Here is a 55472-nt window from a genome sequence, read left to right on the forward strand (position 1 = left end):
CAAATTTTCCCAATTGCCAGGCCAGCGCCGCCGGCGCAGCCTGGGCCGATATGCGTGAGCTCATACTAACGAGACCCGATTGGCCACCCTGCTGGCGACTGCGGTGGCGACAAGAAATTGAAGCACGACACCATTGAGGATCCACCGATGATCAATTGCTTCAGGACACTGCTGGTGCTCGGGATGGCCGCGGCGGCCGGCCTCGCAGCCACGCAGGCGCTGGCGCAGAGCGATGCGCAGCGCAACGCGATCAAGTCGGCATGCCGGTCGGACTACATGTCGAAATGCGCAAGCGTGCCGCCCGGCGGTACGGCGGCGTTCCAATGCCTGCAGAAGAACATCGCGAGCCTGTCCTCAGCTTGCCAGACGGCGGTCAAGGCGCTCGAGCCTGCGGCAGAGGCAAGGCCTCCGGCAGACGCCAAGCCTGTCGTGGAGGCCAAGCCGGCTTCGGCGCCACCGGCCGCGAGCGCACCGGTTGCCGCCGAGGCGAGCAAGCCTTCCGCCGAACCTCCAAAGGCTGCGGCGCAGCCGGCCGCGCCCGTCCAGGCCATGCCTGCCCAGCCCGTCACGGCGGCGGCCAAGCCGGCTGCGTCGGCGCCTGCGGTCAAGCCGAGCGAAGCGCAGGTTGCCGCGATCCGAACTGCCTGCGGCTCCGATTACCGCAAGGTGTGCAGCAGCGTGCCGCCGGGCGGCGCGGCGGCGCTGCAGTGCCTGGAGCAGAACAAGACCGGAGTGTCCGGCGCCTGCGCTCAGGCGATGGCGTCTTCGAGCGGAGGTACCACGCCGAGCGGGGCATCGGCGGCGACCGCGGCTGTTGCCCGGCCCGCGGCGGCAACCACCGCTGCACCGGCGGCGCCGACGCTGGTGTTGCGACCGCTGCGGCCGCTCGAGGAGTTGCGCATCGTGAGGGCCGCCTGCGGCGCGGACGCGCGGGCGTTGTGCAGCGGCATCGAGCCGGGCGGCGGCCGGATCGCGCAGTGCCTCGCGGCCAATGCCGGTGCGCTGACACCTGGCTGCAAGGGCATGCTCGCGCAGTTTGCGGCCAATCGCTGATGCAGGGCGGCTGTCGCCGTTCACGGTTACCACTGCAGCGCATGCGGGGATGCACAGGAGAGCGAATCCACCCAAATTGTCCCAATTGTCGGGTGGAGACGTCCCAGGCAAGGTCGCAACAGGGTGGATATTTGACCAATCAGATCATGATCAGGAGTTTGAAGATGAGCGCCATTCTTTCACGTGCCATTATTTCCACGCTGTGCGGATTGTTCATCCTGGCGGTAATGCCGTTCGTGTCGATGTCGGATGCCAACGCCGTGGTCTGCGCACGCGGCGTCGTGCGGGCCGGCTGCGCCGGTGCGGCGGGCGCCGTGGTGGTTCGCAAGCCGCCGGTGGCGGCTGCGGCGTGCCGCACGGTGATCGTCAATGGCGTCGCGGTTCGGCGCTGCGTTTAAGCGACGCTTAATTGGTTTTCGGTATCGAGTTATTTGAAACCGTAATTGCGACGCGCAAGTTTTGCGCGTCGCATGCTGCTTTGCGCAAGCGAGGTAAGCTGTATTTAACGGTGCTCCCGGCAAGGTGCGGCTCGTATCCAACTTGCAATTCGATGGGAGAGGGCCATGGCGTTTTGGCGCTGGCTGCGTGACGCAGCCCTGGCAGCTGCGGTAGTCACGTTTGCCGGCAACGCCGCCGGCGCAGCCGGCTTGAAGGAAGAAATCGCGCCGACCGGCAAGCTTCGCGTCGCCATCGCCGTCGGCGCCGCCGGCGGGGCGTTCTGGTGCGTCAAGTCGGACAGCGGCTATTCAGGCGTTCCGGTCGAACTGGGCAAGGCCATGGCCGCGCAGGTCGGTGTGCCCGTCGAATTCGTCGAGCATCCGAATTCCAATGCGATCACCGAAGATGCTGCGCGGGGCATCTGGGATGTGGCGTTCATGCCGAAGGACGCGGAGCGCGAAACCAAGGTCTCGTTCGGTCCGGTCTACGATTCGGTCGAGACCACCTTCATCGTCCGCGCCGGTCTCGACGTCGCCAACATCGCGGCGCTGGACCAGGCCGGCACCGAGGTTGCGGCCATCAACGATACGACCGTGATGCGCGGCGCCAAGGCCTTCCTGAAGAAGGCGACCGTCACCGGCTTCAAGTCCTACGAGGAAGTCTATGCGCTGCTCAGCGCGGGCGAGATCGACGCGCTCGCGCTGGCGCGCGATCAACTGAATCTCATCGCCAAGCAGATTCCCGGCACCAAGGTGCTCGCCGAGACCTTCAAGAAGACGGACACGGCGGTCGCGGTGCCGCTGAAGCATCCGCAGTCCTTGGCCTTCGTCACCAAGTTCATGACGGAGTCCAAGGCGAACGGTCTGCTCAAGAAGGCCTACGGCGCCAACAATCTGAGCGAGTCGACTTTGCTCACCCAGTAAGCGCACCGACGCTGCCTGCCGGACTCTCCCGCGCCACGGGGGGGAGCCGTCGTCTCAGCCGGGCTCCTGCGGAGTCAGTTCGGCGCCCGCCTCACGATCGGATCGAGGCCGCTTTCCGCGATCACGTGACGCGCATCCGGTGATTGCAGGAACTTGATGAGCGCCTTGCCGGCCTCCGGCTCCTTGGCGGCCGTGGCGATGCCGGCGGAGAACACGGTGATCTTCTGCAGTCCGGCCGGCAGCGGCCCGACGATGTCGATGCCCTTCACCGGCTTGAGCTCGCTGATCTGCTGAAAGCCGATCTCCGCTTCGCCCTGGGCCACGATCTCGCCGACGGGAGTGGCCGGAATCATCCGCGCCTTGCCTTTCATCTCGTCCTTGATGCCAAGCTTGTCGAACATCTCGGTGGAGACATAGACGCCGCTGGCGCTGTCCGAATAGGCGATGGTCTTGGCGGCGATCAGCATGCGTTTCACGGCTTCCGCGTTCGAAATATCGGGATGCGGCGTCCCCGACTTGACGGCGACGCCGATCGGCGAGTTGGCGAGGTCCGCACGGCTATCCGGCGTCACCTTGCCCTTGGTGGTGAGATCGCTGAGCGCGTAGCCCACCATGATGAGGACATCGGCAGGTTCGCCACGCTCGAGGCGAACCGGAATCGCATTCGTGGTTGTTCCCATCGACGGGCCGTACGCAATCGCGATCTTGTGACCCGAGCGCCGCTCGAACTCCGGCACCAGGGATTTGAACGCAGCGGTCATCCCGCCGGAGATCATGACGTGAACTTCTGCGGCTTGGGCCGCGGTGGTCAGGAGGAACGCGGCCGAAGCGGCGAGACCGATGGTGCGGAGATGGGTCGAGAGGATCATGGCAGGCTCCGAGGCGAACGGCTGGAGGCCGGGGCGCTTTGGATAGCCCGACTGTGCCGGGAAGGCCAGCGCCCACCGGGCGCCGGCCATCCCTCTGCATTGCGTCTCGCTCGCGGCGTCACTGTGTCTGCAGCGCGGCGAGACTGTTCGCCGCCACCTCAGCCGGCCTGGCAGGCCGGCGCGGACGCGAGAAACTCCTTATACGCGTCCGCGTCGGGCGGCGTGAACATCTCGGCCAACGGATTGCGCCGTCGGCGCCGAGCGCCGATGTCGGCTAACAGCTCGTCGAAATGCTTGAAGTGATAGGGCGCGACGCAAAGTCCGCCATACACACCAGCGGCGGGACGTTCGACCCGCTTGAAATGCAGCATCATCTCGATGTTGTCGCGCATCTCGCGCTCGCTCGGTTGATGCGCGAGCTGCTTGTCGGCGTAGCGCACCAGCCAGTTGGCGGCCATGTCCGCGCAGAGCACGGTGCAGAAGCTCGAATTGAAGCCGACGAATCCCATGTCGGGAAGGTCGGGATTGGCGATCAGGCGGTACAGCCGGTACTGCCCGTCCGGATCGACCAGTCTGGCGCGGTCGGCATCCGACAGAAACGGGACCCCGAGCTTGTAGCCGATGGCGAGGATCGCGACGTCGGCCGGAATCCGTTCACCGCCGCTGGTCACGATGGTGTTCGGCTCGTAGTGGTCGAAGGTGCCGTACACGGCCTTGATCCGGCCGTCGGCGACCATCGGGAAGAAGTCAGGCGTGGCGATCGGGACGGAGCAGTTCACGCCGTCCTCGATCCTGCCCTTCGGCACCATGTTGCATTTGGCGAGCTTCAACTGCGTCTTGAGCACGCTCTCCAGGCCACGCCAATTGGCCCAGACGAGCGGCTTCGCCAGCAGATGGGCAGCGCGCGCGAGCGGGCCGATGCCCCAGCTTGCGAACATCTGCTCCTGGGCACGGATATAGAGGATGCGCTTGAAGTTGATCAGGCCGCCGATGAAGTAGGGAATGCGCCACACCGCTTCGCGAAGCACGATCGTGACCGAGCGCGCGCCGGAGCGCACGGCGTTGACCGCGATGTCGGTTGCCGATTTCGAGCCGCCGAGGACCACCACGTCGCGCCCCTTCGTGAGCGCGGCATTGTTGTATTTCGAGGAATGCAGGATCAAGCCGCCGGCGGCCGCGAACTGATCTTCGCCGCCAAGCGACAATGTCTGCGGCTCGTTGAACTGACCGGTGCAGACGGCGACGAAATCGAAATCCTCCCGGCTCGTTCGGTCTCCGGTTTTGAGGTCGAGACTCCATCCAGGCTTGCCGTCACTGCGGCGCTGCATCGCAAGCACGGTCGTGTTCAACCGCATCAGGCGGACGAGGTCGTGGGATTTCGCGTAGTCGGCAAGATACGCATAGACCTGCGGTCCCTTCGGCCATTCGGGGTAGTGATCCGGCATCGCCTTGTCGGTGTAGCGATAGAGCTCCTTGGGGCTCTGCGTCTGCACGTCGGGATAGGACCGCGCGGGCTCCCAGACGCCACCGAGATCGGCGCTCCGCTCGACGATGGTGACGTCGTGCCCGCGGGCGGTGAATGCTTTGGCTGCAGCCAGGCCGGAGACGCCGGCGCCGATCACACAGACATTCTTTCGGCTGATCATGGGACCTCCTTGTTGTCGAGCGCGCAGCCGCGTTCGGGCGGCATTCGCCCGCCGCGCTGCAGAAGCCCGCGAGAGTTCGATGGTGACGAAGGTCGCTCGGCGCGACCGAGACGTGCGATGCCGACGGATGGGTCGGCATCGAAATCAGGGCGAGAAGGATCTCGCCGGTCGCATCTCGTCCGAGCGCAGCGGCTGCTCATGCTGCAGGCGCACGGAGCCGACAGCGATGATCGCGCGCCGTTCGTACCGCAACAATCGGGGGGCGCTCGCTGGGGCCCGCGCTGTCGCCTAGTCGTTGGCCTCCGGCGGCAGGAAGTCGACCTCGTGCTCCGCCGAGATTCGCACCACTTCGGCCGGGTCGGCGAGATTGTGCAGCATGTTGAACAGCGCCTCCAGCTTCTGCATCGGCGAGACCCAGAACAGCGCGCGCGCCGGCTTGTCGGATTTGTTGAAGTAGCCATGCGGAATGCCGCGCGGCATGCGCACGAGGTCGCCGGCATTCGCCTTGACCCAGACGCCGTCGAGCTTGAGGTCGAGTACGCCTTCCTGCACCAGGATGAACTCGTCCTGGGTGGGATGAACGTGAACCGGCACGAACTGCCCGGGCTCGCTGTTGGTCTCGAAGGCGAACGTGGAGTCGGTGACGGCTTTGGGATAATAGAGCTGACCCAGGATATTCCAGGTCTTGCCGGCATAGCCGGTACCTGCGCGCGTGATGCCTTTTTCGAGTGTGATCATGGCGGATCTCCTTGCTGCACGCATGGGAGGATCGAGCCGGGGCCTGCCCAAGTCTATCCGGAAAACGAATCCCTCGACGTCAGTTGCTAATTATTATAGGTTTCAAACGATCTCGACGGGCGATGTAGGCCATGACTGCAGATGCAGCCGCTGATCGTAGTTGGAAGTCACCGGCGGTGCCGCGGCTGACCGCCTATGGTCGTGTTGCAACGCACGATGTCGATGAGGCCGCTGAACAAATAGGCCGCATCTTCTGTCCGCATGGGCTGCAACCGGAGGCGGATACTGCGCGCGATTTCCTCGCTCTGCATAATTGCGCGGCATTCGATGGCTTTTCCATCAACTACGTCGCCTATGGCGGTGCGGTAACCATTGATCCGGGCTGTCTCGACCGCTTCTTCCTGCTGCAGCTCCCGCTGGCGGGGACCGCGCGGGTCTTCGCCGGGACCGGCGAGGTCGCGACGGCGCCGGATCATGCGGCGTCGCTGCTGTCGCCGACATTGCCCACGCGCATGGTCTGGGAGGGGTGCGCTCAGTTGATCCTGTTGCTCGACCGCCGTCTCGTGGAACAGCGCGCAGCAGCGCTGTCCGGGCGCGCGGTGCAACCGATCGAATTCGATCCCGCAATCGCGTTGTCGGGATGTCATGGCTCGCGGCTCCGGGCTCACATGCTCGGGCTCGCCGACCTCGCCGAGCGTCTCGGCGGTGGGCGCGGACTGCCAGCGGTCGCGGCCGCCAATTGGCGCGAGACGCTGCTGGATATTCTGTTCGCGCAGCCGGGAAATGGCCTGGCGGAGGCGATCAGGCTGCATTCCGGCCGGGTCGAGACGCTGCCGCAGGCCGTCCGCCGGGCGCGTGATCTCCTGGCAGCGCACGCAGCCGAACCGCTCGATCTGGCGCAGCTTGCGGCATCGTCAGGCGTGGGGATCCGGGCGCTGCAGGGCGGCTTCCGCCGCCATTTCGGCATGTCGATCTCCGACATGCTGCTCGACATCCGGCTGGCGCGGCTCAATGCGCAATTGATGACGGCTGCGCCGGAGGCGCGGATCATCGACATCGCCTTCGACCTCGGCTTCACCCATCTCGGGCGGATGGCGGGGGCCTATCGCGACAAGTTCGGGGAGGCGCCGTCGGCCACGCTGCAACGCGCACAGCGCGGCCGCTTCACGAATTGACGTGCACGAAATCCCGCAGCAGCGGATAGATCTCGTTGTTCCACTTCTTGCCGCTGAACACGCCGTAATGGCCGACGCCGGCCTGCATGTGATGGACGCGGCGATAGGCGCGCACGTTGGTGCAGATGTCCTGCGCCGAGAGCGTCTGGCCGATCGAGCAGATGTCGTCGCGCTCGCCCTCGACCGTCATCAGGCCGATGCGCCGGACTGCCTTCGGGTCGACGGGACGGCCGCGGTGCATCAGTCTGCCCTGCGGCAGCAGATGGTCCTGGAAGACGTCGCGCACCGTCTCGATGTAGAACTCCGCCGGCAGATCCATCACCGCGAAGTACTCGTCGTAGAAGGTCTTGATCGTCTCGGCCTTCTCGACCTCGCCTTTGGCGAGATGGTTGGCGAGATCCATGTGCTGCTTGACGTGGCGCTCGAGATTCATCGAGACGAATGCCGTGAGCTGCACGAAGCCAGGATAGACCTTGCGGAAGGCGCCCCTGCATTGAAAGGGCACGTAGTGGATCAGGTTGTCCTCGAACCAGTCGATCGGCTTGCTCTTGGCGAACTCGTTGACCTTGGTCGGCTGGATCCGCGTATCGATCGGTCCGGCCATCAAGGTCAAGGTGGCTGGCCGCGACGGATGGTTGTCCTCGCACATCACGGCGGTGGCCGCGAGCGCGGAGACCGACGGCTGGCAGATCGCCACCATGTGAGGGCGCGGCCCGAGCTGGCCGAGGAAGGTGATGAGATGATCGGTGTAATCTTCGAGGCCGAAGCGGCCATGATCGCGCGGGATGTCGCGCGGATTGTGCCAGTCTGTGATATAGACGTCGTGATCCTGCAATAGCGTCTTCACGGTACCGCGCAGCAGGGTGGCGAAATGGCCGGACATCGGCGCGACAAGCAGCACCTTGGGCTGATCCGGTGCGGCATCCTTCTTGAAGTGCAGCAGCGAGCCGAACGGCGTCTTGAACGTGACCTCTTCGGTGACGGCGAGCTCGCGGTTGCCGACCATCACGCTGTCGATGCCATAGGCCGGGCGGGCGTAGGTCAAGGCCGAGCGGGAGATCAGCTCGAGCGCGGCGGACAGACGCCGCATGGCGCGGCTGGATAGCCCTGATGGGATCAGGTTGAGATAGCGCATGGCGGCTGCCGCGCTCTGGCGCCACGGCTCGGTCAGGTCCATGTGGTTCTGATAGGCTTGGTACAGCAGCGCCATCGCGTCCGATCCATTACATGCATTGGTGTATGCAATATCGAAGCCAGAGCGGCCGAGTCTTGCCTGAAAAACTGGCATGTCGCTTGCTCGATGAAATCTCTCACATGTCCGGCTCCGCCCATCGCGCCGCTTGCACGAGCGGCACGATGGGCGGACGACAATCGACAATGCGGCAACAGGGTAGGGCGACATGGCCAAAGCGACGTTGACCATCAGTAGCAAGAATTACTCGTCGTGGTCGCTGCGCGGCTGGCTGCTGGCCAGGTTTGCCGGACTGGATTTTGACGAGGTGATCGTCGGTCCGGACGACGCGTCGGCTCGCGCCGAGATCCTGCTGCTGTCGTCCTCGATCCTGGTGCCGTGCCTGCGCCACGATGGTGCGACGATCTGGGATACGCTGGCGATCGGCGAGTATCTCAACGAGACCTTTCCGGAGGCGGGCCTGCTGCCAGCCGACCGCATCCAGCGCGCGCATTGCCGCTCGATTTCGGGCGAGATCCATTCCGGCTTCACGACTCTGCGGGCGTCGCTGCCGGTCAATCTCAAGGGCCACTTTCCGGGCTTCAAGGTCTGGACGCGGGCGCAGGCCGACATCGATCGCATCTGGGCGATCTGGCGCGACTGCCTGGAGAGATCCGGCGGTCCATTTCTGTTCGGCCAGCGCGGCATGGCGGATGCGATGTATGCGCCGGTGGTGACGCGCTTCGTGACTTATGACGTGAAGCTGGAGCCGCAGCTCAGGGCCTATGCCGACCTGATCATGGCGATGCCGGAGATGCAGCAATGGATCGAGGCCGCCAAGGCCGAGCCCGAGGAGATCGAGGAGCTGGAGGTCGAGTACTAGGTGTCCTGCCGTCAGCGGACCATGCCCGCGGCCCTTTGCAGCCGCCGGCCCCGGCGAGAACGGCTCATGTCGCGGGCAGGTGCTGCTCAATTTGAAGCCGGATTTGCGTCCTCTCGGCGCGTGGCGTGAGCTGTTAGCACGTCACCATTGCCGTGTGGCGTCGGCCGAAACCCGGTTGTTGGCAATCAGTTCGGCGCGCGATGCCGTCACCGCCTGCCGATCTTTGCGTTGCGAACAGGGCGTGGCGTGGTTTTCGCATGGCACAATCCGCTTTCTGACGTGGTGGCCGCTGTGGCCGATCGATGGGCCGCAACGGTCGCCGATGTCGCAATCAACCGGTGGAGGCCGTCATGAACCAGCATGCAGTGGTGACCAAGTTCTCGCACGTGAAGCCCGAGGATACCGACTACAAGGGCGGTGGGTTGCGCGACTTCTTTCTGTATCGCGATCTCGGCATCGCCGACGCCACCGGCGGGCAGGTGATCTGCCACCTCGTCAAGGCCAATCCGGATTGTCCGCCAGTGGATGGCACAGGCTGGCATCGCCACGATTGCGATTTCCAGATCGTCATCATGATGAAGGGCTGGGCCCGCTTCATGTACGAGGACAAGCCGACCCTGGTGAAGGCCGGCGACGTCGTGCACCAGCGGCCCGGCATCGTGCACTACCTCTACGATTATTCCCCTGACATGGAATATATGGAGATCGTCAGCCCGGCCGACTTCAAGACGGTCGAGATGCCGCCGGCGACCGACAACGTCCCGCCGGTCACGCCCTGGACCTGAGCGCCTGAACTCCTTCTCCGTTAGTCTTTGGCATCCGGTTGCGGCAAGCGGCCGGAGGCGTCTCCTCACGATGTGGTGGGTCGTCTCCGATGTGTCCGACATCTAGCGTGAACAGATCGCGCACCAGATGCGGCGTCCGATTCGGACGCGATTCGTTCCGGCAGCGTTCCAAGGATTAAGACTGCAAGGCAGCGCCGTCGCGTTTTGACACACGGCACGCGCGCTGCCTGTCTCGCGCCTTGGTGCTCCACATTGCCCCTTGCGACCGATCTGGTGCCGGTCCATCACCCGCAAGGGGAGCATCGATCATGACCTTGACCACATTGGCTTGGCTCGCGCTCGCGGCCTACGGCGCGCATATTCTCGAGGAATACACGTTCGATTGGCGCAATTGGGCGCGTACGGTGATGAAGCTGCCGGTCGAGTGGAGCGACTTCTACGTGACGAACGCGCTGGTTGTCGTGCTCGGCGCGGTGCAGGCGGAGCTTGCCGAGACATGGCCGCCGGCCGCGCTCACCTACGCGGCGCTGATGATCATCAACGCCATCTTCTTTCACATTCTGCCGTTCCTGCGCAGCGGAGGCAGATTCTCGCCGGGGCTGGCGACGGCGCTGATTCTGTTCTTTCCGATTGCAATTGCAATGTGGCGGCGGGCGTGGGGCGACGGTGTGCTCGACGTTGGAACGGTTGTCCTCGCGGTCGTCGCCGGCGCGCTGCTGATGGCCTATCCGGTCGTGATGCTCAATCTGCGTTCGAAACCATATTTTCGGCAAGACCGGCCCTGAGCAGAACTCAGGGCCCGGCATGATCAATAAGACGAAGCGCGATCGGCAACGAAGCTCGGCTGCGGACGGCGTCCATTGCGCTCGTCAAATCGCGAGCGTGGGAAGCGCCAGCCGATGACGGTGGCTTCGAGCGCGCCGCCGGATTCCTTGTTGTGCCATTTGCCATCAATGTAGAAACAGGGGAACGGTAGTTGGTAGGTGCCGCTGTGATCCTCGCACAGCACCTCGACCGTCTGTCCGGGCGGCGGCTCACCGCTGCCGTCGAATTGCGCCAGCCGTTTTTCGCGCGTAGCCATTCTGTCCATCTCCCTAAAAACGGGTCCCGGCCGGAACTTCAATGCGCGATTGAGGTCTCAGTATGGTATCAATCAGGAAACTCCTTCAGTTCCACGCAAAATCATGTGTTGGGCAAGCCAATGAGAAAATTGTGATGCGAAGAATCGTTGCTGCGGGAATCATTTTTGCCGCGAGTGTGCTCGCGATGTGTGTGAGTTCTGCCGCATATGCGCAGGATATTCCGGGCATCGAGATATGCACTGCAGAAAAGGCGATGGATCGTCGGACATCATGTCTGCAGAGCAACATCGATTTCCTGCAGAAGACGATGACCAAGCAAGCGCTCGATCAGCAGCAGAAGCTCGATGCGGCGAATCGGCAGATCCAGGCGCTGAAGGCTGCGCTGATCTCGCAGCAGGGCCTGATCGACGAACTGAAGGCGTCGCAGGCGAAGCTTGCGGACGAACTGAGGAAGAAGGCCGATGCGCCGGGCGCCAAGGACGCGGCGCCGGCGAAGCCGGCCGGCAAATAGCACGGTCCGCAGCGCAATAACGATCAAGCGCACGAGGACGTCCGCGCGCATGATCGGCCGCTTCGACAAGGAGAGGCGCGTGTCCAACAACCCGGCCGAGAGGGCGCTCTGGTTCATCGAGAGCCATCTGTCGGCGCCGTTGACGTTGGATGATGTCGCTGCCATTGCCGGCGTGTCGCGCTTCCACATCGTGCGCGCGTTCGCGGCGGCGACCGGCGTCTCGGTGATGCGCTATGTCAGGCTGCGCCGTCTCAGCGAGGCGGCACGGGCTCTGGCCTCGGGAGCGCCGGACATTCTCAGTCTCGCGCTCGAGGCCGACTACGGCTCCCACGAAGCGTTCACGCGCGCGTTCCGCGACCAGTTCGGCGTCACGCCGGAATCGGTGCGCGCCAGCTCACGCCTCGATGGCCTGTCGCTTCAGGAGCCGATCATGATGGACCAGACCCCGCTCGCCGATCTCGCCGCACCACGTTTCGTCACGGCCAAGCCGCTGCTCGTGGCCGGTGTGGCCGAGCGCTTCAGCCATGACAACGGGGCCGGCATTCCGGCGCTCTGGCAGCGCTTCCACCTGGTCGAGCAGGATATCCCGGCGCGCGTCGGCGACGTCGCTTACGGCGTCTGCTGCAACGGTGACGACGCCGGAAACTTCGGCTATATCGCAGGCGTCGCGGTAGCCGACTTCTCCAACCTGCCGCGCAGCTTCGCCAAGGTTCGGATTCCCGCGGCCACCTTTGCCGTGTTCGCCCATCCGGGCCACGTCTCGACCATCCGTCGCACCGTCAGCACGATCTGGAATCACTGGCTGCCGCAATCGGGCTGCACGGTCGCCGATGCACCGAATTTCGAACGCTACGATCAGCGCCTCGATTCCAGGACCGGTGATGGCGGCTTCGAGATCTGGGTTCCGGTGATTCGCTGAGGCGGTCCCGAATTGTGTCGAGACGCTGCAGGCCAGCCCTGCGGCGCCGGACCCTGCCGATTGCTTGGCAAGCAGCGGCACGTTTGCGATAACCTCACGCCTAACAACAATGCGCCGCAGCGCGGCGACGAAAGCGGGAGGTCGTCCGATGTCCGACATGCGCGTGCTCGCCACCGATCTGGAATTTCCGGAAGGGCCCGTGGTGATGCCCGACGGCTCGGTGGTGCTGGTCGAGATCCGCGGAAAGCGCCTGACGCGGGTGTTTCCCGACGGCCGCAAGGAGATCGTGGCGCAGATTCCGGGGGGGCCGAATGGCGCGGCGCTGGGGCCCGACGGCAAGATCTACATCTGCAACAACGGCGGTTTCTCGTGGATTCCGACCGGCAAGACGATCATGCCGGGTCCGCAGCCCGAGGACTATCTCGGCGGCTCGATCCAGCGCGTCGATCTGCAGAACGGCAGGATCGAGACCGTCGTCAGCCGCTGCGGCGAGCACGCGCTGCGCGGGCCCAACGATCTGGTCTTCGACCGTCACGGCGGCCTGTGGTTCTCTGACCTCGGCAAGCGCCGCGCCCGCGACATGGACGTCGGCGCGTTCTATTACCTCAAGCCCGGCATGAGCGAGATCGTCGAGGCCGTCCACGGCATTCTGCCGGCCAACGGCATCGGGCTCTCGCCGGATGAAAAGACCGTCTACATCGCGGAGACGCCGACCGCGCGTCTCTGGGCCTACGACGTTCCGGAGCCCGGCACCGTCAAGCCGCGCGAGGTGATCTATCGTGGTGAGCGCGGCCGGCCGATCTGCGGCCTCGGCGGCTACCAGATGTTCGATTCGCTCGCGGTCGAAGCGAACGGCAATGTCTGCGTCGCGACGCTGATCTCCGGCTGCATCAGCGTGATCGCGCCGGACGGCACGCTGGTCGAGCAGGTCCCGACCGGTGACCGCGTTACGACGAACATCGCCTTCGGCGGTCCCGAGCTGAAGACGGCCTACATCACGCTGTCGGGCCGGGGCGAGCTGGTGGCGATGGACTGGCCGCGGCCCGGCCTGCCGCTGAATTTTCTGAACAAGTGAATGCGGCTGGGCATCGTCATCACGGCGCGCCGGTGATAACCAGCTGGCTGGAACGTCGTCGGAATTGCTCCTCATGGTGAGGAGCGCCGCAGGCGCGTCTCGAACCATGAGGCCTCCATCGTGGCCTCATCCTTCGAGACGCAGCGCTTGCGCGCTGCTCCTCGGGATGAGGGGAAGGAGTCTTTGATGCCCTTTCTTGAACCAGTCACCCTTCGCGGCCCGCATGCGAGCCTTCTGCCGCTGTCGGCGGACCATCACGATGCGCTGGTCGAGGCCGTCAGTGACGGCGAATTGTGGAAGCTGTGGTACACCGCAGTTCCGAAACCCGAGACCATGGCCAGGGAGATCGAGCGCCGGCTCGGCCTGCTCGCGGCCGGCAGCATGCTGCCGTTCACGGTGCTCGATGCCGACGGCCGCGTCGCCGGTATGACCACCTACATGAACGTCGATGCCGCCAACCGTCGCGTCGAGATCGGCTCGACCTGGTATGCGAAACGGGTGCAGCGCAGTGCGCTCAACACCCAGTGCAAGCGGCTCTTGCTGGCGCATGCTTTCGAGGCCATGGACTGCATCGCGGTCGAGTTCCGCACCCATTTCTTCAACCACCAGAGCCGCCGCGCCATCGAGCGGCTCGGCGCCAGGCAGGACGGCATTTTGCGCAGCCACCAGATCGCGCCGAACGGCACGCTGCGGGATACCGTCGTCTACAGCATCACCGCAGCCGAATGGCCGGCCGTGAAGGCGCATCTCGACTACCAATTGAATGACAAGCCGCGCTGACCGCGCTATGGCCGCTTGCCGCCTCGCGCGGCTGATGACGATGAGACCGGGACGAACGACCAGATGGATACCTTCGACTATGTGATCGTGGGCGCCGGCTCCGCCGGCTGCGTGCTGGCGAGCCGCCTCAGCGAGGACCCTGAGGTCACGGTGTGCGTGCTGGAGGCGGGGCCGCGCGACTGGCATCCCTACATCCATCTGCCGGCCGGCTTCATCAAGACCTTCTACATGAAGAGCATCAACTGGGGTTATCAGCAGGAGCCGGGGCCCTACACGGCCGGGCGCAGCATCTACGCGCCGCGCGGCAAGACGCTCGGCGGCTCCTCGTCGATCAACGGCCATGTCTACAATCGCGGCCAGCGCCAGGACTTCGACACCTGGGCGCAGATGGGCAATCGCGGCTGGAGCTATTCCGACGTGCTGCCGAATTTCAAGCGCATGGAGAAGCGCATCGGCGCCGGCGAGGACCAGTATCGCGGCCGCGACGGCAACCTCATCGTGACCACCATGGAGTGGAAGGACACGCTGTGCGAGGCCTTCATGGATGGCGCTGTCTCGCTCGGCATCCCGCGCAACCCGGACTACAACGGCGCGATTCAGGAAGGCGTCTCCTACGTCCAGCGCACCATCCAGAACGGCCGCCGCGTGTCGTCGGCGACCGCATTCCTGCGTCCGGCCAGCAAGCGGCCGAACGTCGAGGTTCGCACCCACGCCCATGCCACCGGCGTTGTGCTGGAAGGCAAACGCGCGGTCGGCGTGCGCTATCATCGCGGCGGGCGCGGCGGCGTGCCGGTCGAGGTGCGCGCGCGTAAAGAGGTGATCCTGTCCGGTGGTGCCTATAATTCGCCGCAGCTCTTGCAGCTCTCCGGCATCGGCGCGCCCGAGCTGCTGCAGGAGCACGGCATCGAGGTGCGTCATGCACTCCGAAGCGTCGGCGAGGGCCTGCAGGACCATTACGCGCCCCGCACGGTGGCGCGTGTCAAGAACATCAAGACCGTCAACGAGCTCGCGCGCGGCCTCAATCTGTGGGGCGAGGCGCTGAAATGGGCGGTGACGCGGCGCGGCATCCTGTCGCTGTCGCCGACCATGGTCTACTGCTTCTGGCATTCCGGCGAGACCGCCGAAAGCTCCGACCTGCAGCTCACCTTCACGCCGGCAAGCTACAAGGAGGGCGTGCAGGGCCAGCTCGAGGACGAGCCCGGCATGACGGTGGCGTCCTGGCAGCAGCGCCCGGAGAGCCGCGGCTATGTGCGGCTGCGCTCGGCGGATCCGTTCGCGCCGCCGCTGATCCAGACCAACTATCTCACCGCCGAGCTCGACCGCCGCGTGGTCGTCGCCGGCATGAAGCTGGCGCGTCGCCTGCTGGCCTCGGCCCCGCTCGCGCCGTACTATGCTTACGAGGATTTTCCGGGACCGAAGGTGAACAGCGACGACGAGTTCCTGGCCGCGGCGACGCAGCGCGCCACCACCACCTTCCATCCCGGCTGCTCCTGCCGGATGGGACCGGCGGACTCGACCTGGGCCACGGTCGACGACCGGCTCCGCGTCCACGGTCTCGAGGGCCTGCGCGTCGCCGATGCCTCGATCATGCCGCGCATGATCTCCGCCAACCTCAACGCTGCGACCTTGATGATCGGCGACAAGGCGGCGGATTTGATCTTGGGCAAGGGCGACGCGGGAGAGCGGCTGTCGGCGTAAGCGGCGGGCTCACTCAGCGCGGAAGCAGCTCTATCCGTCGCTCTCTTGTCAGCTGAATTCGAGCGCTCGCGGAATGGTCGGTGCGCTCCCTCTCCCCGTTCTTACGGGGAGAGGGTCGGGGTGAGGGGCAGACGCCATTGGCGCTAACTTACCATTTTGCTGCCGGAAATGGATGATTCCTCGGTCGAGTGACTGACGAATCGCTTTCGAACGCCGAATGGCTGCGCACTATCGCTCGGTTGGGCGGCGCTGACCTGCTTGAGCATGAGGCTCGGGAATTTGGGGCTTTCAAACGAGCCCGCAAGGTCGAATGTGCCGTGGATCAGCTGCGGCTGGTGCTCGCGTATTGTTGGGGGACGCGCGGGCTGCGATTGACCGCCGCATGGGCTGAGGCGATGGGACTTGCCTCATTGTCGAATGTCGCGCTTCTCAAGCGGCTACGCAACTCGGCGGATTGGCTCGAACAACTGGTCAGCCGGCTGCTCGTTGGGAGCGCAGGTGAGACCTGCCTGGCCGCGGCGAAAGGCCGACCGGTCCGTCTTGTGGATGCCACGGCGGTGGCAAAAGCCGGCCGCAATGATCGAGAATCCGGCGGCGTATGGCGGATACATTCAGCCTTCGATCTGGCGAGCGAACGCTTTACCGCCTTCGAACTGACGGATGAGAGCGAGGGCGAGGTCATCGATCGCGCCGGTGTCGTGCCGGGCGAAATTCGCGTCGGCGATCGTGCCTATCTGCAGCCCGATCGGGTCGCCAAGGTGCTTGCTGAAAGCGCTGATATCGTAGTGCGCGCCAAATGGAATGGCGCTCGTTGGCTCGACGCCGACGCGAACCGTCTCGATCTCATTGCTCTGCTAAAAAAGTCGCGTGGCAAGGGACTGGTTGATCGGCCCGTCTGGATCAAGGCTTCGGCGAAAGAGCCTATCGCATTACGTCTGGTGGCGATCCGAAAGCCGAAGCAGGCGCGCGATGCCACGATCGAAAAGATCACGCGCCGGGCACGAGACATGGGCCGCAAGCTGCAGCCCGAGACGTTGGTCGCGGCCGAATGGGTCATCATCATCACCTCGCTCGATCGCGATGAATATCCACTTCCAGCAATCAGCAGCCTCTATCGATTGCGGTGGCGCATCGAGATCGCCTTCAAGCATCTCAAGAGCAGTATCGGCCTCGCGCGACCACCGGGCGAGGATCCCAGGAGTGCGAGAGCGCACATCCTCTGTCATCTTCTGCTGGCGCTGCTGACCGAGCCGCTCATCGCGGAACATCTCGGTGACTCTCCCCGCCGGGAGGCCGCGTGAAGAACGGCGTCTGGCGCCTATTGCGCTTGATCGTCGAGGCCCTCGTCGACGCCGTCATCCCCAAACCCGACGTGCAAACGTTGCGGGCCGCTGCGCGGAACATTCAACGCCATCTCCGAGAGCCGCCAAGAAAACGAGAATACCAAGCGTTAATTTGGTAAGTTAGCGCCAATGGGGGCAGACGCGGGGGCAGACGCACGGGTGGTGCTATTGCTCTGCGACCCGGAGCCGTCGTGCTCGTCCGATGGACCGGTGATCCTGGCCGCTGATGTGCCATGCCCCTCACCCGGATTGCTGCGCAATCCGACCTCTCCCCGCAACGGGCGGGGAGAGGTTGCACCGCCCGTGCTGAAATAGTCGGGCCGACAACGCGACGTTACCTACTTCACCAGCCTGAACCTCCCGCCCTCGACCTTGATCAGGAACGCCGAGCGTTCGTCGTAGCCGTTGTGGTCGGTCGGGCTCATGTTGGAGAGGCCGTTGTTGAGATAGACATCCTTGCCGCGCTCGAGTTCGTCGCGCAGCGCGGCGCGGAATTCCGGCGTGCCGGGCTTGGCGGCCTTCAGCGCGCCGGGAATGGCGCCCTTGAGCAGGGTCGCGGTGTCCCACAGATGCGCGGCAAAAATGTTGGGCTTGTCGCCATTGGCGGCCTGATAGGCGGAGACGAACGCGTCGTTGGCGCGGCGGAACGGATCCTCGGGCGCCAGATCGTCGGCGATCGAGAACGCTTCGCCGGCGAAGATCGCACCCTCGACATTCTCCTTGCCGAGCTTGATGAACTCCTGCGTCGCGACGCCATGGGTCTGGAAGATCTTGCCGGCATAGCCGCGCTCGCGCAGTGCCTGCTGCGGCAGCACGGCCGGCGTGCCGGCCGAGGCGATGAACACCGCGTCCGGATTGGTGGCGATCACCTTGAGCGCCTGGCCGGTGACGCTGGTGTCGCCGCGCGCATAGACCTCGTGGGTGGTCACCGTGAGCCCGAGCTTCGGCGCGAGCCTCGTCACCTCCTGATAGTAGCCCTCGCCATAGCCGTCGGACACGCCGATGAAGCCGAGCGTCTTCACGCCGCTCCTGGCGATGTATTTGAGCATGGCTGCGGCCATGATGTCGTCATTGGGCACCACCTTGAATGCCCATTTGCGCTTGTCGTCCATCGGCTGCACGATCGCGGTCGAGGCCGCCAGCGACAGCAGCGGCGTCCTGCTCTCGAGCGCGACGTCGAGCATCGGCATCGTCACCGGCGTCAGCGACGAGCCAATGATCACGTCGACGCCGTCCTGGATCACCAGCCGCCGCGCGTTCTGCAAGCCCTTGACGCTGTCGGACTCGTCGTCGAGCGCGATGTAGACGATCCTCTCGCCGCCGATCTCCTTCGGCAGCGCGGCCACTGCCTTGAGCTGCGGCTGGCCGAGCGCCGAGCCGGGTCCGGTTGCGGACACCACGATACCGACCTTGATGTCGGCCCGCGCGGGCGCGCCGAACGCCATCGTTGCAGCAATTCCGATCGCCGTGAGCGCGGCTCTCATCGTGTATCCTCCCCGTTGAGCGTGCTCGGCGCGTTGACTGGCCGAGACTTTGGCCGATGAGCGTAGCCGGACCGGCGGCCCCGTGTCTGTCCCCGTGGTTGGTGACGCAGGGCGCGGCGCTTCCAGCCGAGGCGGGTTGCTGCTAGGTTTCGGCGAACAAAAAGATCCGGGAGGAACGCATGGAGGCTCAGGAGCCTGGCATCGAGGCGGCCTGCGCCGTCGGCGCGATGGTGCTCGCGATCGGACAGCCCGCATTTCCGCAGGTCCTGATCGAGACGTTGCGCATTGTTGCGGATGTCGGCCATTGCATGGTGTTCGCCTTCGAGGACCAGCGCTCGGCGCGCTGTCTGCTCAGCACGGGGAACATCGCGATCGGGCCCGACCTCGGCGCGGCGTATTCGGAGCACTTCCACACCGCCGATCCTAACCGGGATACGATCTTTCGCGCGCGCGCGGACACCAGCCACATCCTGCTGCCGAACTTCGCCCGCCGCATGTACCCGAAGGGCTACCGCAAGCTGTTTTTCGAGGACTCCGAGATCGTCGACAAGGCCGCCACCGCGATCTGGGTCGGCGAGCACTGCACCTACGTGAACTTCTATCGCACCGCTGTCCAAGGCGGCTTTGCGCCCCACGAGCGCCAGCGCATCGCCGCGGTCGCCCCGATCGTGGGGGCTATCGTCGCGCGTCATTGCCAGGATCGCGCCGCCGCGATGGATCCGGCCGACAGATTTGCCTCGTTGTTCGCCGCCGGCGGACCGCTGTCGGTGCTGACCGCGCGGGAGAAGGACGTCTGCCGGCGCATCCTCGAGGGCTTCACCTCGGAGGCGATCGCCGGAGATCTCGGCATCGCCCTCAACTCCGTCTTCACCTATCGCAAGCGCGCCTATGAGAAGCTGGGCATCGCCTCGCAGAACGAGCTGTTCGCGATTGCGCTGCGCCTGATGGCGACACCGCGGCCGCTGAACTGAGCAAGGAGGCTCAACTGCTGTCACCCATCACCGGGACAGACGTCGCCCGCGCGCGCGGCTAGCTTGCGCCGTCCGACTGGAGATCGACAGTGAGCACAGCACCGCGCTTCAACATCGATACCGCCACCTTCTGGGCCGATCCCTATCCGGCGCTGGCGCGCATGCGCCAGGAGGCGCCGATCGCCTTCGTGCCGCAGCTCGGCAGCACGCTGTTGTGCCGGCGCGACGACATCTTCGTCTCCGAAAAGCAGATCGACGTCTTCAGCTCGCATCAGCCGCAGGGCCTGATGAACCGGCTGATGGGCCACAACATGATGCGCAAGGATGGCGCGGCGCACATGGCGGAGCGTCAGGCGATCGCGCCGGCGGTGTCGCCGCGCGCCGTGCGCGTGCACTGGCTGGCGCAGTTCCAGGCGCACGCCGACCGGCTGATCGATGCGCTGGATCCGGCCACGGATGTCGATCTCGTCAGCGATTTCGCTCTGCCGTTCTCGGCCGAGTGCCTGAAGCTGATCACCGGCCTCACCAACATGCGCTTCCAGGACATGAATGCGTGGTCGCAGGCGATGATCGACGGCATCGCCAACTACACCGGCGATCCCGCGGTCGAGGCGCGTTGCAACGCCGCGACCGCCGGCATCGATGCCGCGATCGACGACATGCTGCCGGTGCTGGAGAAGACCCCGAACCAGAGCCTGCTTGGCGTGATGCTCGCCGCGCAAATGCCGATGGAGAGCATCCGCGCCAACATCAAGCTCGCCATCTCGGGCGGCCAGAACGAACCGCGCGACGCGATCGCCGGCACGGTGTGGGCGCTGCTGACGCATCCCGAGCAGCTCGCGCTGGCCATCACTGGCGAGGTGCGCTGGCTCCAGGTGTTCGAGGAATATGCCCGCTGGATCTCGCCGATCGGCATGTCGCCGCGGCGGATCGCCAGGCCATGGAGCATCCGCGACGTCGCCTTCGAGCCGGAGGAGCGCGTGTTCCTGATGTTCGGCTCGGCCAACCGCGACGAGGCGCATTTCACCGATCCCGATCGCTTCGACATCCGCCGCGACGTCTCCAAGAGCATCGCCTTCGGCGCAGGTCCGCATTTCTGCGCGGGCGCCTGGGCCTCGCGCGCGATGATCGCCGACGTCGCGCTGCCGACGCTGTTCGCGCGGCTCAAGGACCTGCGCCTGCGTGACACCGAGCCGGTGCGCATCGGCGGCTGGGCGTTTCGCGGTCTGCTCAATCTGCCGGTGACCTGGGACGCGACGCGGGATTGATCCTGGCCGCGGCCCTCGCGGGGAAGCGCCGCGCTCGGGCGGTCTCTACGCCCTGCCTGCTGCGATCGCCTGCGCCTCTGCGGCTGCGCGCTGCATGCTGGACGACATCTCGCCGGTGACCGTGCTCTGCTCCTCGACGGCGGCGGCGGTCGAGGTGACGTATTCGCTGACGTTCTGGATCTCGACCTTGATCGCGTTCAGCGCATTCACGACCTCGCTGGAGATCCCGTTCAGTCCGGAGATCTCCGCGCCGATCTTGTCGGTGGCGGCCTTGGCCTGCGTGGCGAGATTCTTGACCTCCGACGCGACCACGGCAAAGCCGCGGCCGGCATCGCCGGCGCGCGCCGATTCGATCGTGGCATTGAGCGCCAGCAGGTTGATCTGCCCGGTGATGTTGCCGATCAGTTCGACGATGCCGCTCATCGCCTGTGTCGCCTCGCTCAACCGCTTGGCTTGCGAATCGGCTGAGGCGACCCGGTCAGCCGCCCCCATGGCGGTCTCGCGCGACTTGGTCATGGCCTCGGAAATCTCGCGCACCGAGGCGTTCAACTCCTCGGCACCCGCTGCGACGGACTCCATCATGCCGCGAACGCGCTCATTGCCCATCCGCACCAGCACCTGCTTGGTGACGTCGGTGGCGTATTTCACGACCTTGAACGGCTTGCCATTGAGGTCGAGGATTGGATTGTAGGAGGCCTGAATCCAGACCTCGCGGCCGCCCTTGCCGATCCGCTTGTATTCCGAGGCCTGATATTCTCCGCGGTTCAGGGCGGCCCAGAAGTTGCGATAGGCCGGACTGTCGCGCTCCGACGGATCGACGAACATCGAATGGTGCCGGCCCTTGATCTCGGACAGCGTATAGCCGAGCGCCTGCAGGAAATTGTCGTTGGCGTTGATGATGGTGCCGTCCAGTTCGAACTCGATCACGGCCTGCGATTTGCTGATGGCGGCGATCTGTCCGGCGAGATCGGCATTCCGAAGCTTCTGGGCGGTCACGTCGGTGGCGAACTTGACGACCTTGAAGGGCTTTCCGTTCTGATCGAACACCGGATTATAGGACGCCTGAATCCAGACCTCCTTGCCGCCCTTTCCGATCCGCTTGTATTCTGCGGCCTGGTATTCGCCGCGGTTCAGGGCGGCCCAGAACTCGCGATAGCCGGCACTGTCGCGCTCCTGCGGCGAAACGAAGATGCTGTGATGCTTGCCTTGGATCTCCGGCAGACTGTAGCCAAGCGCATGCAGAAAGTTGTCGTTGGCGGTGACGATCGTGCCGTCCAGGTTGAATTCGATCACGGCCTGTGATCGGCCGATGGCCGCGACCTGGGCGCTGTAGTCGAGGTTCTGCAGCCGCACGCTCGCGTCGGACCACTCGACGACCGTTCCGGCGCGGGTTCCATCCGGGTGTTTCAAGGGCTGCGCGACCAGATCGAACGTCCACTTCCCGATCTTGATGGTGGCCCGGTGCTCGGACGTAAGGGCCTGCAGCATGCGGCGCTGGTGCGTCGGGTCCTTGTGGAACACGTCGATGTTGGTGCCGATGAGTCCATCGACGCGGAAGTTCGGCAACTGCGCCTTGAGATCGGCCTCCGCCTCACGCATCAGCGCCCGTACCGCCTCGTTCATGTAGACGATGTTGAGTTTGTCGTCAGCGACCATCACCTTCGCGGTGATCGCGTTTGCGGCCAGGGCGGCCAGGGATGCGGCGTTGTTCTTGCGGCCAAACATGATGGTCTCCTGTGCAAGCGATCACGCCAGCGATGTGCACATGCTCGTGATCACGCGATAGTTGCTGTGATCCGGAGACGGCGCTGACTGCGATCATTCCTGAATTCGATGATCCCCGTAAATTCCCGGGGGCTTTATTCAATCTAACAGCTCGTCAGTAAGATTCGGTTAGGCAGCAATCTGCAGCGATGTTCTGATTGTGCAGGAATGGCCGTGAATCTGCGGGGCGTGTTCAGGTGTCGCAGGGCCGGGATTGCCTTAGATCAAGATCGACATGATCCTCGGCGCTAGGCTCCATCCGGATTGGATGGTATCGGCTTCGACATGCCAGGGAAGGACATTGCCGAAGTCATCGCGGTGCCGAGGGTGTTTCTCGACAGCCTCGGCATCGGCATCTCGATCGTCGACAGTGCAACGGGACATATCCGGTTTGCGAACGCCGAATGCTGCCGGATCGTCGGATACACGCTGGAGCAGCTCAAGACCAGTGGGCTGACCTTTGTGGATCTGACGCATCCAGAGGACCGGGAGCGCAATCGGCTGCAGCACGACAAGCTGCTTGCAGGCGAGATCGCGACCTATCAGCTCGACAAGCGCTATCTCCGGCCGGACGGAAGCATCGTGTGGGGACGCGTGACCGTCAATCCGGTCAGGGACGCCAGGGGTCGCCTGAAGTGGTTCTGCGCCGTAGTCGAGGACATCACGACAACCAGGATCCTGGAAGAACAGCTTGCGGCCGCGGAGAAGCTCGCTGGGCTGTCGACGTTCAACCTGATCGTCGATGCAGACGATTCCAAGGGAGATTTTCCGCCGGCGTCGCCATCGTCGCTGCGCGACATGTTGTGCCACGTGCATCCCGAGGATCGGAACGGGCTCGCGCAGGTCATCCGTCGTGCGATCATGAAGCGAACCGGCTATACGCGCGACTACCGGGTGCTTGGCAAAGCCGGTGCGGTGCGCTGGGTCCGTGGCATGGCGACCTCTGTCTACAGCCCGTCCGACGGGCGAACCCATCTCGTCGGTGCGACGATCGACGTCACCACGGATCATCTCGATCGCGATGGCCAGGTGCCGGAGTCCATTCGCAGGATCCTGGAACACATTGAGACGAACTGGGATCAGAAGATATCGATCCAGCAGCTCGCGGTTCGCTACGGCGTCAGCCCTCGCACGGTCTATCAGTACTTCGCGAAGAGCGGCGTCTCCTTGGCCGAGAAGATCAAGCTGACGCGAATCCAACATGCGCACCGCTTGCTGTACGATGCGAAAGCAGGTGACACGGTGACGTCGATCGCCTTGCGATGTGGCTTCAGCAATCCCGGGCATTTCGCCAGGGAGTATCGAAAGATCTACGGTGAGACGCCGTCGGAAAGTCTGAGGCAGGCGTCATTGCCGCTTGCGGCGCGGGGGGAAGCCGCCGCTGCTCCGTCCGTCCGCTGATTGTCAGCCGATCTTCACGGCTTCACATCCGGATGGAGCGCCGGCCAGATGTGCCCGACGGGCAATCTCCGCATGCTTCGTATGCGCGAAATGCCCGTCGAGTTAGTTTGCCGCAGCCGCGCCGGCTTGCGTCGTCGGGCAAATCAGGACGATGGTCTTGCCCATCCCGCCTCGAGCAGAGGGACGTACGCGTCGTCACGAACGTGGAGGCGGGCTGCGATGGACGTGACGGCTGTGCCAGACGAGTGCAGTCGTGACGGACGGCGAAGTCGTGTGGTCCTGGCCTCTCGACGCTGAGGTCTGCGCAACGCGCCAAAGGCGCGTTGTTGCAAAATGGGGGCAAGAACGCCGATCCCCAGGGAGAGCACGAAGGACACCGTAAAACCATCGCGCGGGGAAGGCCGGGTCTGTCCGGCTGTACCTGTGGTACCTGCCGCCTGCATTCTTTTGAGCAGGCGGGCCACGGGCCTCAGCCGAGGTCCGGCCTTCCTCGCGCCCTCTCGATTTTCAGGAGGGACATGATTGCCGCATCACCTGCGCCTCATGGGCGGCGGGAAGGCGGCGTCGCGTCTTTATGGGTTGTCTCGGGCACAGTGTGATGGAAGGCGCCAACCGCGATCTCAGCCGTCGTCCCGGCCTTGCACAGGGACGCATAACCCCAGGAAGATGTGTGAGGCACGCTGGTGGATCGATCTCGCTTCACCACCATGGCCGGTGGCTATGGGTCCCGGCGCAGGGCCGGGACGACACCGGTTGTGACGCGCGAGCTCTGGCAAGCGAGACATCGACCGACCGGCGCCACCATCGCGGTTCGCCTCACGCTTCCAGCGCCGTCCTGATCATGCGCGCGAGATCGGCGCTCATATACGGCTTCGCCAGCAGCAGCACGTCGGCATCGAGCCGGCCATGATGCACGATCGCGTTCTCCGTGTAGCCCGATGTGTAGAGCACCTTCAGTCCGGGACGGCGCTTCTCGGCCTCGATCGCGAGCTGGCGGCCGTTCATGCCGCCTGGAATGATGACGTCGGTGAACAGCAGGTCGATGCGTTCCGGATTGTCGATCAGCGCCAGGCCCTCGGCGGCGTTGCTGGCGGCGAGCGTGCGATAGCCGAGCCGCCGCACCTGCGCGACCACGTAGTCCCGCACCAGCGCATCATCCTCGACGATCAGAATGGTCTCGCCGCCGCGCGCCACCGCCGGACGTGCCGTGTCGGCGGCGGGCAGCTCCGGCGCGCCCGCGGCCCGCGGCAAATAGAGCTTCACGGTGGTGCCGTGGCCTTCCTCGCTGTAGATCTTGACGTGGCCGTTCGACTGCTTGACGAAGCCATAGACCATGCTGAGCCCGAGGCCCGAGCCCTTGCCGACGTCCTTGGTGGTGAAGAACGGCTCGAACACCTTGTCGAGCAGCGGGCCGGGAATGCCCTGGCCGGTGTCGCTGACCGCGATCATGACGTAGCTGCCGGGCTTGGCGTCGCGGTTCAACTGCGCATAGTGCTCGTCGAGCGTGACGTTCTTGGTCTCCAGGGTCAGCTTGCCGCCGTCCGGCATCGCGTCGCGGGCGTTGAGCGCGAGGTTGAGGATCGCGGTCGAGAGCTGGCTCGGATCGATCAGCGCCGGCGCGCTGTCATGGGCCAGCATCGATTCGATCTCGATCTGCTCGCCGAGGGTCGGCCGCAGCAGGCGGCCGGCCTCGACGATGAGTGCATTGATGTCGGTGGCGCGCGGCTGCAGCGGCTGGCGGCGCGAGAAGGCGAGCAGATGCCGGGTCAGATCGGCGCCGCGCTCGGCGGCGGCGCTGATCATGCCGGCGATGCCGGCGAGCTGGGGCTTGTCCTTGACGGCGTCGGCAAGGATCTCGATCGTCCCGGTGATGACGGTCAGGATGTTGTTGAAGTCGTGCGCGACGCCGCCGGTGAGCTGGCCGATCGCCTCCATCTTCTGCGCCTGACGGACCTGGGCCTCGTTGGCCTCGATTTCCTGGAATCGCCGCACCATCGCTTCCGCGGCGCGGCGCTGCCGGATCTCCTCCTCGAGCTGCGCATAGGCTTTCTGCAAGGTGATGCGCGTCGGCAGGACCAGAAGCTGAGGCAGCATCTTGATCATGATGACGATGATTCCGATCGAGGTGACGCCGAGAAAGACGTTGATGATGTCCGTGATGGTCGAGGTCGGCACCCAGAGATCGACGATCGCGAGCAGGCGGGTGACCCCGACGACGGCCACGAAGGTCGCAAGCGCCCCGACGATGCCGCGGAACATGACGTCGCGCCAGCGCCGCCGCAGGAACGTGCCGACGACGAAGGCGATGGTGAAGAAGGCGCTGGCGATCAGTCCGTTGGACACGACCTGCAGCCATGTCCATGCCACCGCGCCCTCCAGACCCGCCGCTTGCACCGTCAACGTCGGCATATGCAAACCATCCTCAACAACGCAACCCGCCAAATCCGGGCTCGCCCGGTCTGTCGTCGTCGCAACCCGAACGGATCATTCAGCTTTTCGTCTCGGGTGCAAGGGCAATGGCGGCTTCGACGTGCATCGCGGCAGGGCGCCCTCGCCGCGAATGCCGCTCCGCCGCGCGGCGTCAAAAGCCTGCCACACATCCTTTACCGCCCGGTCACGCGGTTGTTAACGCGCCGACCTAAGCCGCTCGACACCGTCATCACCATGGGGAATGAACGAGATGTCGAACACGATCGCGCACAACCGGCGCGAGTTCCTGCGGCTGCTCGGAGCGTCGGCTGCGACCGCCGCCCTCGGCCAGAGCATCGAGCGCGCGCATGCCATTCCGGCGTTCAATCGCCACGGCAGCATCGAGGACGTCAAGCACATCGTGGTGCTGATGCAGGAGAACCGCGCCTTCGACCATTATTTCGGTGCGATGCGCGGCGTGCGCGGCTTCAACGATCCCCGCGCGGTGAAGCTGCCGAACGGCAACCCGGTGTGGCAGCAGCCGAACGGCGCGGGGGCGGTGATGCCGTTCCGCGTCGACAATGCCGGCCAGGTCTATGTCGAGGACGTCGCCCATGGCTGGAACGACGGTCAGAAGGCCTGGAACAACGGCAACTACGACAAGTGGATCGCCAACAAGGGCACCACGACCATGACCTGCATGAACCGGCAGGATCTGCCCTGGCACTATGCGCTGGCCGACGCCTTCACGGTGTGCGATCAGTATTTCTGCTCGGTGATGGGACCGACCGATCCGAATCGCTACTACCTGTGGACCGGCTGGGACGGCAACGATGGCAAGGGTGGCGGACCGGTCATCACCAATGCGGAAGCCGGCTACGACTGGACCACGTTCCCGGAGCGGCTGGAGAAGGCGGGCATCTCCTGGAAGGTCTATCAGGACATCGGCACCGGGCTGAATGCAGCCGGCTCCTGGGGCTGGACCCAGAATCCGTGGATCGGCAATTACGGCGACAACTCGCTGCTGTATTTCCACCAGTACCAGAATTCGCAAGCAGGCAGTCCGCTGTACGAGAAGGCGCTGCGCGGCAGCAACATCGCCAATGGCGGCACGTTCGAGAACCTGTTCGACGGGCTGCGCAACGACGTCCGCAACGGCACGCTGCCGCAGGTCTCGTGGATCGCAGCTCCCGAGGCGTTCAGCGAGCATCCGAACTGGCTGCCGGGGCCGGGCGCCTGGTACATCTCCAAGGTGCTCGACATCCTGACGTCGAATCCGGAGCTGTGGAGCAAGACCGCGCTGATCATCAACTACGACGAAGGCGGCGGCTTCTTCGACCATGTCGTCGGTCCGTATCCGGCGATGTCGCAGGCCTGGGGACAGTCGACCGTCGATGTGAGCACGGACCTCTTCGCCGGCGATGGCAGCCACATGGCCGGTCCCTACGGCCTCGGCGTCCGCGTGCCGATGCTGGTGGTGTCGCCGTGGTCGCGCGGCGGCTTCGTGTGCTCGGAAGTGTTCGACCACACTTCTGTGATCCGCTTCATCGAGCGCCGCTTCCACCACAAGGCGCCCGATCTGTTCGAGAGCAACATCCCGGCATGGCGGCGCGCGGTGTGCGGCGATCTCACCTCGGCGTTCAACTTCACATCGCCCAACGAAGGCATGGCGCCGCTGCCGAGCACGGCCGGCTACAAGCCGCCGGTCGCCGACATCACCTCGGGCGCGCGCTTCGACGACTATCATCCGGTGCCGCCCGCCAAGCAGGTCCTGCCGCAGCAGGAGCCGGGCATCCGTCCGGCGCGCGCGCTGCCCTACGATCTGCGTGTCGACGGCGATGCCGATGCCGCGCACAAGACGTTCGGAATCCGCTTCGTCAATCCGGGGCAGGCCGGCGTCTGCTTCCACGTTCGTTCCGGCAACACCGCGGCCGGCCCGTGGAGCTACACCGTCGAAGCCGGGAAATCGCTGCACGGCGTGTGGGACCTCGCGGCCAGCGCCGGCCAGTACGATCTGTCGGTGTACGGGCCGAACGGCTTCTTCCGCCACTTCAAGGGCGGCGTCGCCACCACCGCGGCGCTCGTCGATGTCGATACCGTCCATCTCTGCGATTGGGACGACGGCGACGATGCCCGCAGCCTTGCGATCGCGCTCACCAACAAGGGCGCGAGCTGCGTGGTGACTCTGGCCGACAACTACACCGGACGCAGCGAGCGGCACCGGCTGCAGCGCGGCCAGCGGCTGGAGACGCGGGTTCGCCTGCAGCAGACCCATGGCTGGTACGACCTGACGGTCACGACGGACGGCGACGCCAACTTCAGCTGGCAGCTTGCAGGCCACGTCGAGAACGGTCGGCCCAGCATCAGCGATCCGGCGATGGGCAGGATCGCCGCGACCTGATCGCGGACGACGGCGGGAGGCGCCCGGAGCAAACCGGGCACCTCTCACGACGACGAAGCGACGAGGCCTTCGTTGGTCGCATCGTCGGCATTGGGATCGCCTGGCGCGGTGGCCCAGGCGAGCTCGACCAGCGTGACGATGCGGCGGCCGGCGCCGTCGAGCTGGCAGACGATGAGGCCCTGGTCTTCGATATAGGTCAGCAGGCGCTGCGCCCGGCGCAGCGAGTGCGAGCCGTAGGCGCGGGCGATCGCGGCATCGCTCGGGCAGGGGCGGCCGTCCTTGGCGGCGCGGGCGATCATCATGAACACGCCCTGCATGTCCTCGGGCAGCAGCGAGGCGCGCAAGGTGACGTCCTGCCAGCCGGCGTCGTCGGCCGCGTCATCGCCGCCGAGGCCGGCACGGGCGCGGGTCAGCATGCGGCGGAACTCGTTGAGGTCGGGCACGGCTGTGCCGAGCCCCTCGATGCGGCAGCGGACGACGAACTCCTGGTAGAGCACGCCGACGGCGCGGAAGCCCGCGTCGGGCTCGGCCAGCACCGCGCGCAAGACGCGCTCGACGCGGGCTTTGCGCTCGGCGAGCTCCTCCTCGCTGACGGCGGGCGCCGGCGGCTCGGGGCGCAGCTCGAGCGCAGCAGACTTCGCCGCCATCAGCTGGTCGAGCAGCTCGGGCTGCGGCTTGCGCTGCGGCCGCGCGTTGGTCTCGGGCGGCGGTGTGGCGAGAATCACCGCGCGGGCGTCTTCGAGCGACGCTTCCGGCAGCGGCATCAGCCGCGGCGTCGCGTTGCGCGGCTTGGTGTCGGTCGGGCCGATGCGCAGGCCCAACGGCCGGCGCGACAGCGCGGGGCCCAGCGCCATGAACTGGCCGCGCTCGAGGTCGCGGAACGCCTCGGCCTGGCGCCGCTCCATGCCGAGCAGGTCGGCAGCGCGGGCCATGTCGATGTCGAGGAAGGTGCGGCCCATGAGGAAGTTCGAGGCCTCGGCCGCGACGTTCTTGGCGAGCTTCGCCAGCCGCTGCGTCGCGATCACGCCCGCCAGCCCGCGCTTGCGGCCGCGGCACATCAGGTTGGTCATCGCGCCCAGCGACGCCTTGCGGGCCTCGTCGGAGACTTCGCCCGCGACGGCCGGTGCGAACAATTGGGCTTCGTCGACCACGACGAGCATCGGGTACCAGTGGTCGCGGGCGATCTCGAACAGGCCGTTGAGAAAGGCGGCCGCGCGCCGCATCTGATTCTCGGCGTCGAGGCCTTCGAGGTTGAGCACCGTCGAGACGCGATGCATCCGGGCCCGTTCGCCGGCGACCTGCAGGGCGCGCTCGGTGTGGTCCTCGGCCTCGATCACGAGATGGCCGAATCGCTCGGCCAAGGTGACGAAGTCACCCTCGGGGTCGATGATCGTCTGCTGCACCCAGGGCGCGCTCTGCTCCAGCAGGCGGCGCAGGAGATGCGACTTGCCGGAGCCGGAATTGCCCTGCACCAGGAGCCGGGTCGCCAGCAGTTCCTCGAGGTCCAGGGCGGCAGGCGATCCCGCCGCCGTCTGCCCCATCTCGATCGCAACCGTCATGTGCCCCGACTCAACCCCGCTTCACGCAGAGGCTGGCGCTTAACAAGCGCAGCCGCGCACGTCGAGCGTTTGCGTTGGACTGTCCCAAGTTGCGAGATCGGCTGTGGATGGACGGATGGATCCCGCCGCGCCGCCGAGTTCCTCGTTGATGCGCTCGTTGCCCGTTCTGGCCAGTGCTTGGCGCCCGCGCGCATTTCACGATATTGTGCGATGAAAAAGGGGCCAGGAGTGAACGAGCATTCGGATGCCGGTCGCGCGACGTTTCAGGCGTTCGCGCGCGGGGCCGACTTCCTGCAGGGAGGCGGGGAGATGGGAGCGCTCATGCGCATCCATGATTGGTCACGGACGCCGTTGGGGCCGCCCGAGAGCTGGCCTCAGTCGTTGCGCACGTCGATCAGCACCTGCCTGGACTGCGCGTTCCCGATCCTGATCTGGTGGGGCCCGGAGCTCGTCATGCTCTACAATGACGAATATCGCCCGATCCTCGGCTCGCAGAAGCATCCGGCCGCGCTCGGAGCGCCGGGGCACGCGGTATGGTCCGAGATCTGGGAGGTCATTGGCCCGATGTTGCGGCACGTCGTTGGACTTGGCGAAGCGACCCGTTCGCGCGACATGCCGCTGTTCATCGACCGCCATGGCTACCTCGAAGAGACCTATTTTTCGTTCTCCTATTCGCCGATTCGCGACGAGACCGGCGGTGTCGGCGGTGTCTTCACCCCCGTCATCGAGACGACGGCCCGGGTCGTGGGCGAACGCCGCATGCGGACCTTGCGCGATCTCGCCGCGCGCGGCCGTGCCGACAGTCTGGCGGATGCTTGTCGCGAAGCCACCGACGTCCTCGCCGAGAATCCGCATGATGTCCCGTTTGCGCTGATCTACCAACTCGGCGAGGACCAGCGATCGGCACGGTTGCTGAGCGCCGCGGGGGTACACCCGGACAGTGCAATCGCGCCGGCGCAGATTGCCCTCGACAGCGATGGGGACGGGCTGTGGCCGATCCGGGCGGCGGCGCGCGCGGTGGCGCCGATTCGCGTCGTGCTGGATCGTGCGAAATTTGCCGGCGTCCCGACCGGCGCATGGCCCGAGCCGCCGCAGCTGGCACTGGCGCTGCCGGTTGCGACGGGGCGGGAGCAGGCGACGGCGATCCTGATCTGTGGCGTCAATCCGCGCCGCGCGCTCGACGCCGAGCATCAGGGCTTCTTCGATCTGATGGCCGCTCAGCTCGGCAGCGCCTTCGCCGAGACGCTCGCCTATGAGCAGGAGCGGCGCCGCGCTGAGACGCTCGCCGAGATCGATCGCGCCAAGACCGCGTTCTTCGCCAATGTGAGCCACGAGTTCCGTACGCCGCTGACGCTGATGCTCGGTCCGCTCGAAGATGTGCTGCGGTCGCAGAGCTTGCCGCCGGCAGATCGCGACCGGTTGGAGATCGCCCAGCGCAATGCCTTGCGGCTGCTCAAGCTGGTCAACACGCTGCTGGATTTCTCGCGGATCGAGGCCGGCAGGATGCAGGCGGTCTACGCGCCGGTGGACCTCGCGAGCCTGACCGCGGAGATCGCCAGCACCTTCCGCTCGGCGATCGAAGCCGCCGGCCTCAGGCTGATCGTGGATTGCCCGACGCTGCCGGAGCCGGCCTATGTCGATTGCGAAATGTGGGAGAAGATCGTCCTCAACCTGCTCTCCAACGCGTTCAAATTCACCTTCACGGGCGACATCGAGGTCCGGCTCGTCACCTGCGATCGTCATTTCGAGCTGAGCGTGAAGGACACCGGGACCGGCATCCCGCAGCACGAGCTGCCGCGGCTCTTCGAGCGTTTCCATCGCGTCGCCGGCGCGTTCGGCCGCACCCATGAAGGCTCGGGCATCGGGCTCGCACTGGTGCATGAGCTCGCCAAGCTGCACGGCGGATCCGTCGCGGCGACCAGCGAAGCCGGGCAGGGGAGCACGTTCGCGGTCAGAATCCCCAGGGGACGAAGTCATCTCCCGTCCGATGCGGCGCCGGCGCAGGAACCGATGCTTCGCGGTGCGCGGCCGTTCATCGCGGAGGCATTGCGCTGGCTACCGGATCCGCCGTCGCTCGACGCGCATGCCGTTCCGGACATCGACATCACCACGCCATCAGCCGACAGGGCCGGGCCGCGCCCCCGCATCCTCCTGGCCGCCGACAATGCCGACATGCGCGACTATGTCCGCCGCCTGCTCGCCGCGCGCTACGATGTCGAGACCGTCGCCGATGGCGAAGCCGCGCTCGCGGCCATCGCCCGCGACAAGCCCGACCTCGTTCTGTCCGATGTGATGATGCCGCGCATCGACGGCATGCAGTTGCTGGCACGGCTGCGCGCCGATGAACGGGTCGGTACCATCCCGGTGATCCTGCTGTCGGCCCGGGCCGGAGAAGAGAGCCGCGTCGAAGGCATGGAGGCCGGTGCGGATGATTATCTGATCAAGCCGTTCAGTGCGCGTGAACTGCTGGCGCGTGTCGAAGCGCATCTCAAGATGGCCCGTCTGCGTGCCGAAGCGACGGAGCGACTGCGCGCCAGCGAGGAGCGCTATCGCGCTTTCGTAACCGCGAGCTCCGACGTCGTCTATCGCATGAGCCCGGACTGGCGGGAGATGCGCCAGTTGCAGGGCAAGGACTTCATCGCCGATACGATGAAACCGAGCCAGGGCTGGCTCGCCAAATACATTCATCCGGACGATCAGGCGCAGGTGACTGCGGCGATCAGCAGGGCCGTCGCGACGAAGGGCATGTTCGAGCTGGAGCACCGCGTGATCAGGATCGATGGCAGCCTCGGCTGGATCGATTCGCGCGCCATCCCCATTCTCGGGCGTGACGGCGAGATCATCGAGTGGTTCGGGACGGCGCGCGACATCTCCGAGCAGAACAAGGCCGAACGGGAATTGCGCAAGAGCGAGGAGCGCCTGCGCAGCGCGGTCGAGGTCGGGCGGCTCGGCCTGTGGGACTGGAACGTCGCAACCGGCGAGGTCTATTGGTCGGACGAGCACTTTCGCATGGAAGGCTATGCTGTTGGCGAGCTGACCCCCAGCTACGAGGCCTGGGCGGCGCGCATCCATCCCGACGATCGTCCCGCAGCCGAAGCCGCGCTTCACCGCGCGATGGAGGCGCACCAGGAATATGTCAGCGAGTTTCGCGTGGTGCATCCGGGCGGCGCAATTCGCTGCCTGTACGGCCGTGGGCGCTTCTTCTATGACGACGCGGGACGACCGATCCGCATGACCGGCGCCATGGTCGACGTGACCGAGCGGCGTGAATGGGAGGAGCGGCAGAAGGTGCTGGTGGCCGAACTGCAGCATCGCACCCGCAACCTGCTGGGCGTGGTCCGCTCGATGGCCGACAAGACGGCGCGTGCCAGCGCCGATCTCGGCGATTTTCGCGCCCGCTTCCGTGATCGGCTGGATACGCTGTCCCGAGCCCAGGGCCTGCTGTCCCGCCTCAAGGAGAATGATCGCGTCACCTTCGACGATCTGATCCGTAGCGAGCTGTCGGCTGTCGCCGGCGGTTCGGAGCGCATCGGGCTGTCGGGACCGTCCGGCGTCAGGCTGCGGTCGTCGACCGTTCAGACCCTTGCCATGGCCCTGCACGAGCTCGCCACCAACGCGGTCAAGTATGGCGCGCTGGCGCAGCCCTCGGGCCGGCTCTGCGTGGTCTGGTCGCTCGAGCGCGAAGGCGCGGAAGGCCAGCCCTGGCTGCATATCGAGTGGCGCGAGAGCGGCGTCGACATGCCGCCGCCAGCCACGATGCCCGTCGGCACGGGGCAAGGGCGCGAGCTGATCGAACAGGCCTTGCCCTATCAGCTCAGCGCGAGGACCTCGTACGCTTTCGCATCCGACGGTGTCCGTTGCACGATATCGATTCCCGTTTCGCTCACCACACTGGAGCTTGAGGATCATGCCTGAACGCTCGCTTCGCGACCGTCATATCCTCATCGTCGAGGACGAGTATATGCTTGCCGACGAGCTGCGCTGCGCCTTCGGTAGTGCCGGCGGCACGATCCTGGGCCCGGTCGGAACCGTCCCTGACGCGCTCGCCTTGATCAAACGCGAGGGGCGGATCGAAGGCGCCGTTCTCGACGTGAACCTGCGCGGCGACATGGCGTTTCCGGTCGCCGATCTGCTGGTCGAACGCGGCGTGCCCTTCGTTTTCACCACCGGCTATGACGAATCGGTGATCCCGGACCGCTTCTCGAAGATCCTCCGCTGCGAGAAGCCGATTGCCGTCGATGGGATCATGCGTGCGCTCGGACGCCTGATCAAGAGGACGGCGCCGCAATGACGCGCCGGTCGGATTGAGCCGGGCGCCCTCACACCTCGCGCCGGCTGAGGAAGGCGAGCCGCTCGAACAGGTGGACGTCCTGCTCGTTCTTGAGCAGCGCACCGTGCAGCGGCGGGATCAGCTTGCGCGGATCGCGCTCGCGCAGCTGCTCGGGACCGATGTCCTCGTTGAGCAGCAGCTTGAGCCAGTCGAGCAGCTCGGAGGTCGACGGCTTCTTCTTCAGGCCGGGCACGTCGCGGACCTCGAAGAAGATGCGCAGCGCTTCCTCGACCAGCCGCTTTTTGATGTTCGGGAAGTGCACGTCGACGATCCGGCCCATCGTATCCGGATCGGGGAACTTGATGTAGTGGAAGAAGCAGCGGCGCAGGAACGCATCCGGCAGCTCCTTCTCGTTGTTGGACGTGATGATGACGATCGGGCGCAGCTTCGCCTTGATGGTCTCGTTGGTCTCGTAGACGTGGAATTCCATCCGGTCGAGCTCGAGCAGCAGGTCGTTCGGAAACTCGATGTCGGCCTTGTCGATCTCGTCGATCAGGAGCACCGGCCGCTGCTCGGCCGTGAAGGCCTCCCACAGCTTGCCGCGCTTGATGTAGTTCTTGATGTCGGACACCCTGGAGTCGCCGAGCTGGCTGTCGCGCAGTCGCGAGACGGCGTCGTATTCGTAAAGGCCCTGCTGCGCCTTGGTGGTCGACTTGATGTGCCAGGTGAGCAGCGGCGCGTTGACGGCCTTGGCGACTTCCTCGGCCAGCACGGTCTTGCCGGTCCCCGGCTCGCCCTTCACCAGCAGCGGGCGCTCGAGCACGATCGCCGCATTGACGGCCACTTTGAGGTCGTCGGTGGCGACGTAGTCCTGGGTGCCGGTAAATTTCATCGCGTCTCGCTCATCGTTCGAACTTGTGTTGAGTGGCTACGCAGCGGCAACGCCGCTGCGGCTTTGAGATGATGGCTGCCATCGGAAGCAGAAATAATCAAGCGCGCCTGATCAATGAGAGGATCACGAGCACGATGACGGCGCCGATCGTGGCGTCCAGGATCGCCCCCAGCGTGCCGCTGGCAAGCGCAATGTGCAGCGCCGGCAGCACGTAGCTTGCGACCAGCGCGCCGATGATGCCGATGACCATGTTGCCGATCAGGCCGAAACCTGCGCCGCGCACGATCAGCCCCGCCAGCCAGCCCGCGACGGCGCCGATGATCAGTGCTGCAATGATACCCATGAAAGCCCCCATTCCGCCTGTTGTTCCAGGGATTGTAGAGCAAAATGCCGGCGGGTCCAGCGCGGGGCGGGGAGCGGCCCTTGACGTGCCCTCCCAGCCGCGCGATCTAATGGGCATGTTCCTGCAATTCTTTACAGCACTGCGCGACGCGCAGGTCCCGGTCTCCTTGCGTGAATATCTCACGCTGATGGAGGCTGTCGACGCCGACCTCGCCGAGCACTCGGTCGAGAATTTCTACTATCTGTCGCGCACCGCGCTGGTGAAGGACGAACGCAATCTCGACAAGTTCGATCGCGTGTTCGGCTCCGTGTTCAAGGGGCTGGAGAGCCTGCTCGACGCGATGGAGAAGGCTGAAATCCCCGAGGAATGGCTGAGGAAGCTGGCCGAGAAATACCTCACCGAGGAAGAGAAGAAAGAGATCGAGGCCATGGGCTGGGACAAGCTCATGGAGACCTTGAAGAAGCGCCTGGAAGAGCAGAAGGGCCGCCACCAGGGCGGCAGCAAGTGGATCGGCACGGCGGGCACGTCGCCATTCGGCGCCTATGGCTACAACCCCGAAGGCGTCCGCATCGGCCAGGAGAAGAACCGCAACAATCGCGCCGTGAAGGTGTGGGACCGGCGCGAGTTCAAGGATCTCGACGGCAATGTCGAGCTCGGCATCCGCAACATCAAGGTGGCGCTGCGCCGCTTGCGCAAGTTCGCCCGCACCGGCGCGCCGGACGAGCTCGATCTGGACACCACGATCCGCGAGACCGCCAATCACGGCTATCTCGACGTGCACATGCGGCCCGAGCGGCGCAATGCGGTGAAGGTGCTGGTGTTCTTCGACATCGGCGGCTCGATGGATTCGCACATCGCCCAGGTCGAGGAGCTGTTCTCGGCCGCCAAGAGCGAATTCAAGCACATGGAATATTTCTACTTCCACAACTGCCTCTATGAGGGCGTGTGGAAGCAGAACAAGCGCCGCTTCACCGACCGCACGCCGACCTGGGACGTGCTGCACAAGTACCCGCACGACTACAAGGTGGTGTTCGTCGGCGACGCCTCGATGTCGCCTTACGAGATCATGGTGCCCGGCGGCTCGGTCGAGCACGTCAACGAGGAGCCGGGCTCGGTGTGGCTCGACCGCGTCATCCGCACCTATCCCCACGCGGTGTGGCTCAATCCGGTGGCGCAGAAGCATTGGGACTATTCGGAGTCCACCACCATCATTCGCCGCATCTTCTCCGAGCGCATGTATCCGATCACGATCGAGGGATTGGAAGCGGCGATGAAGGAGCTGGTGAGGTAAGGCGCTCGTTCTGCGGCGCGCGATGCAAGGCCGTCGTTGCGGGCGGTCGCGATAGCGACCAAATCCGGAATATCGAGCTTGTGCGATCGGCTCTGGATTCCGGGTTCGGTCCTGACGGACGACCCCGGAATGTAGACGCGAAACGACGCCGCTCGGCGGCTGGAAAAGACGAAGGAAGAAGACATGCCCCAGACCATCACGCGCGGGATCAAGGCGCTGCTCGATGAAGCCAATGCCGAGATCGAGACGCTCTCGGCGGCTGAGGCGATCGCGGCGGCGAAGCGCGACGATGTCGTGATCGTCGATATCAGGGACCCCCGAGAGATCGAGCGTGAGGGCAGGATTCCCGGCGCGTTCTCGTGCACCCGCGGCATGCTGGAGTTCTGGATCGACCCGCAGAGCCCCTATGCCAAGCCGGTCTTTCAGCAGGACAAGACGTTCATCTTTCATTGCGCCGGCGGCCTGCGCTCGGCGCTCGCGGCCAAGACCGCGCAGGACATGGGCCTGAAGCCGGTCGCCCATATCGGTGGCGGTTTCGCGGCGTGGCGCGACTGCGGCGGGCCGGTCGAGGCCTGGGCGCCGAAGAAGAAGGATTGATCGCTGCCCGTCGCACGCGGGCTTGACCCGCGTGTCCATCGCTTCGACAAGGTGGATCGCCGGATCAAGTCCGGCGATGACGATCGAATGTGAAGCCCGGAGCTTTTGCGCATGACCATCCACGACGACCCTCTCGTCTCCACCGACTGGCTCGCTGCGCATCTGGGCGATCCCAAGGTGAAGGTGCTCGACGCGACCTTCAAGATGCCGGGTGTGCTGCCGCTGCCGAAGGACGATTACCTGAAGGCGCACATCCCCGGCGCCGTGTTTTTCGACGTCGACGAGGTCTCCGACCATTCCAATCCGCTGCCGCACATGTATCCGAGCGCCGCGCAGTTCGGCCGCGACGCCGGCCGGCTCGGCGTCAGCAATGGCGATACGGTGGTGGTCTATGATTCCGGCGGCTGGGTCGCCGCGCCGCGCGCCTGGTGGATGTTCCTGTCGTTCGGCCACACGGATGTGCGCGTGCTCGACGGCGGGCTGAAGAAGTGGATGGCGGAGGGGCGCCGGGTCGAGAGCGGGCAGGTCACGCCGGCGCTTGGCACGTTCAGCGCGACGTTCGATGCCGCGCGCGTGCGCCGGATCGAGCAGATGGTTGCCAATCTCGCCGGCAATGCCGAGCAGGTGATCGATGCGCGGCAGGCGCCGCGCTTCGCGGGCGAGGTCGCCGAGCCGCGGCCCGGTCTCCGATCCGGCCATATCCCCGGCAGCCGCAATCTGCCCTATGCGGAGCTGTTCGACGCGGCGACCGGCGTGATGAAGCCGCTAGACGAGCTACGTAAGGCGTTCGGCGCCGCTGGCGTCGATCTCGCCAGGCCGATCGTCACCTCCTGCGGCTCCGGGGTGTCGGCGGCGGTGCTGACGCTGGCGCTCTATCGTCTCGGCATCCGCGACACCGCGCTCTACGACGGCTCGTGGTCGGAATGGGGCGTCGAGAACGGTCCGCCGGTTGCGACCGGGCCGGCCTGATCGCTAGCTCCGCCTACCGCGTGCGCGGCCCGGCAGCCTGCTGGACGGCCGCCTGCGGTTGACCAAATGGCTGCTGTCCGAATGGATCGGGGAACGCGGTCTGTTGCTGCAGTTGGGCCGCTGCCTGCCGCGCCGCCCTGACGCGCTGGGCGATGCGCCGCTGCTTGGCGCGGCGCGCCGCAACCTGCTTCTCCCGGGCCTGGCGCTTCTTGAGGATGCTCCGGCGCAACTGAACGCTCGCGACCTTCACCGAGGCACGATGCTCGCCGGCCGCGGGCCGCTCCTGGTGCGCCGGCTGCTCGGCCAGCGCGGCGAGCTTGGCCGCGATCGGGTCGAGCACCGCCGGAACGGGCGCGGCGGCGGCTGCGGTCGTCATCATCGGATCGGCGCTGGCGAGAATCTGAGGAGCCGGCGGCGGCGGTGAGACCACGGCGGCCGCAGCTTCGGTCGACGCCGGCGGCGGGGGCGGCGCTGCAGTCGCGGGCGAACTGTCCATGCTCGGCCTGTCGGAGACTTTTTCGACCGGAACGACGATCGAAGCGGACGTGTCCGGAATGGGGTGCTCCGGTTTGGTGCTCTCGATCCGGTCGTTCGTCACGGACGCGGTCTCGACGATGGCGGAGGTGCGGGACGTGTCGACCGTTTCCGCCGGCAGCGAGGGCGTAGGCACATCGGTGGCCACCGCAACGGGCGTCGCCTCGGGCGTCTCGGCGGCCGGCGCCGCCGTCGACGGCGCGCTCGGCGGCTCGGACGCTGCCGGGGGAGCATCGGCCACGACCGGCGGCGGCGTCACCGGCGGTGTCGGAATCGAATCCACCCGCAGCACCGCGAGCACCGGCGGGGGTTCGGCCGGCGGCAGGAACGTGGTGAAGCCCGAGGCCTGAGTGGTGCGCCAGGACGCGTTGCTGGCGAACTGCTCGTGGGCCGCGCGCAGCAGGGCCGCAGCGCCCATGCCGAAGATGGTGAGAGAGATGGAACAGACGATCGCGGCGACCAGAAAACGAAAGCCGGGAAGCATTGACGGTAACTCTCGCCACGGCAGCGTGACTGCCGAGACCTTAGAGCCAGTAGGGAACGCGGTGATCACAGGGAATGCCGCGTTCGCGACGAGGCCGGCTTCTGCCGTGCATCGCGAATCAGGCTCAGGTCAGAATACCGGAAGTGTTCCCGCCCGCTCGGCAAATCACGGCATCCATGGGGCCTGCGGGGGCTCCGCCGCACTTTTTCAGCGGCGTGAGACTTCCGTGCAACGACGGAGACATGATCACAAATTGCCGAAGTCGGGCCGCTCAGGCCGGAATTGTCTTGAATGCGCCGCTATCTTCGGCCATCTGGCACAGCAAAGGTCCCAATCGGCGGCTTGGGGATACTGCAAGGGCGATGATGATCAGACAAATCCTGACGGTTTGCGCGGTCGCGGCAGCGGGCGTGACGGCAACTTCGTTTGCCGAGGCACAGCAGGTCTATCAGACCGCGCCTGGAGCGTACTCACCGGCGCCGACGCCTTACCCGGCCGATGCGCGCGGGCAGGGGCAGGATTTTGACGCGCTCGACGATGAGAATGCGCCTGGCAATTCCGCGGCGTTGCCGCCGCCCGGCCCGGTGATCTCGCCGGACGATCCGCGCTACGGTCGTCCAGCCAATGCGCCGGTTTATGGTGCTGCGGCTCCGACCGGTCCCATCCTTTCTCCCGACGATCCTCGTTATGGACGTCCGGCCGGTGCGACGGTCTACGGAGCCGCTCCGACCGGCCCGGTGATGTCCCCGGATGATCCGCGCTATGGCCGCCCGGCTGGTCCGCCCCCGGTAATCTACGGTGATCGTCCTGCCTCCAGCCAGCAGGCCTATGGTGGCGCCAGCGCGCCCGGTGGCGACGCAGGCGCGCCGCGGCCGCCCGGCGCCGTCGGTGGCGCTCCGGCCGTCGCGGGCGCGGCACAGGCCCCGGCCGCCGGAGATCGGCCGATGACGGTGGCAGCTCTGCCGCCCGAGGAACAACCCGATGCGGCGCCGGCGCCGCTGCCGCCGAACCTGCGCCGCCAGGAGGTCGACTTCGTCACCAAGGAGCCGCCGGGAACGATCGTCGTCGATACGCCCAACACCTACCTCTATCTGGTGCTCGGCAACGGCCGGGCGATGCGCTACGGCGTCCGTGTCGGCCGCGAAGGCTTCACCTGGACCGGCGTGCAGAAGATCACCAAGAAGACCGAGTGGCCGGACTGGTATCCGCCGAGCGAGATGATCGAGCGGCAGCCCTATCTGCCGCGCTTCATGGCCGGCGGTCCCGGCAATCCGCTCGGTGCCCGCGCGATGTATCTCGGCTCGACCGTGTACCGCATCCACGGCACCAACCAGCCGTCGACGATTGGCAAGTTCGTGTCGTCGGGCTGCATCGGCATGCTGAACGACGACGTCGCCGACCTGTTCGACCGGGTCAAGGTCGGCACCCGTGTGGTCGTGATGCCGGGCGGTGCGCCTCCAGGTTCCAGCAAGAACATGGCTGCTGCCACGGCCCCGGCCCAGGCGCCCGTCCAGGCCCAGGCGACCGTGCCGGCGGCTGGCCAGCCCGCCAACATGCAGCCGCTGCCGCCGCCGGTGACGATCCGCTGAGGCGGGCGCGTGCGAGCTGATCACGTTGAAAACACCCTCCTCGGAGGGTGTTTTGCTGTGAGGGCCGCTCTCGTCTGCTTTTAAGCCAGCCGGCGCGGCGGCTCGGCCCCTGCGAGCCAGGTGGCGATGCAATCGACCATCTGGCCGTAATGGGCGCGAAAACTCTCCTCGGTGACGTAGCCGAGATGTGGTGTGAGCACGACGTTGCCGAGCCCGCGCAGCGGATGGGTGACCGGCAGCGGTTCCACCGAGAACACGTCGAGCCCGGCACCGGCGATGCGCTGGTCGCGCAGCGCCTGCAGCAGCGCCGCCTCGTTGACGATCGGCGCGCGCGAGGTGTTGACGAGATAGGCGGTCGGCTTCATGCGCGCGATGTCGGCCGCGCCCACCAGCCCGCGTGAGCGATCGCTGAGCACGACGTGGACGGTGATGACATCGGCGGCGGTGAACAGCTTCTCCTTGGTCGCGTAGCCTACTCCCGCCGCCTCGCAGCGTTCGGGCGTCAAATTGGGACTCCAGGCGATCACGTTCATGCCGAACGCCTTGCCGAGCTCTGCGACCTTGGTGCCGAGCTTGCCCAGCCCGATTACGCCCAGCGTCTTGCCCTCGATCTCCACGCCGCCCAGCGCCTGCCAGGGCTCCCCGGCGTGCATGCGCGCGTTCTCCTGGCCGATCCTGCGCGTCAGCTCCAGGATCAGGCCCATGGTGAGCGGTGCGGTGGGGTCACGGCCATATTGCGTGCCGCAGACGACGACGCTGCGTGCCTTGGCGGCCTCCATGTCGATGGCGGCGTTGCGCATGCCCGAGGTGATCAGGAGCTTCAGCTTCGGCAATCGCTCGATCAGGGAGCGGGGCAATGGCGTCCGCTCGCGCATCGCGCAGATGATGTCGGCATCGGCGAGCGCGCTGGCGGCCGCTTCCTCGTTGCCGAACGGCTGTGTGAAAGCCGTCACATCCACCCTGTCGGCCAGCCGGGGCCAGTCGGCCAATGAGAGGGCTGTATCGTAATAGTCGTCGAGGATCGCACAGCGCAGCCGTGTCATCGGCAGGGTCCATTCATCGGGGGACGGCGGCAATGGTGAATGCCGTCAGGAATGGAGCCATGCTTGCGCGCAACGGGCTGGTTGCGCAAGGCATCGTCACGCTCTTACGCGGACCCAGGCGACGTCAATCGAGGCGGGACTTCAGCCGGAACGCGGCGTCATGGCCGTACTTGGCGCGCCAGGCGGGGCCGGGGCCGCGCATGTAGTGCAATTCTGGCCGGTACGGGTTGAAGGCGCGCGCGACGAATTCGCGCCAGAAGCCGCGGATGTCGTCCGCGATCCCGGATCGGTCTTTGCGGTGTGCCGCCGAAGCGGGCAGGGAGGCTGACGTGAAGGCTGCCATGACGGACTCTCGCTGTTGTCGGTCGCGGCTTTTGCCGCTTGGGCACGCGGGTCTTGCGGGCCGAGACCGAGTGTCCCGCCGAATTAATTAAAAGATGGTTGCAATTGTCGTGATCGGCCGCACACAAGGTGCCGGACCCGTAATCGTCCGTGGACGGCAGGCCGGGCCGGCGCGAAGTTTGACCGGGATTCTCCCGGCATTTGTTCCGGCCGAGACCGGCTCGCCGGTTGCCCTTTGGGGACCGCGCGGTTACATCAGCGGCAACCATTTTCCGAAAATTCCGGCAGGCTTCAAGGGACACGCGATGGCGCGCCAGTTCGTCTACTTCATGCAGGGTCTGTCCAAGACCTACCCGACCCGCAAGGTGCTCGATAACATTCACCTGTCGTTCTATCCGGACGCCAAGATCGGTGTGCTCGGCGTCAACGGCTCGGGCAAATCGACCCTGCTCAAGATCATGGCCGGCATCGACAAGGACTATACCGGCGAGGCCTGGGTGGCCGAGGGTGCCCGCGTCGGCTATCTCGAGCAGGAGCCGCAGCTCGATCCGAAGCTCACGGTGCGCGAGAACGTCATGCTCGGCGTCGGCAAGCAGAAGGCGATCCTCGATCGGTACAACGAGCTGGCGATGAACTACTCGGAAGAGACCGCCGACGAGATGACCAAGCTGCAGGACGAGATCGAGGCGCAGGGCCTTTGGGATCTCGACAGCAAGGTCGACCAGGCGATGGATGCGCTGCGCTGTCCGCCCGACGATGCCGACGTCACCAAGCTGTCCGGCGGCGAGCGTCGCCGCGTCGCCTTGTGCAAGCTGCTGCTCGACCAGCCCGAGCTGCTGCTGCTGGACGAACCGACCAACCATCTCGACGCTGAATCGGTGTCCTGGCTCGAAGGTCACCTGCGCAATTATCCGGGCGCGATCCTGATCGTGACCCACGATCGCTACTTCCTCGACAACGTCACCAGCTGGATCCTGGAGCTCGATCGCGGCAGGGGCATCCCCTACGAGGGCAACTATTCGTCCTGGCTGCAGCAGAAGCAGAAGCGGCTGGAGCAGGAGGGCCGCGAGGATGCCGCGCATCAGCGCACTTTGGCGCGTGAGCAGGAGTGGATCGCGGCGTCGCCGAAGGCCCGCCAGGCGAAGTCCAAGGCGCGCTACCAGCGCTATGAGGAGCTGCTCAAGAAGGCCAGCGAGAAGCAGACCCAGACCGCGCAGATCATCATTCCCGTCGCCGAGCGGCTCGGACAGAATGTGGTCGATTTCGACGGGCTGTCCAAGAGCTTCGGCGATCGCGTGCTGATCGACAACCTCACCTTCAAGCTGCCGCCGGGCGGCATCGTCGGCGTGATCGGTCCGAACGGCGCCGGCAAGACCACGTTGTTCCGCATGATCACGGGACAAGAGAAGCCGGATGCCGGCACCATCACCATCGGTGAGACCGTGCATCTCGGCTATGTCGACCAGTCGCGCGACGCTCTCGACGGCAACAAGACGGTATGGGAGGAGATCTCCGGCGGCAACGAGCTGATCCTGCTCGGCAAGAAGGAAGTCAACTCGCGCGGCTATTGCTCGGCTTTCAACTTCAAGGGCGCCGACCAGCAGAAGAAGGTCGGGGCACTCTCGGGCGGTGAGCGCAATCGCGTGCATCTCGCCAAGATGCTGAAGTCGGGCGCCAACGTGCTGCTGCTCGACGAGCCGACCAACGATCTCGACGTCGACACCTTGCGCGCCCTCGAAGAGGCCTTGGAGGATTTCGCCGGCTGCGCCGTCATCATCAGCCACGACCGCTGGTTCCTCGACCGTATCGCGACCCACATGCTGGCCTTCGAGGGCGACAGCCACGTCGAATGGTTCGAAGGCAATTTCCAGGACTACGAGAAGGACAAGATGCGCCGTCTCGGCCAGGACAGCGTGATCCCGCACCGGGTCAAGTACAAGAAGCTGACGCGCTGATCTCAGGACATCGCGAGGCGCGACGCTGTCTTCGTTCCGGGACAAAGCGTCGCGCCCAGGCTGCGGCCAGTTGTCGCTTCCATGTGCGACGTGATTGCGTAGATAGTCGTTCCGCAATCCCATCCAGCCGCGAGAAAATCCCATCATGTCTTCCCCCGACGCGACCCTGTCCTCCAAGGGCGGAGCGCTGCGCCCCATACCCATGCTGATCTTCGGCTCGCGCTGGCTGCAGCTGCCGCTCTATGTCGGGCTGATCATCGCGCAGGGCGTCTATGTCGTGCTCTTCCTCAAAGAGCTCTGGCACCTGTTCGCCCACGCCTTCGATTTCTCAGAGCAGCAGATCATGCTCGCGGTGCTCGGCCTGATCGACGTGGTCATGATCTCGAACCTGCTCGTGATGGTGATCGTCGGCGGCTACGAGACCTTCGTGTCGCGGCTCAATCTGCAGGGCCATCCGGACGAGCCGGAATGGCTCAGCCACGTCAATGCCAGCGTGCTGAAGATCAAGCTCGCCATGGCGATCATCGGCATCTCGTCGATCCATCTGCTGCGCACCTTCATCGAAGCCGGCGCGCTGTCGTCAGGCAAGTCGAACTACACCGAGACCGGCGTGATGTGGCAGACCATCATTCACACGGTCTTCATTCTCTCCGCCATCGGAATCGCCGTCGTCGACAAATTGTCGAATGCCGCGATCGAGGAGGCGAAGCAGGCGGCGGGGCATTGAGCGGAAGAGTCGGGTTCCGGCGCAGGGCTGCTGACGTTCACAACCGCCGCGAGCCATGCTAACCCTATTGCATGGCTCGGCAGTTGCTCTTCGGTTTGCGCAGGCTCGTCCTGATTGGTGTGGCGCTCTGCATCCTCGGCGATGGCCAGGCGAGCGCCGCCGACGGCGACTTCACGCAATTCGTGGCTTCGCTCTGGCCCGAGGCCAAGGAGCAGGGCGTTTCGCGCGCGACGTTCGATGCCGAGACGCGCGAGCTCGAGCCCGACTACAAGCTTCCCGACCTGCTGCTGCCAGGCCGTCCGGCAACAGGCGCTCCGGCGCAGGCCGAGTTCGTGCAGGTGCCGGCCGACTACATCAAGGAAGCCTCGATCGCGCGGCTCGCCGCGTATGGCCAGAAGCTGATCCAGCAATATCGTCCCGCGCTCGCCGAGATCGAGCGCCGCTTCGGCGTTCCGGGACCTGTCGTGCTCGCCATCTGGGGCCGCGAGACCGATTTCGGCCGCTACGCGCTGCCCTACGATGCGCTGCGCGTGCTGGCGACCCAGGCCTATGTCGGTCGCCGCAAGGACCAGTACCGCACCGAATTCATCATGGCGCTGAAGATGCTGAGCGACGGCGTGGTGTCGCGCCGCGATCTCAGGGCGTCATGGGGCGGGGCGGTCGGGCTCACACAGTTCCTGCCGTCGGAGTACTACAAGCACGGTGTTGATCTCGATGGCGACGGCAAGGTCGATCTCTGGCATTCGGTGCCGGACGCGCTGGGCTCGGCGGCGCTGCAGCTTGCGAACAAGGGCTGGCAGCGCGGCGTGCGCTGGGCCTACGAGGTCAAGCCGCCGGCAAATGTGGACTGCGCGATCGGCGTGCCGGAGGTGAAGAAGCCGATCGGCGAATGGCTGCGCGCGGGCTTCGTGCCGGTGAGCGGCCAGCGGTTGAGTGCTGCCGAGCAGCAGCAGCCGGCGTCGCTGCTGCAGCCCGAGGGCATCTATGGTCCGGCGTTCCTGACGACGGCGAACTACTTCGTCATCAAGGAATACAATTTCTCCGATCTCTACGTGCTGTTCGTCGGTCACCTCGCGGATCGCATGACGAGCCCGGCCCCGTTCGCGACACCATGGTCGGCGTCGAAGCAGCTTCGGAGCAAGGACGTCGAGGCGATGCAGAAGGGCCTGATGCGGCTCGGTCTCTACGGCGATAAGCTGGACGGCAAGGCCGGCATGCAGACCCGTGCCGCACTCGGCGTATTTCAGAAGAAGGCGGGCCTGAAGGTCGACTGCTGGCCGAGCGAATCAGTGCTGCAGGCGATCGACGCCGCGCGCTGATCGAGTGAAATCAGCCGAGCAGGCGGGCAGCAAAAAGCCCGGCCGCAGGGCCGGGCTTGTTGCGAGCTATGCGTCGTCGGGATCAGTAGCAGACGCGAACCGGGCGGGACACCCAGCCATAACCGTCCCAATAGCGCTCACGACGCCACACGCACGGCGGCGGGCCCGGCGGAGGGGCTTCGACGTAGACCGGACCGCCATAGGCCGGACGGCTGGACGCGATCGCGCCGCCGAGCAGGGCGCCGCCGATCAGGCCGGCAGCCACGCCGGCACCGACGTCGCCGGCCTTGGCGGCCGGTGCCGTCATGCTCAGCGAACCGGCGATGGTCGCAACCGCAAGCACTGCGGTCAGGATCTTCTTCATGTTCCGAGATCTCCTGGAAGGCGCCCTCGCGAGCGCCGGGTTGGTGATTCACGCACGATCAGGGCCGTCAGCGTCGCGAGAAAACACGACAATCCGTCAACCCTTCGTAAACTCTGTCCGACCTGATGCGACGGAAAAACGGTTTTTTCTGGCCGTGTCAGCCGCCGTTCTCGAAATTCCGGTGCAAGGTCATGGAATTAATGAAGGTGAACGATCACTCGCAAACCCGGACGCGGCGAATCCGCCAGCCGTAGCCGTCCCAGAAGCGCTGGCGCTGCCAATAGCAGGCGTAGCCAGGATCGGCGATGTAGGCAGGCCCGCCGTAATAGGAGTAGCCCGGCCCGTAAGAATATCCGGGCCCATAATAATAGGGATTGCTGCCCGCAGCGATGGCGCCACCGATGAGGGCGCCGCCGAGCAGGCCGGCAGCGACACCAGCGGCGACACGACCATTGCGCGCTTCAGCAGGAGCAGGGGCCAGCGCTGCGGTCGACAGCGTCGCGACGGCGGCCAGAGCCGCAAGAGTCTTCTTCATGACCTTAACCTCTCTCACTCCAGGTCGGCGGATCGCGCATCAGGCGATACGGCAGGTTCACACATCCCGCTTGAATGATCAATGAACGGGCGCGTCCCATTGGACGACCCATCTCCGGGATACGTTCAATGCTGCATTGCACAAAAATCGCCGCCGGTCAGGAGCAGGCATGACCCCCGTGATGACGATCGTCGTGGCCATCGGATTGACCTCGGCCGCCTGCTACGCGCTGCTGGTTCGCGCCGGCCGCTGGCCCCACCACCGCCGCTCGTCCGCGGACAGCACCAGCGTCGATTCCGATGGGGCGTCCAGCTCCAGTCAGGGGAGCGGTGTCGCAAGTTGGTTTTCCAATACCTCGTCGGACGTGATGGGAAACCCGATCGACGGCGGAGGTGACAGTGGCGACGGTGGTGGAGGGGACGGTGGTGGGGGCGACTGAGTTGCAGCGGCTTGATCGCCGCCCGCCCATATTCGGCGGCAACTTTGATCTGCGGCAAGCTCGTATAGTTGGAGGCATTCTAGATTGATCGGGAAATTGGAATAGCTTCAAAAGCGCCGTTTTCCCTTTGCGCGGGTAGCTGCGGATGACTATCGATACCTGACCAAGGACGATTGGCCGGTTTCTCATGATTGTTTGTTCCTGCAACGTCATCAGCGATCACGACATCCGCAACGCGGTAAAGTCCGCGGACGAACTGCCGCGGAACCCGAAGCAGGTCTACGGTTGCCTGGGGTGCAGCGCGGAATGCGGCCGCTGTGCGCGCACGATCAAGACGATCATCGACGAGGCGCTGGGTCCCTGTGCCCGCGCCTGCCAGGCCGGCTGTCAGCACGGCCACCATCATGGGACGACGCCGGCGAAGGCGATCGATGACGACCTTCAGAGCCGTTTCGCGCTTGCTGCCTGCTGACAGGCATTGCACTCGGTCGCGTCGTTCTCCGCCCGAAAAATGCACATGAACGGGGGTCGTCTCCGCACTTCGAACCTGTTATTGAGCGCCTGCGGCCTCTAACTTTTTCGGAGCTTATCCATGCAGGGCGACCCCAAGGTCATCGAATATCTCAACAAGGGATTGCGCAGCGAGCTGACTGCCATCAACCAATATTGGCTGCACTATCGCCTGTTGAACAATTGGGGCCTTCTCGACATGGCGAAGGTCTGGCGCAAGGAATCCATCGAGGAGATGGAGCACGCCGACAAGTTCACCGACCGCATTCTCTTCCTCGACGGCTTCCCCAACATGCAGGTGCTCGATCCGCTGCGCATCGGCCAGAACGTCAAGGAGATCATCGAATGCGATCTCGCCGCCGAGATCGGTGCGCGGACGCTGTATCAGGAGGCCGCCACCTATTGCCACGGCGTCAAGGACTACGTGTCGCGCGACCTTTTCGAGCAACTGATGAAGGACGAGGAGCATCACATCGATTTCCTCGAGACCCAGCTCGACCTCATCAACCGCATCGGGCTCGAGCTCTACACGCAGAAGCACGTCGGCGGCCTTGAGAGCGAGCACTGACGGCGGCGGCGAGGGGGCAGTCCGCTTCGGAACGGGGCGATTCAGGGCTGGTGTTTCAAGCCTTGAATCGACCGCCTTCGACCTCGGGCGTGCCTACTGGATGATGCCGAAGGCGGTGACGGGCACGACCCAATAGACGAGCTGCGTTCCCGCAAACGCGCTCCTGAGCCGCTCCAGTAGCCGCTCGAGATCCTCTTCCGGCAACACGATCCGCACGACGACCTCGTCGGCATGTCCTTTCACCCGCTCTGCGGCGCTCCGCAGCCGGACGCGCGCGCCGTGTCCGGCCGCTTCCGAGGCGGTGAAGCCCGTCACGAGATCGGTCTGCTCGCTCAGATGGTCGAGCACCTCGCTGTGAAGCGCATCCGGCACGATCAGGGTCAGGCAGACGGCTTGGCTGCTCATGTCGCTTCCTTCGCAGCGGCGCCGTAGCGGCGATACAGGATCGGCAGCAGGATCAGCGTCAGCAGCGTGGACGACAGCAGGCCGCCGATCACGACGATCGCGAGCGGACGCTGGACCTCCGATCCGGGCCCCGATGCAAACAGCAGCGGGATCAATCCCAGCGCCGTGATGCTCGCCGTCATCAGCACAGGCCGCAGCCTGCGCTTGGCGCCTTCGACCACGATGCGCTGCTCGGGGACCCCGTGAGCGCGCAACTGGTTGAAGTAAGACACCAGCACGACACCGTTGAGCACCGCAATTCCGAGCAGGGCGATGAAGCCGACCGAGGCCGGGACGGACAGGTACTCGCCACTCAAGACCAGCGCGAACACGCCGCCGATCAGCGCAAACGGAATGTTGACGAGCACGAGCAGGGCCTGGCGCACCGAGCCGAACGTGGTGAAGAGCAGCACGAAGATCAAGCCGATCGCGACCGGCACCACGACGGACAGACGCGCGGCCGCACGCTGCTGGTTCTCGAACTGCCCGCCCCATGTCAGCCGATAGCCGGACGGCAGCGGCAGCTCGGTTGCGACCCTTTGCTGGGCCGCCTGGACGAAGCCGACCATGTCGCGGCCGCGGACATTGCTGCGAACCACGCTCATGCGGTTGCCGTCCTCCCGGTCGATCTTCACCGGGCCGTCGACGCGCTGGATGCGTGCGACCTGAGAGAGTGCGACATGCTGGCCGGACGCAAGCGTCAGCGGCAATGCCGCCAGCATCGTGGGAGCCTGCCGCGTGGCCTCGCTGCCGCGGACCAGGATCGGCGTCCGGCGTCCCTCCTCGAGCGCGGTGCCGATCGTCCGGCCTTCGATCTGCGTGCGCAGGGAGGCCGAGATCGAGTCCACCGTGAGCCCGAGGCGGCCCGCCTCCATGCGGTTGACGGCGATCGTGTAGTACTGCGCGCCTTCGTTGAGCGTCGTGTAGACGTCCTGGGCGCCGTCGATGTCGGACATGATCGCCGACAGCTTGGCTGCGATCTCGTTGAGCTTGGTGATGTCCGGGCCGAAGATCTTCACCGCGACGTCGCCGCGCACGCCGCTGATCATCTCCTGCACGCGCATGTCGATCGGCTGCGTGAAGCTGAGCGAGACGCCGGGAAAGCCGGTCAGGACCTCGCGAAGCTTCTCGAGCAGGGCATCCCGATCGCTGGTCTGCCTCTGGTCCGCCGGCTTGAGCACCAGGAACGTGTCGGTCTGATTGGGGCCCATCGGATCGAGCCCGAGCTCGTCGGAGCCGGTGCGCGCGATGATGCCGGCGACGTCGGGCACCTTCATCAGGGCCGCCTGCAGCCGGGCATTGATGGCGAGGGACTCGTCGAGATTGACGGACGGCAGCGTCTCCACGCTGACGATGACGTCGCCTTCGTCCATCGTCGGCATGAAGGTCTTGCCCAGCTGGGTGTAGCCATATCCTGCGGCAACGAGGCCGACCAGCGCCGCTATGATCACCTTGCGCTCGTTCCCGAGCGCCCAGTCGAGCGCGGGTGCATAGACGCGCTGCGCTGCGCGGATGAGAAATGGATCGTCATGCGACGCGGATGTGAGCACGAAGGATGTTGCGACCGGAAGCACCGTCAGCGCCAGCAGCAGCGACGCGGCCAGGGCGAAGATGATCGCCAGCGCGACCGGAATGAAGAGCTTGCCCTCCAGCCCCTGCAAGGTCAGCAGCGGAACGAACACGATGATGATGATCAGGACGCCCGAGGCGACCGGCTGCAGGACCTCGCAGACAGAGCGGTAGACGATGTGGATCAGCGGCGTGGTGCTTGCGTGATCGTGCTTGGCGAGATTGCCGACGATGTTCTCGACCACCACGACCAGCGCGTCGATCAGCATGCCGATTGCGATCGCAAGGCCGCCGAGACTCATCAGGTTGGCGGACATGCCGACAGCCCGCATCACGATCAGCGCCATTACGATCGCGAGCGGCAGGCTGAGCGCAATCACCAGCGAGGCGCGCCAATTGCCGAGGAACAGCAGCAGCAGCACGACGACGAGCACCGTGGCTTCGCCCAGCGCCCGGACCACCGTGCCGACGGCGCGGTTGACCAGCCGGCTGCGGTCGTAGAACACGTTGATGGTGACGCTGCTCGGCAGCGACGGCTTCAGCTCATCCAGCCGGGCCCGAACGTCGCGCACCAATTGTCCGGCGTTGGCGCCGCGCAAGCCGAGCACGAGCCCCTCGACCGTCTCGCCCTTGCCGTCTTTCGTGACGGCGCCATAGCGGGTGAGGGCGCCGATCTTGACCCGCGCGACGTCGCTGACCCGGATCGGGATTCCGTCGCGGGTGTCGACGATGATCGCGCGGATGTCGTCGATGCCGCGGATGCTGCCCTCGATGCGGACCAGCGCGCTGTCCTCGCCCTGGTTGACCCGCCCGGCACCGTCGTTGCGGCTGTTGGCCTCGATGGCCTTGCGAAACAGCTCGGACGAGATGCCGCGCGCCGCCAGCGCATCGTTCCGCGGCACGATTTCGAACGCGCGGACATAGCCGCCGAGCGCGTTGACGTCGGCGACCCCGGGCACGGTGCGCAGGGCCGGGCGGATGACCCAGTCGAGCAAGGTCCGGCGCTCGGCCAGCGACAGATCCGGACTGTCGATCGTGAACATGAACATCTCGCCCAGCGGACTGGTGATCGGCGCAAGGCCGCCGCTCACGCCCTCGGGGAAGTCGCGCGAAATGTTGGAGAGGCGCTCCGACACCTGATTGCGGGCCCAGTAGATGTCGGTGCCGTCCTCGAAGTCGACGGTGATGTCGGCCAGCGCATATTTGGTCGCCGAGCGCAGGATCTTCTTGTTCGGCAATCCGAGCAGCTCCAGCTCGATCGGGACCGTGATACGCTGCTCCACCTCCTCCGGCGTCAGGCCGGGGGCCTTCATGATGATCTTCACCTGGACCGGCGAGACGTCCGGGAAGGCATCGATCGGCAGGCTCGGCAGGACGACGGCGCCCGCGCCGATCACCAGCAGCGTGCTCAGGATGACGAAGAGCCGCTGCGACAGCGCGAATGCGACCAGCCGCTGCAGCATCTACTGTCCTAGTCGCGAGAGGATGCCGCGCAGCGCCGAGATGCCGCCGATGGCGATCTCGTCCTTGTCCGTGAGGGGGCCGGCGATGACGACGTGATCCTGATCCTCCGCGAGCAGCGTCACGGGGACGAGCCGGAAACCGCCTTCCGTGGCGACGAACACCGAGGTCTGCTCGCCGCGACGGACGAGGCCGCTATAGGGAATCTCCCATGCGCTTTCGCCTGCCGAGATGAAGCCGATGCGAGCGGCCGCCATCTGTCCGGAATGCAGCTCGCCATTGTTGGGAATCTCGGCGCGGACGAGAATGGTCTGCGTGGCGGCATCCGTGGTCTCGGACACCAGGATGACCTGGCCCGGTGTCGCATAGCCTTCGATGTCGACCTTGGCGCCCGTCTTGATCGCGCCGATGTTGGTCGCGGGAATCGCGATCTCGGCCCAGAGCGGCGACAGCCGCGCGAGCTTCACCAGGGACGCGGCCTGCTCCAGGCGCTGGCCCGGCGATACCGCGATCTCGACCACCGACGCAGCACGCGGCGCGGTGACGGTAAGCGTGGCGCTGATCGCCGCATCGCTGCTAAGCCGGGAGATCGCCTCGTCGGACAGACCGCTGATGTGCAGCATCTGCCGGCGTTCGGCGACGACGATGCTGGCCTGGCGCGCTTCCGCCTGGCTCGACTCCAGCACGCGTTGCGGGATGGCCTTGCCTTCGAACAGGTCGGCGTTGCGCTTCAGCTGCTGAGCCGCGAGGCCCTCCTGGGCCAGCGCATGCAGGTAGTCGCGCTGCAGTGAGACGAAGCTCGGACTTTCCAACGTAAGCAGCGGCTGTCCGACGGCCACGCGATCGCCGCGGGCGACGGCGAGGTTGGTGATCATCCCCGCGACCGGCGCGCTGACGACCCACAGCTGAGGCGTGGGAATGACGATCTGCGCGGGATAAGGCAGCGTCCTGTCCATCCGGCTGGAGATCGGATGCGTCACGCGCACGCCGAGGTTCTGCGCCTGGCTCGGCGTGAGCTTCAGCTCATCATCGCCTGACGCGGCGCAAGGCCCGACGACGAGAGCCAGCGCGAGAGCTGCGCGGCACAGACGGGCCGCAGACCGGTGGAGGAATCGCTTGGGCATCTCGACTAGGAATCTTCAGGTGCATGCATGACACATTCTGTACACTATTTCGGCCGATTTCCGCGACTGTTGACTTGGGTCAATCGGAGCTGGTCACGAACCCGGGAGGTTACTTCTCGTACCGCCAACGAGTCGCATTGGTGGCAGTCGCGCGCGCCAGCGTCTCACACGGCATCGGCTGGAACGAAACAGCTGATGATGATGTCGCCGCGGTGATGGGCGTACCACACCACGGCTTCGCCGATCGGGTTGCCGCGGTCGCGGATGATGGCGCGCTCCGGTACCGCCATCCATCGGCCCTCGATCGGTACCCAATAGGTGCCGTCGCGCACGTCATAGGTCGTGCGGTGGCCGTCGGAGATATCGCAGCACGGCACGCCGTTGGGCGCGATCACGCTCTTGAACCACGCGCGAATGTCGGGCGGGACATTGTCGAACTGCCCGTTGTCGAAGGCGGACGCCACGGTCGCGCAGGCGAGCGAGCCGATCGTGAGAGCAGCCACCACCATCCTGCGCATGCGCTGCTCCCTTTCGTCGATCTACATGCCGCGCTGCGGCGCCGTCGCCAGCAAGTCGCGCAGCGGCTCGGCGTAGAACTTCGCATTCCCGGTGGTCAGGTGGCCGCGCGTCTCGGCCGAGGTCGGGATGAGGAAGAGCTTGCCGTTGGCGACGCGCTTCATCGCGTCCACGGTCACACCGGTCTCCGGCGGGTTGCGTTCGTCGTCCGCTGAATTGATCAGCATCACGGTCGCCTTGATCTTGTCGAGATCGGCGGACGGATTGTAGTCGTGCGAGGAGTCCCACTGATAGATGAAGTCGTTGGCGTCGGTGGGGATCGGCGTGGCGAGCCGCTCCTCGACCAGCTTGTCGGCCTTGGCAGCGGTCGGCGCCGCGAGCTGGTAGGCGATGGTGCCGCCGGCCGAGGCGGTGGCGTAGGCCGTGACGGCGTATTTCATCATGCGCGGCTGTGCGGTGTAGTTGCCGCCGTTGTAGTCGGGATCGTTGCGGATCGTCTCCAGCATCAGCCGGCGCAGCATCCAGTTGCGGGCCGCCATCTCGGTCGGCTGCGAGGCCATCGGCACCGCCACGTCCATGAAGTCCGGATAGCGCGTGGCCCACACCCAGCTATGCATGCCGCCCATCGAATTGCCGATCACGAGCCGCAGGTGCTTGATGCCCAGCCCCTCGGTTAGCAGGCGGTGCTGCGCGTCGACCATGTCGGCATAGTCATAGGCGGGAAATTTCGTCTTCAGCCCGTCGGAGGGCTTTGACGATTTGCCGTGGCCGATGCTGTCGGGGATGATGATGTAGTACTTGCTCGCGTCGAGCGGCTGGTCCTTGCCGAACAATTCGCCGGCGAAGGTCGGCACCAGCATGCTTGCGCCGGAGCCGCCGGTGCCATGCAGCACCAGCACCGGCTGTCCGCTCGGCTCGCCGACCGTCGTATAGTGCAGCTTCAGCTCCGGCAGCGTTTCGCCGGTGTGAAACTTGAAATCCTTGACGACGAAGTCGCCCTGCTTCGGGGCGGGATAGTCGGCGGCGCGGGCCGGCGCGCAAAAAACGATGACGGCGGCAAAAACGGCGGCAAGCGGTCGAAACATGGACTCCCCCTGATCAAGCGCAGCTCTTCCGGCTGCGTCGGGGGCATGATAGCACGGTCCGCGACCTGGTTCAGTACCGGATTGATGGGACCCATCATGTGCCGCAACATCAAGACGCTGTTCAATTTCGAGCCGCCGGCGACCGAGGCTGAAATC

Annotated in this window: 51 protein-coding genes (1 of these 51 only partly in view); 30 read left to right on the forward strand and 21 right to left on the reverse strand. The window is 65.5% G+C overall.

Going from position 1 to position 55472, the window contains the following annotated elements; translation table 11 throughout:
* Positions 1-147 precede the first annotated feature (147 nt).
* The 3 genes from ACQR10_RS20190 to ACQR10_RS20200 all read left to right on the forward strand — a co-directional run bounded on the left by ACQR10_RS20190 (position 148) and on the right by ACQR10_RS20200 (position 2414).
* Positions 148-1053: a cysteine rich repeat-containing protein gene (locus tag ACQR10_RS20190; protein ID WP_316217644.1), complete on the forward strand. Its 906-nt coding sequence runs from the start codon at positions 148-150 to the stop codon at positions 1051-1053.
* Between the two features lie 164 nt (positions 1054-1217).
* Positions 1218-1451: a hypothetical protein gene (locus ACQR10_RS20195; protein WP_315805809.1), complete on the forward strand. Its 234-nt coding sequence runs from the start codon at positions 1218-1220 to the stop codon at positions 1449-1451.
* A 165-nt stretch (positions 1452-1616) separates the two neighbouring features.
* Positions 1617-2414: a transporter substrate-binding domain-containing protein gene (locus ACQR10_RS20200; protein ID WP_316177785.1), complete on the forward strand. Its 798-nt coding sequence runs from the start codon at positions 1617-1619 to the stop codon at positions 2412-2414.
* A gap of 74 nt (positions 2415-2488) precedes the next feature.
* Here the strand turns inward: ACQR10_RS20200 and ACQR10_RS20205 are convergent, their stop codons facing one another.
* The 3 genes from ACQR10_RS20205 to ACQR10_RS20215 all read right to left on the reverse strand — a co-directional run bounded on the left by ACQR10_RS20205 (position 2489) and on the right by ACQR10_RS20215 (position 5667).
* Entirely contained in the window at positions 2489-3283 is a 795-nt protein-coding gene (locus ACQR10_RS20205; protein ID WP_316217643.1) for a substrate-binding domain-containing protein, read from the reverse strand.
* Between the two features lie 158 nt (positions 3284-3441).
* Positions 3442-4929 carry a flavin-containing monooxygenase gene (locus tag ACQR10_RS20210; protein ID WP_316217641.1) on the reverse strand — a complete coding sequence of 496 codons (1488 nt, stop codon included), beginning with the start codon at positions 4927-4929 and terminating at the stop codon, positions 3442-3444.
* 288 nt (positions 4930-5217) lie between these two features.
* Positions 5218-5667: a cupin domain-containing protein gene (locus ACQR10_RS20215; RefSeq protein WP_315805785.1), complete on the reverse strand. Its 450-nt coding sequence runs from the start codon at positions 5665-5667 to the stop codon at positions 5218-5220.
* Between the two features lie 131 nt (positions 5668-5798).
* Here ACQR10_RS20215 and ACQR10_RS20220 point away from each other — a divergent pair, with 131 nt between their 5' ends.
* Positions 5799-6842, forward strand: coding sequence for an AraC family transcriptional regulator (locus tag ACQR10_RS20220; protein WP_315805784.1), 1044 nt, complete (start codon positions 5799-5801; stop codon positions 6840-6842).
* Here ACQR10_RS20220 and ACQR10_RS20225 read toward each other — a convergent pair.
* On the reverse strand, positions 6832-8052 hold the full coding sequence (locus ACQR10_RS20225) for a polyhydroxyalkanoate depolymerase (RefSeq protein WP_316177794.1): 1221 nt from the start codon (positions 8050-8052) through the stop codon (positions 6832-6834). The two genes, ACQR10_RS20220 and ACQR10_RS20225, sit on opposite strands and share 11 nt — an antisense overlap.
* A gap of 190 nt (positions 8053-8242) precedes the next feature.
* Here ACQR10_RS20225 and ACQR10_RS20230 point away from each other — a divergent pair, with 190 nt between their 5' ends.
* The 3 genes from ACQR10_RS20230 (at position 8243) to ACQR10_RS20240 (ending at position 10466) form a co-directional block, all read left to right on the forward strand.
* Positions 8243-8896, forward strand: coding sequence for a glutathione S-transferase family protein (locus tag ACQR10_RS20230; protein ID WP_315805782.1), 654 nt, complete (start codon positions 8243-8245; stop codon positions 8894-8896).
* A gap of 350 nt (positions 8897-9246) precedes the next feature.
* Positions 9247-9681 carry a cupin domain-containing protein gene (locus tag ACQR10_RS20235; protein WP_315718052.1) on the forward strand — a complete coding sequence of 145 codons (435 nt, stop codon included), beginning with the start codon at positions 9247-9249 and terminating at the stop codon, positions 9679-9681.
* Positions 9682-9989: 308 nt separating this feature from the next.
* The gene (locus ACQR10_RS20240; protein WP_315805781.1) at positions 9990-10466 is read left to right on the forward strand and encodes an HXXEE domain-containing protein; all 477 of its coding nucleotides are present in this window, start codon (positions 9990-9992) and stop codon (positions 10464-10466) included.
* A gap of 23 nt (positions 10467-10489) precedes the next feature.
* Here the strand turns inward: ACQR10_RS20240 and ACQR10_RS20245 are convergent, their stop codons facing one another.
* Complete coding sequence (locus ACQR10_RS20245) at positions 10490-10762, reverse strand: hypothetical protein (RefSeq protein WP_315805780.1); 273 nt, start codon at positions 10760-10762, stop codon at positions 10490-10492.
* 185 nt (positions 10763-10947) lie between these two features.
* Here ACQR10_RS20245 and ACQR10_RS20250 point away from each other — a divergent pair, with 185 nt between their 5' ends.
* The 6 genes from ACQR10_RS20250 to ACQR10_RS20275 all read left to right on the forward strand — a co-directional run bounded on the left by ACQR10_RS20250 (position 10948) and on the right by ACQR10_RS20275 (position 17047).
* Positions 10948-11274 (forward strand): hypothetical protein, encoded by a 327-nt coding sequence (locus tag ACQR10_RS20250; RefSeq protein WP_315805808.1) that lies wholly within the window; start codon positions 10948-10950, stop codon positions 11272-11274.
* Positions 11275-11323: 49 nt separating this feature from the next.
* Positions 11324-12193, forward strand: coding sequence for a GyrI-like domain-containing protein (locus tag ACQR10_RS20255; RefSeq protein WP_410051441.1), 870 nt, complete (start codon positions 11324-11326; stop codon positions 12191-12193).
* A 148-nt stretch (positions 12194-12341) separates the two neighbouring features.
* A complete protein-coding gene (locus ACQR10_RS20260; RefSeq protein ID WP_316217639.1) occupies positions 12342-13268 on the forward strand; it encodes an SMP-30/gluconolactonase/LRE family protein in 927 nt (308 codons plus the stop codon).
* 186 nt (positions 13269-13454) lie between these two features.
* Positions 13455-14048 (forward strand): GNAT family N-acetyltransferase, encoded by a 594-nt coding sequence (locus ACQR10_RS20265; protein WP_316217638.1) that lies wholly within the window; start codon positions 13455-13457, stop codon positions 14046-14048.
* Between the two features lie 63 nt (positions 14049-14111).
* Complete coding sequence (locus tag ACQR10_RS20270) at positions 14112-15746, forward strand: GMC family oxidoreductase (RefSeq protein ID WP_316217637.1); 1635 nt, start codon at positions 14112-14114, stop codon at positions 15744-15746.
* A gap of 188 nt (positions 15747-15934) precedes the next feature.
* On the forward strand, positions 15935-17047 hold the full coding sequence (locus ACQR10_RS20275; protein ID WP_316216447.1) for an IS4 family transposase: 1113 nt from the start codon (positions 15935-15937) through the stop codon (positions 17045-17047).
* Between the two features lie 380 nt (positions 17048-17427).
* On the opposite strand, the gene ACQR10_RS20280 is transcribed toward ACQR10_RS20275, so the two are convergent.
* Positions 17428-18573 carry an ABC transporter substrate-binding protein gene (locus ACQR10_RS20280; protein ID WP_316217636.1) on the reverse strand — a complete coding sequence of 382 codons (1146 nt, stop codon included), beginning with the start codon at positions 18571-18573 and terminating at the stop codon, positions 17428-17430.
* A 179-nt stretch (positions 18574-18752) separates the two neighbouring features.
* On the opposite strand from ACQR10_RS20280, the gene ACQR10_RS20285 reads away from it, so the two are divergent.
* Positions 18753-19544, forward strand: a complete 792-nt coding sequence (locus tag ACQR10_RS20285) for a helix-turn-helix transcriptional regulator (protein ID WP_316217635.1) — start codon at positions 18753-18755, stop codon at positions 19542-19544.
* Between the two features lie 89 nt (positions 19545-19633).
* Positions 19634-20812 carry a cytochrome P450 gene (locus ACQR10_RS20290; RefSeq protein WP_316217634.1) on the forward strand — a complete coding sequence of 393 codons (1179 nt, stop codon included), beginning with the start codon at positions 19634-19636 and terminating at the stop codon, positions 20810-20812.
* Between the two features lie 45 nt (positions 20813-20857).
* On the opposite strand, the gene ACQR10_RS20295 is transcribed toward ACQR10_RS20290, so the two are convergent.
* Positions 20858-22537 carry a methyl-accepting chemotaxis protein gene (locus ACQR10_RS20295; RefSeq protein ID WP_316217633.1) on the reverse strand — a complete coding sequence of 560 codons (1680 nt, stop codon included), beginning with the start codon at positions 22535-22537 and terminating at the stop codon, positions 20858-20860.
* 324 nt (positions 22538-22861) lie between these two features.
* Between ACQR10_RS20295 and ACQR10_RS20300 the strand changes: the two genes are divergently transcribed.
* The gene (locus tag ACQR10_RS20300; RefSeq protein ID WP_316217632.1) at positions 22862-23977 is read left to right on the forward strand and encodes a helix-turn-helix transcriptional regulator; all 1116 of its coding nucleotides are present in this window, start codon (positions 22862-22864) and stop codon (positions 23975-23977) included.
* Between the two features lie 816 nt (positions 23978-24793).
* Here the strand turns inward: ACQR10_RS20300 and ACQR10_RS20305 are convergent.
* Complete coding sequence (locus ACQR10_RS20305; RefSeq protein ID WP_316177810.1) at positions 24794-26386, reverse strand: ATP-binding protein; 1593 nt, start codon at positions 26384-26386, stop codon at positions 24794-24796.
* 271 nt (positions 26387-26657) lie between these two features.
* Between ACQR10_RS20305 and ACQR10_RS20310 the strand changes: the two genes are divergently transcribed.
* On the forward strand, positions 26658-28787 hold the full coding sequence (locus ACQR10_RS20310; RefSeq protein WP_316217631.1) for a phosphocholine-specific phospholipase C: 2130 nt from the start codon (positions 26658-26660) through the stop codon (positions 28785-28787).
* 44 nt (positions 28788-28831) lie between these two features.
* Here ACQR10_RS20310 and ACQR10_RS20315 read toward each other — a convergent pair whose 3' ends face one another.
* Positions 28832-30346, reverse strand: a complete 1515-nt coding sequence (locus tag ACQR10_RS20315; protein ID WP_316217630.1) for an ATP-binding protein — start codon at positions 30344-30346, stop codon at positions 28832-28834.
* Between the two features lie 321 nt (positions 30347-30667).
* Here ACQR10_RS20315 and ACQR10_RS20320 point away from each other — a divergent pair, with 321 nt between their 5' ends.
* Both ACQR10_RS20320 and ACQR10_RS20325 read left to right on the forward strand, forming a co-directional pair.
* Entirely contained in the window at positions 30668-34261 is a 3594-nt protein-coding gene (locus tag ACQR10_RS20320; protein ID WP_316217629.1) for a PAS domain-containing protein, read from the forward strand.
* Positions 34254-34637 carry a response regulator gene (locus tag ACQR10_RS20325; RefSeq protein ID WP_315804509.1) on the forward strand — a complete coding sequence of 128 codons (384 nt, stop codon included), beginning with the start codon at positions 34254-34256 and terminating at the stop codon, positions 34635-34637. Before ACQR10_RS20320 ends, ACQR10_RS20325 begins: the two co-directional genes overlap by 8 nt.
* A gap of 28 nt (positions 34638-34665) precedes the next feature.
* On the opposite strand, the gene ACQR10_RS20330 is transcribed toward ACQR10_RS20325, so the two are convergent.
* Positions 34666-35508, reverse strand: a complete 843-nt coding sequence (locus tag ACQR10_RS20330; protein WP_315717852.1) for an AAA family ATPase — start codon at positions 35506-35508, stop codon at positions 34666-34668.
* A gap of 97 nt (positions 35509-35605) precedes the next feature.
* Entirely contained in the window at positions 35606-35851 is a 246-nt protein-coding gene (locus ACQR10_RS20335; protein ID WP_315717851.1) for a GlsB/YeaQ/YmgE family stress response membrane protein, read from the reverse strand.
* 115 nt (positions 35852-35966) lie between these two features.
* On the opposite strand from ACQR10_RS20335, the gene ACQR10_RS20340 reads away from it, so the two are divergent.
* The 3 genes from ACQR10_RS20340 (at position 35967) to sseA (ending at position 38708) form a co-directional block, all read left to right on the forward strand.
* Positions 35967-37142 carry a vWA domain-containing protein gene (locus ACQR10_RS20340; protein WP_316217628.1) on the forward strand — a complete coding sequence of 392 codons (1176 nt, stop codon included), beginning with the start codon at positions 35967-35969 and terminating at the stop codon, positions 37140-37142.
* Between the two features lie 183 nt (positions 37143-37325).
* Positions 37326-37739, forward strand: a complete 414-nt coding sequence (locus tag ACQR10_RS20345; protein WP_315804511.1) for a rhodanese-like domain-containing protein — start codon at positions 37326-37328, stop codon at positions 37737-37739.
* A 111-nt stretch (positions 37740-37850) separates the two neighbouring features.
* Positions 37851-38708, forward strand: a complete 858-nt coding sequence (gene sseA, locus ACQR10_RS20350; RefSeq protein ID WP_315804512.1) for a 3-mercaptopyruvate sulfurtransferase — start codon at positions 37851-37853, stop codon at positions 38706-38708.
* 13 nt (positions 38709-38721) lie between these two features.
* Here sseA and ACQR10_RS20355 read toward each other — a convergent pair whose 3' ends face one another.
* The gene (locus ACQR10_RS20355) at positions 38722-39795 is read right to left on the reverse strand and encodes a hypothetical protein (RefSeq protein ID WP_316217627.1); all 1074 of its coding nucleotides are present in this window, start codon (positions 39793-39795) and stop codon (positions 38722-38724) included.
* Between the two features lie 293 nt (positions 39796-40088).
* Here ACQR10_RS20355 and ACQR10_RS20360 point away from each other — a divergent pair, with 293 nt between their 5' ends.
* Entirely contained in the window at positions 40089-41315 is a 1227-nt protein-coding gene (locus tag ACQR10_RS20360) for a L,D-transpeptidase family protein (protein ID WP_316217625.1), read from the forward strand.
* Positions 41316-41395: 80 nt separating this feature from the next.
* Here ACQR10_RS20360 and ACQR10_RS20365 read toward each other — a convergent pair whose 3' ends face one another.
* Positions 41396-42358: a D-2-hydroxyacid dehydrogenase family protein gene (locus ACQR10_RS20365; protein ID WP_316217624.1), complete on the reverse strand. Its 963-nt coding sequence runs from the start codon at positions 42356-42358 to the stop codon at positions 41396-41398.
* Positions 42359-42482: 124 nt separating this feature from the next.
* A complete protein-coding gene (locus tag ACQR10_RS20370; protein WP_315804516.1) occupies positions 42483-42701 on the reverse strand; it encodes a hypothetical protein in 219 nt (72 codons plus the stop codon).
* Positions 42702-43005: 304 nt separating this feature from the next.
* Here ACQR10_RS20370 and ettA point away from each other — a divergent pair, with 304 nt between their 5' ends.
* The 3 genes from ettA (at position 43006) to ACQR10_RS20385 (ending at position 46701) form a co-directional block, all read left to right on the forward strand.
* On the forward strand, positions 43006-44655 hold the full coding sequence (ettA, locus tag ACQR10_RS20375) for an energy-dependent translational throttle protein EttA (protein WP_315804535.1): 1650 nt from the start codon (positions 43006-43008) through the stop codon (positions 44653-44655).
* Between the two features lie 145 nt (positions 44656-44800).
* Entirely contained in the window at positions 44801-45382 is a 582-nt protein-coding gene (locus ACQR10_RS20380) for a TIGR00645 family protein (protein WP_315804517.1), read from the forward strand.
* A 71-nt stretch (positions 45383-45453) separates the two neighbouring features.
* Positions 45454-46701 carry a lytic murein transglycosylase gene (locus ACQR10_RS20385; protein WP_316217623.1) on the forward strand — a complete coding sequence of 416 codons (1248 nt, stop codon included), beginning with the start codon at positions 45454-45456 and terminating at the stop codon, positions 46699-46701.
* 82 nt (positions 46702-46783) lie between these two features.
* Here the strand turns inward: ACQR10_RS20385 and ACQR10_RS20390 are convergent, their stop codons facing one another.
* Together ACQR10_RS20390 and ACQR10_RS20395 are read right to left on the reverse strand one after the other, a co-directional pair.
* Positions 46784-47065 (reverse strand): hypothetical protein, encoded by a 282-nt coding sequence (locus tag ACQR10_RS20390; protein ID WP_315804519.1) that lies wholly within the window; start codon positions 47063-47065, stop codon positions 46784-46786.
* 214 nt (positions 47066-47279) lie between these two features.
* Positions 47280-47600, reverse strand: coding sequence for a hypothetical protein (locus ACQR10_RS20395; protein WP_315804520.1), 321 nt, complete (start codon positions 47598-47600; stop codon positions 47280-47282).
* 169 nt (positions 47601-47769) lie between these two features.
* Here ACQR10_RS20395 and ACQR10_RS20400 point away from each other — a divergent pair, with 169 nt between their 5' ends.
* The 3 genes from ACQR10_RS20400 to bfr all read left to right on the forward strand — a co-directional run bounded on the left by ACQR10_RS20400 (position 47770) and on the right by bfr (position 49117).
* Positions 47770-48039 (forward strand): hypothetical protein, encoded by a 270-nt coding sequence (locus ACQR10_RS20400; protein WP_316217622.1) that lies wholly within the window; start codon positions 47770-47772, stop codon positions 48037-48039.
* Positions 48040-48226: 187 nt separating this feature from the next.
* Positions 48227-48511 carry a (2Fe-2S)-binding protein gene (locus ACQR10_RS20405; RefSeq protein WP_315804522.1) on the forward strand — a complete coding sequence of 95 codons (285 nt, stop codon included), beginning with the start codon at positions 48227-48229 and terminating at the stop codon, positions 48509-48511.
* 120 nt (positions 48512-48631) lie between these two features.
* Entirely contained in the window at positions 48632-49117 is a 486-nt protein-coding gene (gene bfr, locus ACQR10_RS20410; RefSeq protein ID WP_315717837.1) for a bacterioferritin, read from the forward strand.
* Positions 49118-49210: 93 nt separating this feature from the next.
* Here bfr and ACQR10_RS20415 read toward each other — a convergent pair whose 3' ends face one another.
* The 5 genes from ACQR10_RS20415 to ACQR10_RS20435 all read right to left on the reverse strand — a co-directional run bounded on the left by ACQR10_RS20415 (position 49211) and on the right by ACQR10_RS20435 (position 55316).
* Positions 49211-49522, reverse strand: a complete 312-nt coding sequence (locus ACQR10_RS20415) for a DUF3240 family protein (RefSeq protein WP_315804523.1) — start codon at positions 49520-49522, stop codon at positions 49211-49213.
* Positions 49519-52593 carry an efflux RND transporter permease subunit gene (locus ACQR10_RS20420; RefSeq protein WP_316217621.1) on the reverse strand — a complete coding sequence of 1025 codons (3075 nt, stop codon included), beginning with the start codon at positions 52591-52593 and terminating at the stop codon, positions 49519-49521. The genes ACQR10_RS20415 and ACQR10_RS20420 overlap by 4 nt, the downstream gene beginning before the upstream one ends.
* Complete coding sequence (locus tag ACQR10_RS20425; RefSeq protein WP_315804357.1) at positions 52594-53715, reverse strand: efflux RND transporter periplasmic adaptor subunit; 1122 nt, start codon at positions 53713-53715, stop codon at positions 52594-52596. It abuts the gene before it with no gap.
* Between the two features lie 164 nt (positions 53716-53879).
* Positions 53880-54233 carry a hypothetical protein gene (locus tag ACQR10_RS20430; protein WP_316217620.1) on the reverse strand — a complete coding sequence of 118 codons (354 nt, stop codon included), beginning with the start codon at positions 54231-54233 and terminating at the stop codon, positions 53880-53882.
* A 21-nt stretch (positions 54234-54254) separates the two neighbouring features.
* Positions 54255-55316 (reverse strand): alpha/beta fold hydrolase, encoded by a 1062-nt coding sequence (locus tag ACQR10_RS20435; RefSeq protein WP_316217618.1) that lies wholly within the window; start codon positions 55314-55316, stop codon positions 54255-54257.
* A gap of 96 nt (positions 55317-55412) precedes the next feature.
* Here ACQR10_RS20435 and ACQR10_RS20440 point away from each other — a divergent pair, with 96 nt between their 5' ends.
* Positions 55413-55472 carry the beginning of a DUF2277 domain-containing protein gene (locus ACQR10_RS20440; RefSeq protein WP_316177828.1) on the forward strand. Its footprint extends 213 nt past the window's final position, so 60 of the gene's 273 nt are visible here — the first part of the coding sequence; the start codon lies at positions 55413-55415; its stop codon lies off the right edge, out of view.

The sequence above is a fragment of the Bradyrhizobium sp. HKCCYLRH2060 genome (assembly GCF_051168135.1).
Classification (GTDB): Bacteria; Pseudomonadota; Alphaproteobacteria; order Rhizobiales; family Xanthobacteraceae; genus Bradyrhizobium.

What these genes read in the sequence shown, in the direction of transcription:
- ACQR10_RS20190 (WP_316217644.1), top strand. Translation starts at nt 148, where the DNA reads ATGATCAATTGCTTCAGGACACTGCTGGTGCTCGGGATGGCCGCGGCG.
- ACQR10_RS20195 (WP_315805809.1), top strand. Translation starts at nt 1,218, where the DNA reads ATGAGCGCCATTCTTTCACGTGCCATTATTTCCACGCTGTGCGGATTG.
- ACQR10_RS20200 (WP_316177785.1), top strand. Translation starts at nt 1,617, where the DNA reads ATGGCGTTTTGGCGCTGGCTGCGTGACGCAGCCCTGGCAGCTGCGGTA.
- ACQR10_RS20205 (WP_316217643.1), bottom strand. Translation starts at nt 3,283, where the DNA reads ATGATCCTCTCGACCCATCTCCGCACCATCGGTCTCGCCGCTTCGGCC.
- ACQR10_RS20210 (WP_316217641.1), bottom strand. Translation starts at nt 4,929, where the DNA reads ATGATCAGCCGAAAGAATGTCTGTGTGATCGGCGCCGGCGTCTCCGGC.
- ACQR10_RS20215 (WP_315805785.1), bottom strand. Translation starts at nt 5,667, where the DNA reads ATGATCACACTCGAAAAAGGCATCACGCGCGCAGGTACCGGCTATGCC.
- ACQR10_RS20220 (WP_315805784.1), top strand. Translation starts at nt 5,799, where the DNA reads ATGACTGCAGATGCAGCCGCTGATCGTAGTTGGAAGTCACCGGCGGTG.
- ACQR10_RS20225 (WP_316177794.1), bottom strand. Translation starts at nt 8,052, where the DNA reads ATGGCGCTGCTGTACCAAGCCTATCAGAACCACATGGACCTGACCGAG.
- ACQR10_RS20230 (WP_315805782.1), top strand. Translation starts at nt 8,243, where the DNA reads ATGGCCAAAGCGACGTTGACCATCAGTAGCAAGAATTACTCGTCGTGG.
- ACQR10_RS20235 (WP_315718052.1), top strand. Translation starts at nt 9,247, where the DNA reads ATGAACCAGCATGCAGTGGTGACCAAGTTCTCGCACGTGAAGCCCGAG.
- ACQR10_RS20240 (WP_315805781.1), top strand. Translation starts at nt 9,990, where the DNA reads ATGACCTTGACCACATTGGCTTGGCTCGCGCTCGCGGCCTACGGCGCG.
- ACQR10_RS20245 (WP_315805780.1), bottom strand. Translation starts at nt 10,762, where the DNA reads ATGGCTACGCGCGAAAAACGGCTGGCGCAATTCGACGGCAGCGGTGAG.
- ACQR10_RS20250 (WP_315805808.1), top strand. Translation starts at nt 10,948, where the DNA reads ATGTGTGTGAGTTCTGCCGCATATGCGCAGGATATTCCGGGCATCGAG.
- ACQR10_RS20255 (WP_410051441.1), top strand. Translation starts at nt 11,324, where the DNA reads ATGATCGGCCGCTTCGACAAGGAGAGGCGCGTGTCCAACAACCCGGCC.
- ACQR10_RS20260 (WP_316217639.1), top strand. Translation starts at nt 12,342, where the DNA reads ATGTCCGACATGCGCGTGCTCGCCACCGATCTGGAATTTCCGGAAGGG.
- ACQR10_RS20265 (WP_316217638.1), top strand. Translation starts at nt 13,455, where the DNA reads ATGCCCTTTCTTGAACCAGTCACCCTTCGCGGCCCGCATGCGAGCCTT.
- ACQR10_RS20270 (WP_316217637.1), top strand. Translation starts at nt 14,112, where the DNA reads ATGGATACCTTCGACTATGTGATCGTGGGCGCCGGCTCCGCCGGCTGC.
- ACQR10_RS20280 (WP_316217636.1), bottom strand. Translation starts at nt 18,573, where the DNA reads ATGAGAGCCGCGCTCACGGCGATCGGAATTGCTGCAACGATGGCGTTC.
- ACQR10_RS20285 (WP_316217635.1), top strand. Translation starts at nt 18,753, where the DNA reads ATGGAGGCTCAGGAGCCTGGCATCGAGGCGGCCTGCGCCGTCGGCGCG.
- ACQR10_RS20295 (WP_316217633.1), bottom strand. Translation starts at nt 22,537, where the DNA reads ATGTTTGGCCGCAAGAACAACGCCGCATCCCTGGCCGCCCTGGCCGCA.
- ACQR10_RS20300 (WP_316217632.1), top strand. Translation starts at nt 22,862, where the DNA reads ATGCCAGGGAAGGACATTGCCGAAGTCATCGCGGTGCCGAGGGTGTTT.
- ACQR10_RS20305 (WP_316177810.1), bottom strand. Translation starts at nt 26,386, where the DNA reads ATGCCGACGTTGACGGTGCAAGCGGCGGGTCTGGAGGGCGCGGTGGCA.
- ACQR10_RS20310 (WP_316217631.1), top strand. Translation starts at nt 26,658, where the DNA reads ATGTCGAACACGATCGCGCACAACCGGCGCGAGTTCCTGCGGCTGCTC.
- ACQR10_RS20315 (WP_316217630.1), bottom strand. Translation starts at nt 30,346, where the DNA reads ATGACGGTTGCGATCGAGATGGGGCAGACGGCGGCGGGATCGCCTGCC.
- ACQR10_RS20320 (WP_316217629.1), top strand. Translation starts at nt 30,668, where the DNA reads ATGCGCATCCATGATTGGTCACGGACGCCGTTGGGGCCGCCCGAGAGC.
- ACQR10_RS20325 (WP_315804509.1), top strand. Translation starts at nt 34,254, where the DNA reads ATGCCTGAACGCTCGCTTCGCGACCGTCATATCCTCATCGTCGAGGAC.
- ACQR10_RS20330 (WP_315717852.1), bottom strand. Translation starts at nt 35,508, where the DNA reads ATGAAATTTACCGGCACCCAGGACTACGTCGCCACCGACGACCTCAAA.
- ACQR10_RS20335 (WP_315717851.1), bottom strand. Translation starts at nt 35,851, where the DNA reads ATGGGTATCATTGCAGCACTGATCATCGGCGCCGTCGCGGGCTGGCTG.
- ACQR10_RS20340 (WP_316217628.1), top strand. Translation starts at nt 35,967, where the DNA reads ATGTTCCTGCAATTCTTTACAGCACTGCGCGACGCGCAGGTCCCGGTC.
- ACQR10_RS20345 (WP_315804511.1), top strand. Translation starts at nt 37,326, where the DNA reads ATGCCCCAGACCATCACGCGCGGGATCAAGGCGCTGCTCGATGAAGCC.
- sseA (WP_315804512.1), top strand. Translation starts at nt 37,851, where the DNA reads ATGACCATCCACGACGACCCTCTCGTCTCCACCGACTGGCTCGCTGCG.
- ACQR10_RS20360 (WP_316217625.1), top strand. Translation starts at nt 40,089, where the DNA reads ATGATGATCAGACAAATCCTGACGGTTTGCGCGGTCGCGGCAGCGGGC.
- ACQR10_RS20365 (WP_316217624.1), bottom strand. Translation starts at nt 42,358, where the DNA reads ATGACACGGCTGCGCTGTGCGATCCTCGACGACTATTACGATACAGCC.
- ACQR10_RS20370 (WP_315804516.1), bottom strand. Translation starts at nt 42,701, where the DNA reads ATGGCAGCCTTCACGTCAGCCTCCCTGCCCGCTTCGGCGGCACACCGC.
- ettA (WP_315804535.1), top strand. Translation starts at nt 43,006, where the DNA reads ATGGCGCGCCAGTTCGTCTACTTCATGCAGGGTCTGTCCAAGACCTAC.
- ACQR10_RS20380 (WP_315804517.1), top strand. Translation starts at nt 44,801, where the DNA reads ATGTCTTCCCCCGACGCGACCCTGTCCTCCAAGGGCGGAGCGCTGCGC.
- ACQR10_RS20385 (WP_316217623.1), top strand. Translation starts at nt 45,454, where the DNA reads ATGGCTCGGCAGTTGCTCTTCGGTTTGCGCAGGCTCGTCCTGATTGGT.
- ACQR10_RS20390 (WP_315804519.1), bottom strand. Translation starts at nt 47,065, where the DNA reads ATGAAGAAGATCCTGACCGCAGTGCTTGCGGTTGCGACCATCGCCGGT.
- ACQR10_RS20395 (WP_315804520.1), bottom strand. Translation starts at nt 47,600, where the DNA reads ATGAAGAAGACTCTTGCGGCTCTGGCCGCCGTCGCGACGCTGTCGACC.
- ACQR10_RS20400 (WP_316217622.1), top strand. Translation starts at nt 47,770, where the DNA reads ATGACCCCCGTGATGACGATCGTCGTGGCCATCGGATTGACCTCGGCC.
- ACQR10_RS20405 (WP_315804522.1), top strand. Translation starts at nt 48,227, where the DNA reads ATGATTGTTTGTTCCTGCAACGTCATCAGCGATCACGACATCCGCAAC.
- bfr (WP_315717837.1), top strand. Translation starts at nt 48,632, where the DNA reads ATGCAGGGCGACCCCAAGGTCATCGAATATCTCAACAAGGGATTGCGC.
- ACQR10_RS20415 (WP_315804523.1), bottom strand. Translation starts at nt 49,522, where the DNA reads ATGAGCAGCCAAGCCGTCTGCCTGACCCTGATCGTGCCGGATGCGCTT.
- ACQR10_RS20420 (WP_316217621.1), bottom strand. Translation starts at nt 52,593, where the DNA reads ATGCTGCAGCGGCTGGTCGCATTCGCGCTGTCGCAGCGGCTCTTCGTC.
- ACQR10_RS20425 (WP_315804357.1), bottom strand. Translation starts at nt 53,715, where the DNA reads ATGCCCAAGCGATTCCTCCACCGGTCTGCGGCCCGTCTGTGCCGCGCA.
- ACQR10_RS20430 (WP_316217620.1), bottom strand. Translation starts at nt 54,233, where the DNA reads ATGCGCAGGATGGTGGTGGCTGCTCTCACGATCGGCTCGCTCGCCTGC.
- ACQR10_RS20435 (WP_316217618.1), bottom strand. Translation starts at nt 55,316, where the DNA reads ATGTTTCGACCGCTTGCCGCCGTTTTTGCCGCCGTCATCGTTTTTTGC.